Raw genomic sequence first — 57,671 nt, 5'->3', positions numbered from 1 at the left:
TGTATGGCGTGCTAAACAAGCGCTCTGCTTACATCTTTTATCGTATTGAAAAATAAGGGCCCACGAGCCCATTGGGCAATCACGGGCAATGAACAGCTTTATGGCATTTGAACATTGTTCAATAGAAATGTTCTGTTCATTGGCACAGAAATCGCTTACACTACAACAGAATGCTCCCTTGGGAACGATTCAAAGGAGAGGACATTCTCCCGGTTGTGGCGCGCTGACCAGCGGAGTAAGGATGGCGTGAAAGTCCTGTAACGGGAACTGTCGGGCGACAAAAAGAAGCGGAGGAAACAGCACATGTTAGTAAAAGGGTTACCCAGTTCACGCGGGACGAGCACCAAATGGTACGCTCTTCTCGCACTTCTGTTTTCTGGTGTCTTGATCGCGGGCTGTCCCCCAGATCCCGATCCAGATCCCGATCCGGATCCCGATCCGATTCCTGTTCTGCCGGTGTCGACCTCGCCCGGATTGAATGTGGAAATCACCAAGATCGTGATCCCCGAAGACCTTCGGCCTCTGGTCTCTTTTACCATCACGGACGATGCGGGCGAGTTGATTCCCCTGCGGGAACTGACCGACGCGCGCTTCGCATTGGCCTACCTTGATCCGGAACCGGGCGAAGGCGGTGTAGCTGGCTACATCAGCTACACCACCCGCACCCGCGTGTCGTCGACAGGAGAAGAGGTTCTTCAGTACACCACAGATAGCGCACGCCTCGCGGGTGTGACGCAGATCGTGGACGGTACGCTGACCTACAAATTCGAGACGGCGCTACCTGAGGATTACCTGACCACCGCTTCTCATCAAGTGGCCGGCCAGTTCCGCCGCCTGTTCCCCATCGACGAGGTGACCTATCCCGCGAATGCCGTTCTGGCCTTTCGCCCCGATGGTGGCACCGAAGTCGCCACGCGCGAGCTCGTCACGACGGAATCCTGCAATCAGTGCCATACCCGCCTTTCGGCCCACGGCACGCGCCGCGAAGTCCAGTATTGCATCATGTGTCACAGCACCGGTTCGCTGGATGACGAAGGTGTGTCAATTGACTTCGCCGACATGGTTCACAAGATCCACCGTGGCTCGGACCTTCCCAGTGTTCAGGCGGGTGAGCCTTACATCGTGCAAGGTACAGACTTCTCGCACGTCACGTTTCCGCAGCCGGTCCAGAATTGCGCCGTCTGCCACGAAAACGCGCCCCAGGGCGAAGTCCATATGAACAACCCCACGATTGAGGGTTGCGCCTCCTGCCACGACCGCACCTGGTTCGGCGATCCCCTCGGCACGCCCGAAGGCTTCACCAACCACATCGCCGGGCAGCAGGTGGACAACAGCCTCTGCGCCCTGTGCCACACGCCCACGGCCCCCGGACCCGCGCCCATCATGGAAGCGCACCGTCTGGCGACCGACAGCCCCCTCGCGCCGGGACTTGCGTTCACGGTTAACGAGACCACGACCGCCGAGACCGAGACCGGCGTAGCCGTGACCATCAACTTCACCGCCGCCAACGGCGCCGGCGAACCCTACACCGACCTGACGGCGATTCGTACGGTCGCGGCCACGCTGGCCTACCCCGTCAGTGATTACCAGACCTCGGTGCGCGAGACCATCACCGCCGCCAATGCCGTCTCGAATGGCGACGGCACCTTCAACTATACCTTTGTACGGGAAGTGCCCCTGGCCTCCACCGACACCTTCGCGGTGGCCATGGACGGTCGGCTTGATTTCGACAACAACGGAACCACGGTCACGCAGGGTACTTCGAGCAACGGTCGCATGATCTTCACGACGGACGGCAGCGAACCTGTCGAACGCCGGCAGATCGTGGACAATGAAAAGTGTAACGTGTGCCACAGCGACCTGCGTCTGCATGGCAGTCTGCGCGTGGGTGTGGAATACTGCGTGATGTGCCACAATCCCAACGGTACGGACATCAGCCGCCGTCCCGCGGAAATGCTTCCGCCTGAAACCATCAATTTCAAGGATATGGTCCACCAGATTCACCGTGGCGCCGATCTTGAAACGGACTACACGGTGTTTGGCTTCGGCAGCACACCCTTCGACTTTACCCACATCGGGTTCCCCGGCGACCTGCGCAATTGCGAGATCTGCCACGTCGAAGGTTCTTATGAACTGCCCCTGGCCGAAGAGGCCCTGCCCACGGTCATCAGCGATGGCGAGGGTGTGGTTTCCGAGAAGTTGCCGGAGCGTGCGGCCTGTACGTCCTGCCATGACAGCCTGATTACCGAAGTGCACGCCATCCTGGCGACGGAGCCGAATACCCGCGTGGAATCCTGCTCCACCTGCCACGACAGCAGCGCGGAATTCGCGGTAATCGACGTCCACAATATGGGGCCGTGACCGTCAGGCCGCCCGAAGGGCAGCCCAACGGAATGACCCGAAAGTTGACATGAGACAGCACCGGCGGGGAAGGTTGTACCCAACCTTCCCCGCCGGTTGAACAAGTAAGCATCAGTACGGAGCGGAGAATAACATGGCCAAAGCGGAAAAAGGTTGGATCGGGGCGCTGACCCACTTGATCTGGCGCAACTGGATCACCCTCTTCGGCAGCAGCCTTACCACGGTCAGTGGCGCGGCCATTGTCGGCTTCCTGATCATGGGGCTCGTGGGCGTGCCCCTTTCGCCGTATATCGGCATTCTGTCCTATATGATCCTGCCGGGGGTATTTGTCTGCGGCCTTCTGCTGATCCCCCTTGGCGGGTGGGTGGACCGGCGCCGCCGCAGGAGAATGGATTCTTCCGAACCGGCCCACATCGATCTTGATTTTAACAGCCCGCGCATTCGCAAGCTTTTTGCCATCGTGGTGGTGCTCACGCTGGCCAACTTCGGCATTATTTCGGCCGTGAGCTATGAGGGCATGGTGTACATGGAGTCGGTGGAATTCTGCGGCCTGGCCTGTCACAGCGTCATGTCCCCCGAATTCACGGCGCACCAGAATTCGCCCCACGCGAACGTGAAGTGCGTGGACTGTCACATCGGCCCGGGACTGCCTTCGCTTGTGCACGCGAAGGTGAACGGTCTGAATCAGGTTTACGGTGTTCTCACGGGCACCTATGACCGGCCAATTCCCACGCCGGTGCACAATCTGTCCGACGCGGAGCTTACCTGCGGCGAATGCCACAACCCTGAAGAGGACCTGGGCGACGTCCTCCGGGTCACCACCGACTACACCGCGGACGACGCGAATACGCCCCTCAGTTCCGTGCTGATGATGCACATCGGCGGGCGCGGTTCCCAGCAGAAGGGGATCCATAGCTGGCATCTGAGCCCCGGCCGGGAGGTTTCTTATTATGCTTCCGACGACAAGCGCGAGACTATCCCGTATGTAAAGGTGGCGGAGGAGGACGGCACGGTGACGGAGTATTTCGCCGATGCCGAGTTTGACCCCGCGACCGTCGACCCCAGGAAAATGCGCGAAATGGACTGTACCGACTGCCACAACCGCGCCACCCATCAGTTTGAGATGCCGGGTCCCGCGCTGAACGCGGCCATGAAGGCGGGCCGTATCGACGTTGCGCTGCCCGGCATCAAGACGGCCGGCATGGCGGCGCTGGAAGGCGCGGCGACGGCGGAAGACGGTGTCGCATTTATCGCCGGCAACGTGAAGGAATTCTATGGGGCGAACCACACGGACGCCGTGGCGGACAAGGGAGCGCAGATCGACGCGGCCATCGCCGAAATCCAGGCTATTTACACCCGGAACATTTACCCCCAGATGGGTATCACCTGGGGCACCTATCCCGATCAAAAAGGGCATACCCAGTTCAACGGCTGCTTCCGCTGCCATGACGACGGCCACGCAAGCAAAGATGGCGGGCGCATGATCACGCAGGACTGCACAATCTGCCACAATGTGCTGTCCTGGCAGGAAGAGAATCCAGAGATTCTGGGGACCCTCGGAATTCAGTAGGAGAGAGCAAGCCCCGGTGCCCGGCCTGGGAGGCGGGCGCCGGGGTCTCCGCGTGACCACATGAATGCGCTCCCCGGGGCGCGGCGAAAGGGAATACGATGAAGCACCTCAGCAATTTCGGTCTGGCCGGGCTCCTCCTCGCCTTCGGCGGATGTGTCACCCCCGAAGTCCGCTATGAGACGATCCACGATGCGGCCAGCGAGGGCAAACCCCACGACATCGCGGCGCTGCTGGATGAAGGCGTCTCCGTCAATCAGCGGGGCGACCACGGCATGACGCCGCTCCACTCCGCCGCGGCCTGGGGCAGCGCCGATATCATGGAATATCTCCTGAGTCGGGGCGCCGATATCAACGCCGTCAACGACTGGGGACTCACGCCCCTCCATATTGCCGCCGCGCGCTGCCACGAGCAGGATGTGGCCTTTCTGCTGGCCCACGGCGCAAGCGTCAATGCCATCACGCAGGCCGGCTGGACGCCGCTCCACTATGCGGCCGCCCGGGGTGACGCGGAGGAGGTCGCCCAGCTTATCGACGCGGGCGGCGACCTGAATGCCGTCAACCACACCGGCGACACCGCGCTCCACCGCGCGGCCCGCAACGCCAGCGACGCGGTTGTCCGCGTGCTCATGGAGCGCGGCGCCGACAAGACCATCAAGAACAAGAACGGCGAGACTGCGGCCGATGCCGCCCGGCACGAAGGGCACGAGAACATCGCGGTGCTGCTGGAGCAATAGGGGGGAATCCGCGCGAGGCGGATCCGCCGTCCGCCCCGAATGTGTGGTGGAGGGCGGCTGGGCCGCGTGCGACGCGATGGGCGAGATTCAAAACGTAAGCGCAGGCTACTGAAGTTCACGATGGGCGTGGCGGTTCTTCCCGATTGATAGGAGTGCCTTGCTGGCCCTTCGCATGGAACGGCCCTGTCGCCAAGGCGCGTACATTGCCCCAGCGTGTTTGGAAGGGACTGACCGTGTTACCGGGGTGAGGCGGGGACGGCACGGCTATACGACGCGGCATCTCGTCAACGGGGCAAGGAACATCGTGCATTGCGCGTTGTGAGATTTTCTGGACGAGTTCCGTGAACGCTTCGGTGTTGGTTTTCGGCGGGCCGGGTATGGGCACGCCCATATCTTTGTGCGGGGCACACCGGCGCGCCAGGTCTGATCGCTCCCCTTATCATATGAAAAATCCCCCGCGCTGGTTTCAGCCGGGGGATTGGACGTCGTCTGGTTTTCGGGTTGTGTTGTTTAGATGAGGCCCTGTTCGCTGAGGCCGGTTTCTATGCGCTTCTTCTCGGCGTTGTCGAGCTCGCGCTGCGGGGGGCGAACGAAGCCGGCGTCGAGGGTGCGGAACTTCATGATGTGCTTGAGGCCGGCGAGTCCGCCGCCATAGGTGAAGAGGCGGCAGGCCTTTTCGAGTTTGAGCTGGGATTGCCAGGCTTTCTTGAGGTTGCCCTTCTTGATCTGATTGTAGATGTCTACGTAGATGTCGATATAGGCGTTTGAGGAGCCGGAGACGACGGCTTTGCATCCGGCAAGGATCGCCTGAAAGCCGTGTTCGTCCGCGCCGTTAATGATGGCGAAGTCTTTGGGGCATTCGTTGAAGAGGCGGGTCAGGAAGGTCATGCTTCCGGAGCTGTCCTTGATGCCGACGATGTTTTCGCGGGAGGAGGCGAGCGTCTTGATGAGGTCGGCGGAGAGCTCGTTCTTGGCGCAACTGGGGATGTTGTACAGGAGAACGGGGAACCCGGGCACGGCGTCGGCAACGGTCTCGTAGAAAGCTTGCAGTGCGCGGGCGTCGTACCCGTAGAATCCGGGGGCGACGACGGCTGCCGCTGCGGCACCCGCTTTTTGTGCGTGGCGGGTGAGTTCGACCGTGGTCGCGGTGTCGAAAGCGCCGGTGTGGGCGATGACGCGGCATTTCTTTGTGACGGCCCCCACGACTTCTTCGAGGATGGTTTTTCGTTCCTCGGTGGAGCAGAGGAGCCCTTCACCGGTGGTTCCACAGGGGAAGAGACCGCCTGCGCCCTTTTTTTCCAGATGGGCCGCCAGCGGGGCGACCTTGTCGAAATCGACGAATTCGCCGCCCGTGGTAAACGGGGTCACCATGGCGGAGATAATACCTTCGACCTTGAACTTCATTCCCAAGTCCTTTCCTCGTAATTCGATAGCTCAAACTGACGTGCGGGTCCGCGTGTTTCGGCGCAGCCCCTGTCTCTCATCCTGGCGACCATGATACACCATTTTTTCAGGGATTTCGAGCTTATCTCGAATAGGAATCAATATTCGGGGGATCCGCACTTTCCGTGGCGCGGAGATTCTCCTGTGTTCAGGGGTGGTCGCCCGCCTTTCTGGCGCGTTCGGCGGCTTTGCTTCGTTCCCAGGCTTCCATGGCTTCTTCCGGAGTCTGAGCTTTCTCCGCGCCGAAGACGTGGTCATGGCGTCGGATCATCTTTTCGTGGGCGCTTCGGAGCATCTCCTCATAGGTAAAGAGGCCTTCGGCCTCCGCCGCCGCCACGCTGGCGAGGAGGGTAAAGAGGGCATCACCGCACTCTTCGGCCATGTGGTGGTGGTCGTCGCCATCGAGAGCCTCGACATATTCGGCACTTTCTTCGACGTGGAACTCGGCGAAAGAACGGGCCGTCTGCTGCTGGTCCCAGGGGCATCCTTCGGGCGTTCTGAGGTAGCGGGCGAGGTCCATAAGTGCCTGGTGCCAGTCACGTTCGTGGCTTGGAGGCAGGGGCAGGTGGGGGAGATTTTCCATGCTGTGGGGTTCCTGGCCTGATTTGTGGTTATCCGGGGCTTGGTGTGGCTCAAGTTCCTGGCGCGGTTGCCGAAGAAAATAGCAGGTAAGACAACCGGACAAGGAGGTCCAGACTATGACACTTCAATGCTGTGTTTGCAAAAAGGTCAAGGAAGACGAGACCTGGAAACTTGAAGATCGAATTCATCGGACGGATGTGAGCCACACGTACTGCCCGGTTTGCCTGAAGGCTTCCGTGGCGGCGATGGCGATCGAGCGGCAGCGCGCGGATCTTGTGCAACCCGTGGGGGCCTAGGCGCTTCTCACACTCGATACACTGCTTCAGCCCAGAAAGAGCTCCAGATTGACGGGGGGCTTCGGGGGTTTGAAAACAGGATAGAGATCGACAAGCACCTCGACGTCAATGGCCGCATAGAGCAGTTGGTCTTCGGCGAGGGGGCGGAGGGTCCAGTCGGAAGTCTGGTTGGACTTGTCCAGATAGATACCGAGTTCACGTTCACACACATCGCCGAGCTTATGGCTGAGCCCGGGCGATTTTTTGTGTTTGCTCCGGGAGTGGTGCAGCGTGTCGAATACGTTGTGAATGCGGATACCGTGCTTTCCGAGCATCTGCTCTTCGAAGAAGGCATTGTGGATGACCTTTTCGACATTGTCGTCTTCCATGAGGGCCTTAAGGGGCGACAAGTCTTTCATCGCGAGGGCATCAATGATCCACGACTGATTGGCGATGCCCAACTGGACGGTGCAGAGGACGCGGGGCTCGTCGAGGGTCGTTTCCACGTCGAGCGCGACCATGGCCTCGCCGCGGAGTGAATCGCAGACGCGCGCCATCTCGGCGGGGTCGTCCACCCAGGCGATGGGGAATCGGGGCCGATAGGTGCCGGCGCGCCGGGCCATGATGGCGAGGGCGTTGTCCTCGGATTTGATGGCGAGCGCGCCGATCTGGTCGGTGTCGCAGCGCTCCAGGAGCTCGGTGAAATAGGCCAGCCCGGCTTCTTCTCCCGCGCCGCCGCCGGAGAACTGAGCCCAATGCCGGCTGGCGATCAGCAGGTGGCCTCCGGGGCGCACATGGGCGAAGGCCTGGGCGATGGCCGCCTTTCGGGCATCGTCGGTCTTCAGGCGCGTCATCAGATAGACCATCATCACCAGGTCGAATTTGTCCGTTGGAGTCTGGCTGAATCCAAAGGGCACATGGGGGTCATAGCCCCGCACATCGAACTTTCGCCGCTGGAGCCAGGCCACATCGATTCCACGTCCGCAGCCGAAGACCAGGATTTCGTGTTTTGGGTTGATGAGCTGGGCTTCCACCATGCGCTGGATAGCGGGGGCGGCTTCGGTGCGGGCCCGGACCGGGCGTTGTATAGAGGGTTCTGTGGAGAATTCGTGCATGGCGGACGGGCGTCAACTCGGTATGGATAGGTCGCAATAGTTCTTCGGTGGGGCGCGCGAAAGCGTCCCGGAGACAGTATACGCACCGCCGCCGCCCCCTTCAATTTCACTGGGGTATCAGCCGAGGAGGAACCACGCCGCGGCGGCCCCGGCCAGCAGTCCCAGTATACCGAGGCCCACCCACAGCACGGATGATTTCCGCGCGCGCCCGGCCCGCTCCAGGGCCTCCTTCATTTCTGAGGCGGACTGGAAGCGATCCTCCGGTTTCTCGGCCAGGCCCCGCATCACCACCCGGTCCAGGGAACGGGGCACCTCCGGGTGCACACGCGAGGGGGGCAGGGCATCGGTCAGCGGCACTTCACCGCAGAGCATCTGGTAAAGAATCGCGCTCACAGCGTAGAGGTCGGTCCGGGTGTCGACGGCGCCGGCATTTTCGCGTTGCTCCGGCGCCTGGTAGTAGTCCAGTTCGAAGTGGGTCTGCTCCACGGGCAGACCGGAGCTGCTGTGGGTGGTGGAGAGGCCGAAGTTGAGCAAGGCGATTCGCCCGGTTGCGCGGACCATCACATTGATGGGGGTGAGGTGGCGGTGGGTACCGTGTTCGTGGGCATAGGCCAGGGTGTCGAGTACCTGGGCAATCAGGCCGAGCGCCTTGTCCACGGGAAGCCGACCGCCCTTCTTCTTCAAGAGCTGGGCCAGCGAGATGCCGTCCACGAACTCCATTGTGAAAAAAGAAAGACCGCCCGGCTCCGTGAGACCGAAGTCGTAAACGCGTACGATGTGCTCGTGGGAGAGGCCCTGCAGGGTCTTGATTTCGGCGATAAAGCGTCTGGAGGCCTCCTCGCTGTCGATCAGCGCCGGATGCATCAATTTCAGGGCCTTCTTGTCCTTCAGGCGCAGATCATCCACGAGATAGACCGTGCCCACGCGCCCGGAGCCCAGGCAACGCCGGATCTCGAAGCGTTCATTGATGACATAGCCCTCCGGCAGCTTCTTTCCGTCGCCTTCGCGGGCAATTTTCATTTCGCGGGGCGCGCGCGCGTTTGCGCGGGATTCGGCGTCGAAAATGGTTTCGGGCTCCGCGTCGGAGCGCGTCAGCAGGAATGCCTGATCCGTCGGATGGGGTACGGGGGCCGAATCCAGCAGGGAAAAGGCTCGGGTGGGCGCATTTTCCCAGTCATCCGTGTCATTCTCCACGGGATCGGGGATCTCCGTGGGGAGATTGCCGGTGAACACGTCGTCAAAGGCATCTTCGCGCACACCGCGCGCTTCGGTCTCCGATCCGTCCTGTTCTTCTGGCTTCATATGAATATTTCCACCCCTCTTGATGTAAGTAGACCCATGAGCCGCGCGGACAGCGCCGCGCGGAACTGTGCAAGCGTAACGATACAGGGCGCGTAACTCCACCGTCGCCGGAGGAGGAAATCCACACCGCAGCAAGAGTAGCATAACAGGACGAAGGGAATCAGGGGGCTGAATGGGGAAATCCGGCGAAACCTTGCAATGGCTCCCCGTACTTCCTGTACTCTTCTCCGCTCAAGGTCTCACGGGAGATAGGAAATAATGGAACAGAATCGCTTTGAAGCCATCCTCATGATCGGAATTCGCATAATCGAACGGGCCGTGGTGCTTTCACTGCTCGGGATGATGCTCATCACGATTGTCATATCCACCGTCGAGCTGGGCATTATCATGTATGAGCAGATTGTTGCCCCGCCATTCTTGTTTCTGGATATCGACAATCTCCTGGAGATTTTCGGCTTCTTCCTCATGGTGCTCATCGGCCTGGAGCTCTTCGAAACCATCCGCATCTATCTCGAAGAGAACACCGTGCACGTCGAAGTCGTCATGCTTGTGGCTATCGTCGCCGTATCGCGCAAGATCATCATCATCGACTACAAAGAGGTTGAGCCCATGATGAACTTCAGCATAGCGACGCTTGTGATAGCGCTCTGCGCCGGGTATTACCTGATTAAGAAAATGATGCAGGAAACGCGCAAGCCCGACACCGCAAAGTCGATCGGGGACGACAAGCCCACGGTGCTCTGAGCTGCAAAAGCGGGGAAGGGGCTGATGCAAGAATCTTTCGCATGGGTGATGGGGTATTCGTGTCCGTTTGGCGCAACCCCGAGGGATTGTTGACCACGGAAAAGCACGGAGTGTCACGGAAATGGGCATGTGCGAGGCGTAATAGTAGATCATCCGTTTTGAGTGTGCATTCGTTCAATCACGTGGGTTTCTCGAGGCGAGATTCGTCCAATTACCGCAGGCACAGGCAATCTTCCGGCAATTGTTCTCGAAGGCGGATCGAATCACTCTTCCGGCCCGAAGGGCCAGCGCAGCTTTCAGTTCGCCGCGGCGAACAACGCCGAGGAAAAGGAAAGCTCCCCATCTTTTTGCCCTTTCAGGGTGCGAACGAGAGAGTCGCCGCCATCCCCTCAAATCCAGTCCGTAGCCCACGACATCACGACTGCGAACCCATTGTAGGCACCGTGGATGACCACTGCCGTGAGGATGTAGGGATAGGCGTCCAGCACCTGGGGGCGCTGGAATTCGATGCCGGCTTCTGATCGTGCGGGGGCTGTGGCCTTGCTCCACATGCGCATCAGGCCCAAGCCCGCTATCGTGCTGGTGCCGGTGTGGAGCGCGGTGCAGACGGTCCAGCGCCAGAGGCGAAAGCTCTCGGTGCCCTCGGGATTGTAGACGTGGATGTAGAGGAGATTTTCCACCACGGCAAAGAGTAGCCCGGCGGACGCGGCGGCGATGACCGTTTGCATTCCGTTGCGAAAGAGCCAGGGGCGATTTTCCAGGATGAGGAGGGCCGCGCCGATCTTCATCATCTCCTCAATGGCTGGTCCGATGACGATGAGATAGATCAGGCCGCCGGCCATGCCGTCGGTCATCGTGGTGGCCAGCGTGGCGAGAATGGCGAAGGGGCCGCCGCAAACGGCCAGGGCCAGGAGCGTGGCCCAGCTTTTCCAAGCGGGCGTCCGGGCGAGCTGTTCTTCATACCACGCCGAATAGGTGAAGGCCTCGGGCGGGAGCATCGCGCCACCGGCGCGCAGCGTGGGCTCGTCCCACACGGTGTGGAGCGCGCGCTCCTCATTGCGCGTTACGGCGGGTGCGACGTGAAAGCCGGGTTCCTGGTAGACGGAGTCCTTCGATTGCTGGAAGGCGTCCCCGTAGAAGGGCTCATTCCGTATGGAGTGGGGGTCTTTCTTAGTCAATGTAGCAGGCCGTGCCGTAGACCAGCACTTCAGCCATGGGCGCCTGTTTCTTCCCTTGCATCGCGCCAATGTTGGACGTTTCCAGGCGGATGTTGAACACGGCCGAAGCTCCGCGGGACGCGGCATGCTCCAGCACGCGCAGGGTGGCTTCGCGTCGCGCCCTGTCCATGAGGGTCTCCAGCGATTTGAGTTCGCCGCCAAAGAAAGAGCGGAGACCGGCCAGGAAGTTCTTGAAGTAATCCGAGCCGATGACCGCTTCGCCCATCAGCATCTCGGCGCGGCGATAGCCGAGTTCGCGGGGGATAAATTTCGTGTTGGTGACGATGAGGTGGGCGACGCGGGCCTCTCGCTCATCGAGATTGCGCAGGTGCCTCCGTTCGACGTGGCGGCCATTAAAGAATCCAATTGCGAGGAGCGTGATGGGGATGCCAAAAGCGATAGCTGTTCCTATGAGATCTTCCATGGTGCAGCTTCCTATTGGATCGGCTGGACGATGACGGCGGTGCCGTAGGCGTAGAGTTCGGCGGCGCCCTGGGTGATGGAGCTGGTGCTGAAGCGCACGTTGAGCACGCAATTCGCCCCAAGCTCGTTGGCCTGGGCGATCATGCGGCTCATGGCTTCCCGTCGCGATTCAGTGAGCAGTTCGGTGTAGCCTTTGAGTTCGCCGCCCACGAGGTTTTTGAGGCCCGCCATGATGTCTTTACCCGCGTGCTTCGCTCGGATGGTGTTGCCCTGCACAAGGCCGAGTACGCGGACGACGTTGTATCCGGGTATGGTTTCCGTGTTTACAATCAGCATGGTATCTCCCTCCAGTAGAATAAGTTGCTGTGGCCCGTGTCCGAAAAGGCTAGCGCATTGCGGGGGAAAATGCAACGGGAAACTTAGGGGGAGAGCCGGGGACTAAAGGGACAACAGGGACTGGTCAGAAGGTATGGCGCCGCCCCCCGCTACGTGTGTTATCGTATCGCTGCCCGAATTGCCGAGCCATCTACATGATTATATCAACCCGAAAGGCCTACCCCATGGAACGACGCGAATTTCTCGCCGGAGCCGCCCTTACCGGCGCGGCCTTAACCACCCTGGGCGCAACCGCCGAGGAGAAGCCCGTGGAACGGGAATACTACGAACACCGCACCTACCAATTGCTGCCGGGGGATCGCAACGGGGCCATCCATGCTTTCCTGGAGAACGCCGCCATCCCCGCGTGGAACCGCGCCGGGATCGGCCCCGTGGGTGTGTTCACCGGGGTCTACGGCGGCGAATGGACCCACCTCGAAGTCCTGCTGACCCATGCTTCCCTCGCGTCGTATGCGGCGGCCCGCGCCACCCTCGCCGCCGATGAGGAGTTTCAAAAGGCGGGCGGCGAGTTCCTTGATACGCCACCGAATAGTCCGAATTTCGTGCGGTATGAAACCAGCCTCATGCTGGCTTTCAGCGGCATGCCGAAGCTGGCGGTACCGGAGAAGAAGGATCGCATTTTCGAACTCCGAACCTACGAGAGCCACAGCGAGAAGTTTGCGAAGAAGAAGATCGAAATGTTCAACGAAGGCGGCGAGATTGCGATCTTCCTGGAGACGGGGCTGACGCCCGTGTTCTTTGGAGAGACCATTGCCGGGGCGCGCATGCCGAACCTGACCTACATGGTCGTCTTCGACGACATGCCCGACCACGACGCAAGCTGGGCCAAGTTTGTCGCGAGCGATAAATGGAAGGCCCTCAGCGGCGATCCGCAGTACAAGGACACCGTCTCGAACATCCACAACCGGATATTGAAGCCGACGGCGTACTCGCAGATCTGAACCGCAATAAAGGATAGTGGTGCGAGACTACTGAGTACCGCTATTAGCCGCAACCCATCGTTTTACCACGAAGAGCGCGAAGATCACGAAGAAAAAACAGGAGAGGAATCGATACACGCCTTTCGTCTTCCTGCAATCCAGATAAGACCGGATTGGACTCCCATCCCATTTATCTTTGCGCCTTCGCGCCTTTGCGTGCAATAAACCTGGTAAGCAATTCGCGGAATGGCATTAATCGTCGAGATCTGCGACAATAGAGGTGTGCCGCGCACTCAACCTGAGGGGAGACTGGATTGAGGGTTGGGTGGTGCGCTTGACCCACGGGGAGGTTCGAGGCTTGATTGCACTCATCAGGAGACAGGATGTGCGGGGGAATCGCGCCTTCCTTTCATTGCGGGGCGCAATCGGTCCAGCGTGGAAAGTACTAATCCTTTTCTTCTCCATTTCGGCGGAGTCTTACGCCGCCCCCATCTATCCCGTGCAGCAATACACCGCCGAGTCAGGGTTGGCGGGTGCGGTGGTGCGCAGCATTGAGCGTACGCCGGACGGCGCGCTCTGGTTTGGCTGCTGGGGCCGGGGCGTATCGCGCTATGACGGGCTTTCCTGGAAGAGCTTTGGCCGGGAATCGGGGCTGCCGTCGCTGGATGTCCGGGTGCTACGGGCGGATTCGGCGGGCCGGATGTGGGTCGGTATGGTGGAGGGGATTGCGGTGTACTCTGGTGAGGGGTGGAAGGTGATGTCCACGGGACTACCCGAGCTGGAGACGCCGTCGGTATTCTCGATTTTGAGTCTGCCGGATGGTCGCCTCTGGTTCGGGCTCACAAAAGGGCGCGTGATCGAATTCGCACCGGAGCCCGGCGGCAGTGGGGAAGGGGTTCCACGGGGCCGCTGGTCCCTCGTGCTGGACCGTGCGACTTCCGGAACGGACCAGGCGATTGTGGGGTTGCTGCGCCTGGCGGATGGGCGCATTTTTGCGGGGAGCGCGGGGCGGGGGATTCTCCGCTGGGACGGCGCGCGCTGGACGCAGCAGGCGGGCGATGAGACGGTGGAAGCACCGGAGGTGCTGCTGGAGACACCGGGACTCACGCTCTATGCGGGCAGCAGGAGCGGTTTGTGGCGCATGGCCCCCGGCGAGGCGACATGGCGCAAGATTTCGAACGAATTCGCCCGGGCGCTGGCCGCGTATCCGGATGAACGGGTGGCCATCGCCTGGGAGTACCGTGCGGAGTTCCTCGACGGAGACGAGACCTATCCCATCCCCATATTACGGGATGGGCCGACGGTGCCGTTGCAGACCCTGCGCCGCTTCCCGGAAACGGGCGAGTTGTGGGTTGGCAGCAAACTGGGGGTGTTTCGCATCGGCGAGCAGGGGTGGACGGTTTTTCCCCATGCCTCCGACGGCCGGTTTTCCTCAATTTATGCCGACGAGTCGACAGACGCGATCACCGTTAGCGCGCCGGGCCAGGTCATGCAGTTTACGGTGGACGGCTGGCACGCGATAGGTCAGGTGGAACCGGGCGAATACGTTTCCATGGAAAAGGGGAACGACGGCACGGTGTGGCTGTTGAAGGAGGGGCTGGCGCTGCAATGGGATATAAAGCGAAGGGAGGAACGGCGACGAATTGCCCTGCCGCCTGCGGTGGACAGCCTGCTTGAAGCCCGCGCCGGTCGGATCTTTGCGTGGAATCTCGATCAGATCTACGAGTACATCGGCGGAGAATGGCGCCTCGCGGCGGCCAGTCCCCAGTCCGATGTTGAGGAGGTCAATACCGTCATCGAAACCAGCTCCGGGCATCTACTGGTTTCAACGCTGACCGTCCTGACCGAGTGGGCGCTGGAGGACGGTGGCGGCATGCGACTTCTTCACCGTATTCAGTCGGGGAAGAACTTTCGGGGTATTGTGGAAGAAGGGGAAGGTGGTTTCCTGGTGGGGTCGAACGAGGAAGGCGTTTTTTTCTATCGCGACGGTAATCTGAGCCTGCGGGCGCCCTTCGAGAAGAATCCGAGCGCCCGTGTTTCGTGCCTCTTTCGCAGCCGGAGCGGGCGGTTGTGGACGGGGGCGCTTGACCTGGGCGTGGCGTGCTACTCGGAAGGGCGTTGGCGCTGGTACGGCGATACGCCGGGATTCCTTCGCGGGGGTGTATCGGCGATTGTAGAGGATCCCCAAGGCAACCTCTGGGTGGAGATAGCCGGCGGCGGTGTCCTCCGCTATGTGGCGTCGTCGGAGCCGCCCGAGACCCGGATTCGGCTGAGTCCGGGGAGAATCGCCCCGGGGGAGCTTCGCGTTTTCCAATTCGATGCGGTGGATCCGTGGGAATTGACGCCACGGGAGGAGCTTGTGTACTCGTGGCGCATTACCGAAACGGGCGGGGCGACTGCGGTCTGGACGCCCTTTTCCAAGGAGCGAAGCACAATCTCCCCCCACCTGGGCGCGGGGGACTACGTGTTTGAGGTACGTGCGGCGGATACCGATTTCAATGTAGATCCGACGCCCGCCCGCGCGCAATTTACCGTTATGCCCCCGCTGTGGGCGACGCGGAGTTTCCTGCTCCCCATGGGGCTTTTCGCCGGGCTCAGCCTGGGGACGTTGCTTCTACTTATCCGAAACTATGCGGTACTCCGGGTGTCGGAGCGGCGGTTGCGCGACGCGAAGGAGCAGGCCGAGGCGGCGAACCGCGCCAAGAGTCAATTTCTCGCCCATGTTTCGCACGAGATTCGCACCCCCATGAACGCCATCCTCGGCCACGTGCAGGTCATGCAGAATTCGTCCGCCCGCTCGCCGGAAGATGCGGTGAACCTCGAAATTATTGCGCGAAGCGGCGACCACCTCCTGGACCTCATCAACAATGTCCTCGAAATGGCGCGGATCGAGTCGGGCAGGATTTCCGTCACGGTGTCCACTTTCAATTTTCGGGAGATGCTCGAACGTCTAATGCGTATGCTCGCCGTGCAAGTGGACGAAGAGCGGGTGCGAATGACGTGGGAAGTGGATCCGGCGGTGCCGGAATATATAGTCGCGGATCAGGCAAAACTCCGCCAGGTTCTTATCAATGCCGTGGGCAACGCCATCAAGTTCACCGAAGCCGGAAGCATCACATTGACGAGTGGGGTGGAGCCGGCTGATCGCGAACCCGGCGCCATGGGCCTGTGCATTGCGTTGGAGGACACGGGCCCCGGTATCGAGTCGCGGGAACTGGAACGGGTTTTTGAGCCCTTCGAGCAGGCCTCGGCCGGGAGCCGCGTCGGGGGCGCGGGCCTTGGTCTGCCCATCAGCAAGCGGCAGATCGAGGCGCTTGGCGGAAGTATCTCCATCGAATCCACACCCGGCGTGGGGACGCGGGTTTACATGCGGTTGCCCGTGACAACTGGTGCGCAACAGGATGTGGTGGACGCCCGGAGCGCGGCGCGGGTTCAGAGCACGCCCAGTGCGGACATCCCGGCGCGTGTTCTTGTCGTGGACGACATCGACACGAATCGGAGCGTTCTTGACAAACTCCTGACCGGTTCCGGCTTTGAGGTTAAGGGGGCGCCCGGCGGCGCCGAAGCGCTGGAGATATTCGAACACTGGCGACCCGATATCGTACTCATGGATCGCGCCATGCCCGGAATGGACGGTATCGAAACGATGCGCCGGATACGAGGGATGGAAGGCGGTGGGACAATTCCAATAATTTTCGTCACCGGCGGCGTATTGGACGAAGAGACCCGGGAAATCATGGCTGGCGGCGCGACCGACATCATCGGAAAACCGTTCCGTCACGCGGAGTTACTCGGAAAAATCGAGAAACACCTCCGCCAGGGGCGTGGGGACGCATGAATTTTTTCTGAAGATTCGTTGTGGGATAGACGGGCGGGACGATGGGGCCGCGGCCTCAAAATTCGGGACATTCCCGCATTTTCTCGGCATTTGATCAGTATTTGCACCAACAATAGCAGTGTATAGTACTTTTGTCGCTATTCAATGATTGCGACACTGGGGTATATTTCGAGGCGCACACCCGCTGCCGGGGACGGGGTCCAGCTCCCTTTGTTGTAACGTCGCGCGATGCGGGCGTTAGTGTCTTACGTGGCAGGTAGTGAACAACCAACCTGGGGCAACAGGAGTTCAAGCACCATGGAACATGAAGTCACGCCTCGAAGCATGAAGTACGCCGCGGCAACCATGGCGGCCAGCCTCGCAACCTTTGCGGCCACCCAACTCTCCGGTTGCGTGGGATTTCTTCCCCCGCCCATTCCCGTGACCCTCGAATTGCGACAGGGCGTGGAGATCTCCGCGCTCGCCGCCGCCTCGGGCCAGGCCGATGTCGCGCTCGGCGAGGTCTGCGGACTGTTCAATGAGGAAGAGCTCGACGCGCTGGTTCGCGCGGCCGCCGGCGATCTCATCGCCGATATGGCGGTCATCACCCGTGTTGATTTGAAGTCCACCGACATCACCGCCACTGCGGGTAATTTCGATCCATTTGAAACCGCCGTGCTGGATATCGATGTGGATGGATCCGACGATCCGCTTATTCTCGGCACCGCGGCCGATAACGACGGGCTCGGTGCGGAATTCGCCCTGACGCTTGAGAACCCCGTGGACCTGCTCAATGATTTGAATGAGGATCAGTGCGCCACGCCGGTGCTCCACCTGGACGGCGCGGGCTTCCTGGAAGCGGAGGCCATCACCTTCGACGTCACGGTCACCGTGATGGTGTACACGGAGTTCCGTCCCCTGTAAGGCGAAAAGCGCAGCGCTATTGGCGCAACCAATTCATCGATGCCCGCGAGAGCAGCTTGCGGGCATCGTCGTGTCGCGCGGTTGCCAGGGAAAGCGCCTCCTCTGATAACGATACGCCAGGTTTGTGTGGAGGGCTCCGATACCCCCAATTCGCCCGAATTACTCCCCCTGTGCTATACTTCGCGCGGCTTATCCAGTTATCGGCGTGCGAGCCGGTGCCCCCTTCCACACAGGTTTTTCCCACCATGCAGCGAGATTACGACGTTATTGTGATTGGCGCGGGCCATGCCGGCATCGAGGCGGCTCTCGGTTGCGCGCGCCTGGGCCACAGCACCTTGATGGCCACGATGAAGCTGGACGATATCGGCAAGATGCCCTGCAATCCGGCCATCGGCGGCATTGCCAAGGGGCAGCTTGTCCGCGAGATCGACGCACTGGGCGGGGAAATGGGACGCTGCATCGACCGGACCGGCATTCAGTTCAAGATGCTGAATCGTTCCAAGGGGCCGGCGGTACACTCGCCCCGCGCGCAGGCGGATCGGCACATGTATCAGTTCGACATGAAGTACGTGTGCGAGAGCCAGGACAATCTTTGCCTGAAGCAGGTCGAGGTGGACGACATTCTCGTGCAGGATGGCGCGGCCTGTGGCATTCGCACGGGCGTGGGGGAAGAAATCACGGCCCGCGCGGTCATCGTGTGCACGGGTACCTTCCTCGGGGGGCGGCTCCACTTCGGTATGACCACCATCGAGGGCGGGCGCGGCGGCGACAAGCCCGCGAACAATCTGTCGCTTACCTACGCGAAGATGGGCATCGAAACCGGACGCATGAAGACGGGAACGGTGCCACGCATCCACAAACGGAGTATCGATACGAGTCGTATGGAGGAGCAGAAGGGCGACACGGAGCCCCGGCCCTTTTCCTATTCGACGCCGATCGAAGGCTTCAGCCCGAACAGGATTTCATGCTGGCTCTGCTATACCGGCGAAGCGACGCACGAGGTCATCCGACGCAACCTGGACAAATCGCCCCTGTACTCCGGCAAGATCGAGGGCATCGGGCCACGCTATTGTCCGAGTATCGAAGACAAAGTGATGCGCTTTCCCGAGAAGACGGAGCACCGTATCTTCCTGGAGCCCGAGGGTCTCATGACCAACGAGGTCTATGTGAATGGTCTGAGCACCAGCCTGCCCGAAGAGGTGCAGCGTGAATTCCTCCACAGCGTGCCCGGACTTGAGGAGGCCGAGATCATTCGACCCGGCTATGCGGTGGAGTATGATTTTGTGCCACCGACCCAACTTAAACCGACGCTTGAGACCAAAAAAATCCGTGGACTGTTCCACGCGGGGCAAATCAACGGAACTTCGGGCTACGAAGAGGCGGCCGCGCAGGGGCTCTATGCGGCAATGAATGTTTCGCGCTTTTTGCGCAACGAAGCGCCGCTATTTATTGGTCGAGATGAGGGTTATATCGGCGTGCTTGTGGATGATATCGTCACCCGGGGGCTTATCGAGCCTTACCGGTTGTTTACTTCCCGTGCTGAGTATCGACTCCACCTGCGGCAGGATAATGCGGATGTGCGCCTGGCCCACTACGGCTTTGGCAACGACGAAGTGCTGAACCAGATGCGCGCACGGGAGGGAAGGGTTGCGGAGGAGATGCAGCGGCTGGAGAAGTCCCAGGTCGACCCCTCTGTCGAGACGAATCAGATCCTGGTGGCGTGCGGGGGGGCTCCTATCGAGCGGTCCATTCCCGCCGTTCAATTGTTGCGGCGGCCCGACATGACGCTCGAGGCACTGTACAAAGTTTGTCCGCCGCCCGTTCCCCTCGACTTTGAGGCTCGGGAGCAGGTGGAGATTCGAGCGAAGTATCAGGGTTACATGGACCGACAGCAGCGGGATATTGACCGATTCAAGAAGGCCGAGCACTGCGTCATTCCCGAGACGCTTGACTACGAGGCGATTCCGGGCATCCCGAGGGAGTGCAAGGATCGGCTGAAGGCGATTCGTCCGGTAAATTTCGGGCAGGCGAGCCGGATTTCGGGCGTTCGCGCGGCGGACATTGCGGTGCTCCACATCTATGTGGAGAAACACAAGAGAATTAAGAATTAAGAATTTTGAATTACGAGTTTGGGATGGGGTCGAGCTGTTGGTGTTTTGGGCTTGAAAAGAGTGGTTATTGGTCTGCTGATAAAAGATGCTATGTTATTTGTACTTGCATTATTGATTTGCTGATAAATAATGCATGGGTAGGTTTTGTTGGATGTTGCTCCATGAAGTTGCGCAATTGTCATAACCCGGTATAATTCAAGGGTAGGACAAATCCGGGAGGGATAGCGTCATGTCATTGATTGATACCAAAGATTTTATAAAGGCCGGGCAGAAGAAGACCCATTCGTTCTGGGAGATGTTCTGGCTGACCCGTTTCAAGGGTTACCATGTAGCCAATACGTTGCATGTGCCCCATCGAAACATGTTTGGTCGGCTGGGAACGAGCAAAGTCTGGATCGTTGATCGGACCAACGCAAAGCAATAGTTCCGAAGGTAATCCGATATAAATCAACAAAAGCCCTTGCGCTGCCTGTGGGTTGCGCAAGGGCTTGTCTTTAGTGGCGGGCCATTTCAGGGCGTCAAGAGGGGCATGAGGCGGGCGATTTCGCGGCGCGTCTCCTGAATGGCCTGGAAGCGTTCATCCGCAAGTTTGCGCGCACCCGCCGCACCACCTTTGCCGGGCTCCGTGCCGTGTTCATCGAGTCCGCAGAACTGGGCGATGGCCGTAGCGCCGCCATCCAGCAGGGCCTCGGCCTCCTTGACCGCCTCCAGGGCGCCACCACGGGCTTTGGCCGCCTCGGTCGCTTCCCGGAGGGCATGGAGCATGGCGTAGTCCTCCACGCCATCGCGGACGGCCTCCCAGCGCTTGCTGGAGACGGGTCCGTCGCCCTGATAAGTCATGAGGTAGTCCAGGGTGTCCACGGGGCGGTACCAGGGGTCGGCGCTGGAGGTGCAGTAGGACCAGAAACCGATGCCGGTGAGGTTGTGGTGCCAGGCGAGCCAGGCCTGGGCGCGGTAGTAGCCCAGAGGGGACTGATGCTTGGCGTTGCCCAGACACTCGTAGTTCCAGAGAATCGCGCCGGGGTCCTCCTGCATGATCTTCAGCTTCTCTGCGCCGACGTTGAGCAGGAATCCCACGCGGTTGGGGCACCAGATATCGACCCAGGGCAGCATCTCCCGCAGTTCTTCTTCCGTGATGCGCGCGACGGGGTCGGTGTACATGAGGATTTTCGGGTCGGCTTCACGGGTGAGTTTGGCATTGTGAAGGTACATCTGCACCAGGCCATCCGTCAGGCCCGGCTCGTCGATGGGGTACATGGCGAAGCCGTCGTAGCCCACGCCGAGGGTTGCGAGGTGCTTGACCCATTCACGGACATAGTGGATGTAGGCTTTTTTGTAGGCTTCGCTGTCCAGCGGCGCGGTGGTGGTGATGGGGTTGTAGTTCTGGAAGAGGATGAGGCCGTGGGGCGCGTACTTGCCCATGAAGGTGTCGTGGGCCGTGTAATCAATTTCACCCGTGAGTTTGCCCTCTGCGTCATAGGTTGCCCTGGGGAGGAAGGTGCTCACGAATACGTTGTTTCCATGGGCCACGCGGTCGGCGATGGCCTGGGGTTCGTGGTGCTTCAGGCGAGAACTGGCCACGTAGCCCCAGTTGCAGTGCCTGAGCACGTTCGTATCGGCCAGCTTCACCGCCGATACCTCGATTGTCAACGGCAAATCGAAGGACTGGGTTTCCACTTCGAGCGTGCGGAGGTGCACCACGCTCTTCCAGGTGCCCGGCTCCAGCTTGCTGGTGTTCACCGTCAGCCACACCTGGCGGGCATCCCAGCCGGGCAGGGTCAGCACCTGGCCCTGGTTCATCACCGGCAGGGCGTCGGCCGACTTGTCCAGCGTCTGGGCGGGCACGGCCACCACCTCATGAAGCGTGACCACCTCATGCCACGGGAGCCCCGAGGCGGCGTCCGCGCCTTCGCGCACGATGTCGTCCAATTCCACCCGCACCGTCTGGGCATCGGCGGACCAGTTGAAGGCGTTCAGCGCGGCATTCTCTGTTTCGCCCTGGAAGGCTTCGATGGTCACCTGTCGACCCGCCGTGCGGGACTCCAGCACTTCGTCGGTGCCGCCGAAGGGCGCCCAGGGGTTGGCTGCGGCAAGCTGAATGGGCCACGCACCCTGGGCCCTGCTCGCGAGGGCGTTGTCGGTGAGGGTTTTCAATTGCGCGAAGCGGTTCAGGTCCCCGCGCAGGCTGTCGCGCAGTTCGCGCTGTCCCACTTCGGTCAAGGTGCCCGCCACGGCGGCCCGTGCGCTGTAGTCCGCGAGGCGTCCCTGGGCGGCGGCAGCCTCTCCGAGCAGCGCGAAGGCTTTCGGAAGCTGGCCGGCATTGGTCTGTACGGTCTGTATGAGGCGGGTCAGGTCATCCACTTCTTTGCGGAAGGGCACGACCCAGGCCGAGAGGGAACGGTGCGCTACCGTGACCTCGCCCTGCACCACCGAAGCGCGAATGGTGACTTCGGCGGGGGCGCCTGCGCCCAGGAGGTAGTCGGCCTGCACCGAAACCACGGCGTCGCGCGAAACGACGTCCGTGTGTTTTGTCTTTTCGCCAGTGCGGTCCACCTGAACGATGACATGCAGCTCCGCCTGCTCCGGGTTTTCCACCCGCAGGGAAACGGCATTGGCGCCGGCATAGAGATCGCCAAAATCGATGTGGGCAATCTTCACGGGCGAGTGGGCACGGGGCGGAAGATATTCGCCGCCGCGCTGGCTGCTGAAACGGTACTCCGGCCACTGCACCTTGGCGTCGGGCTTGGCCTCGGGCCAGCCGTAGGCGATGACCGAGCCCGTCGCGGTGATGTACACCACCGAGGGCGTGCCGTCGCCCTTCAGATCAGCGATGGTGGGGGAGGCGTTCGTGCTCTGGGGCATGGGGTGGGACTCTTTCAAGTCGCCGTCGCCGGTGTAGAGGAAGAGTTCGCCGCTGTAACCCGCGACCACCACCTCCAGCTTGCCGTCGCCGTCCACATCGCCCACCGTGGGCGAGCGGCGTGAACGCTCGCGGATGTCCGCCTTCCAGAGCTGCTTACCGTCCGGGCTTGCGCAGACGACCTGGCCGCCGAGGTCCACGGCATAGATTTCGTTGACGCCGTCTTCATCCGCATCGGCCACGGCAATGGAGCTGTCTATCGTGCGCGGCGTCGCCAGCTTCCAAAGGACCTTGCCCTTTGCGTCGACCGCCATCAGGGCATTGTCCATCGCGCCCACGATCTCGTTTTTACCGTCGCCGTCGAGATCGGCGATGACGGGACTCGCCCCGTTAACGCCTTCGACCTTCCAGAGCAGCTTGCCCTTCGCGTCCAGGCACAGCATGGCCGTCTTGGGTCCCGCCATCATGATGACCGGATTCTTGCCGTCTCCGATGAGACCCACCGCCGGGCACATGCCGTGGCCATGGTCGCCGTCGTATTGCCAGATTTTTTCTCCTTCGCGCGACAGGCAGACGACATGCCCCGCGTCGTCCGCCGCGATGATCTCCAGCGCCCCGTCGCCATCCAGATCATGGACTGACAGGGCCGTCATGCCCCAGGCGATCTTGCCCGGCAGGCTGTAGTCCCAGATGGGGTCGCCGTTGCGCCCCGCCATGCAGAAAAGCTGGCCCGACTGATTCACAACCAGCACTTCCGGGGTCTCGTCCTCCAGCAGGTTTACCGCTGTCGGCGCGATGCTGATGGGGATCTGGACGCCCCGCATCCAGATCTGGCGGCCCTGATGGTCAATCGCTATGATGCTGCCGGCCGACGTGGTGACGACGACGTCGTTCACACCATCGCCATTTAGATCGGCAATGGCGGGCGAAGCGTCCGCCTGGCCCAGGGGCGGTTTGAACTCCCATTGGGTATCCAGCGCGAGAACGGGGATGGCGAGAAAAAGGGACAGGGCATAGCGGGGGATTCGGTACAGCGAAGACATGGCACGGGTTCCCAGGTAGGTGCTCTCTCAGTCAGGGCGGGCACAAGGGGGAGAGGCCCGCCGCAGGGACATGATAAGACGCGCGGGAGTGGAATTCAACGAGCGCGGAAAGTCTAATCGGCGAAGTCGGAACGCCACAGGTGCTCCGCACGCACGGCCATTTGGCGCTGTCGTTCATTCAGCAATTCTGGTGTCCACTCCTCGGGCGCAATCGAGGCGACCAACCTGGTCGAGTCGTAATGGCTGCTTGCATAGGCCTGAAGTTTCACGTCGTAGCCGCTATTACCGACATTGCGATTTGCAGCCGCCTGGAGTAAGGCAAGGTTGCCAAGTCGATACACATACTTCTCCTGCCGGTCTTGCGAAAATATAGCCTCCCACTCCGCGCCCGGATTCTCGGGTAGAATGTGCTCGATAGAGCCGGGGTCCGTTTGATAGTCGCAGGGCCGTCCTGAAGCATCCCGTTCCAAGGCGCAGAGAATGTACTTTGCCAGTTTCTTCTTTTGTCCTCGCGTTGAAACCTCGAGCTCGGCAAAGGCTTGGACGAATCGATCTTTTTCTACATAAATGGGCCGCAAGCGGTCGAAAAGCTGGGCGGGCGATTTGACCTCCCCGTTGAGCAGCGCCTTCGCCCCTGCGTGGCTTACGGGCTCCAATTCGTTGGTGTTGAGTCCGGTCACTACCGTATGCCGGAAGGTCAGGCGCGCAAGCATCTTCAAGACCCGTGCGAAGTCGTCGCGAGAAAGGGTTTCCCAAGCTGCGAAAAGCACCGGAGTCAACTGACGCACCCGAAAAAGTTGCATTTCCTGAATATGGGGACGGCAATTGGGGAAGTCGATCCAGTATTCATGCCCCGGATCACTGAGCGCCGCGAAGAGCTCCGCCCGTTGTTCCAGGCCGTCCATCAGGGCGAAGACCTCCTCTGGACGGGTCACCCGATCACGCACGATTTTGAAGAGCCGCTGCGTTCGAATTTTGGGCTGCTCGCACAGCAAGTGATAGCGCAGAAATTCCGGGAATCTCTCCTGACGAACGGTGCCTACGAGTGCCTTCCACCGCCGTTGGAGCGCAACTAAGTCATTGCTCGCCTTCACCCGCGAGAAAAGATAATTCTTCAGCAGATCGGTTGCCGACAGCTCCAGGCCTCGCGCGTTCAACGTTTCGAAGACGGTATAGGCATTCAGTTCGTCGTCCACGGTGATCAGGATGAAAAGCAACTGGCGCGCGATGGTTTCGCTCAGCAAGTGCGCCAGTTCCTGACCTGATTCCGCGAGGCCGGGCTCTTTGTTTATCGCGTCGACATAGAACCGGAAACACTTCCAGAGCTGGCTGTTCGAACGCGACAAGCCCCGCGGGTTGTTTGGTGTGCGGAGTTGCACCAGATAGTCCTGGTAGAATCCATCATCGTTTTCATTCAGGAACAGCTTGCTGCTCTCGATAAGTGAGGCCGGATCTTTGTCCCCAATGAAACGTTTCCGAAGTTCCACCGCTCTTTCCCGATTCTTCTCCGGCTCCTTACCCGCTCGAACGAGATCGTTCAGATGAGCGAGTACGGCCAGCGCGATGATGCTCAACGTCGCCAGGCGCTGCTGCCCGTCTATGATGCCGAACTCCCGGTCGCTCGTTCCTTCGACCACCAGGGCCCCCATATAGTGGCGTTCCCCAGCGTCGGCCTTCATGTCCAGCACGTCATTCCAGAGATCTTCCCATTGATCGATTTCCCAGGAGTAGTCGCGCTGGTAGGGTGGTACTCGATAGATGCGTCCGTTCCCAATCAGATCCAAATAGTTTTTGGTCTGAGTGTTTAGAAGGATGCTTCTGGACATGGTCTACTCCTCGGCTATGAGTCTGTGCGGGTAGAGCGTAGCACTTTTCAGGCTTCGGGAGCACGATAAAGACTCCGACTCACCCCCGCAGCGCGTCCAGCATCCTCTTCCGGCTGATGGGCTTGATGTTGCGCACAATGGCCTCGCGCATGGCTTGGCCCTGTGGGGTCTGCTGGGGATAGGAGAGGAAGTCGAGTTCGAGGTTGAGGCGCTGGGCGAGGCGGAGGGCGAGGACGGGCCAGAGGAGGCCGATGTCGCCGGTGATGGGGATGCTGCCTTCGTGGCGGGCGAAGCCGGACATTTCCATGCGGAAGGGGACTTTGAAGGTTTTGGTTTTGGGCAGGCCGTCGGCGATGGCCTGCTGGACGGCGCTGTTGCCCTGCTCGGCCTGGTAGACGGTTTCGAGGGCGGGGTCGAGGTCCATGCGGACGAGGGTTTTGCCTTCGAGGGAGTAGTGGTAGCGGCCTTCCCATGCGGACCAGAGGCCGTGGCCGGTGTAGCACTCGAAGGGGCCGTCGTGAATCTCCTGGGTGAGGGCGACGGCGGATTCGATGATGACGTCGGCGCTGGAGAGCATGTGGGCTAGGCGCGAGGCGCGCTCCGTGATGCTGATGCTGTCGCCGATGGAGAGGCCGGTCGCGCCGCCGCCGATGAGCTGGGGGATGGTGACGAGGACGGGGAGACCCAGACGCGCGCCCGCGCCGATCATGGTACGTTCGTCGGCGCCGAGTCCGGCGACTTCTTCGAAAGTCTTTCCGTGGATACGGGCGAGGGTGCCGATCTCTTCGGAGAGCCGCTCGATCCAGAGGCCCATGGGGTAGCCGAGGTTGCCCGCGGCCTTGATGATGGTCTTGCCTTCGGCCTTCTCCAGGCGCGCCATGAGATCGCGGTCGAGGCGCAGGTGGGCTTCCAGCTCCGCGTCCGTCTCGGGGCTCATGAGGGTGAGCTCGAAGTCGCCGCCACGGGGGAGTGTGTCGGGGTCTAAACCGAGCGCCGCGCCGTTGCAGCGCTTCACCTTGTCAAGCGTGCCGCCCATTTCGTGAGAGACCACGGCGGAGCTTGTGGATACGCCATCGACGATGCCCCGGTGCATGAGTTCGGCGATGAGCGTGGTGACGCCCTCGTGGATGTTCGGGCCACTACCGGTGACGATTACGATCTTGCCGCCGCGTTCTTTCGCGGCAACCATGCGATCCACAGCGCGATCAACGCGCTCGGAGGCGAGGGGGGAGAGCTGCTGGCTGAGTTCTTCGAGGGTGTTGGGCGCTATGGGCATGGGAGGCTTATCCGTTCTGAAGGTGTTCGCGGAGCATGGCTTCGGCGCGGGCGAGATCTTCGGGGGTGTCCACGCTGAAGCCGCTGAAGGCCTGATCGGCGCACTGGGACTCGACGACGCGGATGCGAACGCCGTGTTCCAGCCAGCGCAATTGCTCCAGCGATTCAACCGCCTCCAGGGTGGTCACGGGCAGTTTGGCGAGGCGCAGGAGCGAAGTTCTTCGATAGGCGTAGAGCCCGACATGCTCAAAGACCTTGTGGGCAACGTGTTGGCGAGGAAAGGGGATGAGAGAGCGGGAGAAGTAGAGGGCGTCGCCGAGCAGGTTGGTGACTACTTTGACCACGCCGGTGTCGTGGAGATCGTCCTCGCGCTCGATGGGGTACATGAGCGTGGCAACCTCCAGGGCGGGATCGGCAACGAGCGGCGTAACGACTTCATCGATCATATCGGGATTGAAGAAGGGCTGGTCGCCTTGAATATTGACGACGATATCCGTTTCGAGGGACTCCGCCACTTCCGCCAGCCGATCCGTGCCGCTGGGATGATCGGGCCGCGTCATCACCGCCTTGCCACCAAAGGCGAGGACGGCATCGCGGATGCGCTCGTCGTCCGTGGCCACCACAAGATCGTCGATGCTGTCGGCCATTGCGCAGCGCTCGTAGACGTGCTGGATCATGGATTTGTCCAGAATGGCCCGCAGGGGCTTGCCGGGCAATCGGGTGGAGCCGTAGCGGGCGGGAATGATACCGGTGATTCGGGTCTTTGCCATGGCTGCTCTCCTGCGGGCTGAACTGCTTGCCGGGAATAAGTATGACTTAATTGGACGTATCGGCAGTTTATAACGACTTGCTTGCAATATCAAGAGAATATTGCTAACTTTTTCTCATGGAACGACCCGCAACACAAGGCGACAGCCTCGCCAATCGTCTGGCCCTCAAGATTCATGAGGACATCGTGGCCTCCGATCTCAGCGAGGGCGAGTTCTTCATGACGGGCGATCAGGTGGAGGCGCACTATGACGTCTCGCGGAGCATTGCGCGGGAGGCCTTGAGCCAGCTTCGCTCCCTGGGTATCCTGGAAAGTCGTCAGAAGAAAGGTTTGCTGGTCAGTCGGCCCGACCCTGTTCAACTGATGTCGCGCTGGGTGCCGCTCTATGGCCGCGGCGGCAAAGAGGGGGAGTTCATTCGCCTGGCGCAGTTGCGCTATGTGCTGGAGGTGGGCGCGGTGGATCTGGCGGTGGGCCATGCGACGGAGGCGCAACTGGCACGACTCGGGGAACTGGCGGATACCTTTGAATCCATCGCGGCGGAGGCTGGCCACACGCCCGAAGCAGACGAAATCGATCTTGCATTTCATCGCCTGATCCTGGAGATGACGGGGAATCCCCTTATCGCGGGTATGCATCAGGTGCTGTCCGGCTATTTTGCGGCATCGACCGAAGTCGCACCGAATCCAAAAGAGAACGCGGCCATGTCTATCCGTGAGCATCACCTTATTGCGGAGGCCCTTCGACGCCGCGATGGTGCGCTCGCGTTGTCATTGTTGCGCGCGCACTTGGAACGAACCCTGGCGGAATAGGGCCCTGGCCCGTAATAAGGGAACCTGAACATGAAGGAATTGCCCTGGGTCGATGTGGTTGTTCTGGTGCTTTATGTAGGCACTGTTTCCGCCGTGGGCTCCTATTTCGTCCGCAACAGCAAGACCGTGGCCCAGTTCACTGCGGGCGGCGGTCGCATTCCCGGCTGGGCGGTGGCGTTCTCACTCTTTGGCACGTACCTTTCCAGCATGACCTTTCTCGGTGTGCCGGGCAAGGCCTACGGCGGAAACTGGAATCCATTCGTCTTCAGCCTGACCCTGCCGGTGGCGGCCTTTTTCGCTTCACGCTATTTCATTCCCTTTTATCGCGATACCGGCGAGATATCGGCCTACACCCATCTGGAGGCCCGATTCGGCCCCTGGGCGCGGACTTACACGATGTTGTGTTATGTCCTCAATCAGGTGGCGCGCATCGGCGCGATCCTGCTGGGGGTTGCATTGGTGCTGAAATCCCTGCTGGGCTGGGACATGTCCACGACCATCATTGTGACTGGCGCTATCGTGACCTTCTACACGTTGCTGGGTGGGATCGAAGCGGTGGTGTGGACCGATGTGGTGCAGAGCGCGGTGTTGCTTATCGGTGCGGCGACCGCGCTGTTTCTCCTGGTCACCGGAATGCCCGAGGGGCCCGGCCAGATTCTTGCGATAGCCCGGGAACACGGCAAGCTCAGTCTGGGAAGCTGGGGCCCTTCCATCAGCGACTCCACGGTCTGGGTCGTGTTTGCCTATGGCGTGGCGATCAATCTGAACAATTTCGGTATCGATCAGGACCAGGTCCAGCGTTATCATGTGGCGCGCTCGCATCGGTCCGCCGCGCGGGCCGTTTGGGCCATGGCATTGCTCTATGTACCCGCATCCTTCATGTTCTTCGCGATCGGCACCTCGCTCTTCGCATACTACGAGGTTCACCCCGAGATGCTGGAGCAGGTGCGCAGTCAGGTGGCCGCGACGCGGCTGGACATCGAGCTGCGAACGGCCGACGCCACGCAACAGGCGGCTATCGCGCAGGCGGCGGCCGCGCTGACCCCCGCGGACATCGGAGACAAAGTCTTCCCGCACTTTATCATTAACGGACTTCCCGTGGGGCTTGTGGGTTTGCTCGTGGCGGCTTTGCTTGCCGCCGCCATGAGCAGCATTGACACGAGCCTGAACTGCTCGGCGACGGTCATTTTGAAGGACATCTACGCGCGCTTCATCAATCCCCAGGCTACCGAGAAGCAATCCATGCGCGTGCTCCATGGCGCGACGCTACTCTGGGGGGCGATGGGGACGACGGTGGCCCTGCTGCTGATTCGGGTGAACAGCATGCTCGATGCGTGGTGGCTTATTTCGGGGATATTCGCGGGCGGCATGCTCGGGCTCTTCCTGCTGGGCTTTGCCTCGCGACGGTCCAACAACGCCGGGGCCGTGATCGGGGTGATCGTGGGCCTGCTCGTCATCGTGTGGATGACGCTCCCTTCGGTGGATCAGTGGCCCGAGAGTCTGGCCGTGCTGCGCAGTCCCTTCCACGCGAACCTGGCCACCGTGATCGGTACATTGACCATTTTTCTCGTGGGTGCTTTCGCAAGCCGGTTTTTCCCCCAGCGCAGCGAGTAGTCCGACCGCAGTATTGCGTGAAAATCCGAGGACTCAGCTTTTCCGGACGAATTCCGATTTCAGGCTCATGGCGCCGAAGCCGTCGATCTTGCAGTCGATGTCGTGGTCGCCATCCACCAGGCGAATGTTTTTCACCTTGGTGCCGATCTTAATCGTCCCGCCCGAGCCCTTGAGCTTGAGATCCTTAATCACCGTCACCGTGTCGCCATCCTGCAGCACATTGCCCGCCGAATCCCGATAGATCTTTGCGCCGGGTTCAGCGGAATCATCCGCGGCCGCCAGGGGCCACTCATGGGCACACTCGGGGCAGATGTATAGACTGCCGTCTTCATAGGTGTATTCGGAAGCGCATTTCGGGCAGGGGGGCAGCATGGGCATGGGGTCCAGTCGGGTAAAGGGGTGGTTGATGGAAGGAGCGGTCAGTATAGCAAGGCGCCCGCGCGGGTTCCCACCCGGCGATTGCGGGGCGGCTTCGCTGCGGGACTATTAAGAAAACACGGGATGTCATAGGGACTGACGCACCCGCGAACATGATGAATATCTTCGTTATTCATGTTCCATCGATTTCCCCGAGTGCGAGCCCGCGATATCGACGGGTGTGGCTGTCCTGTCGCTCTCGGAGGGAGCCTCGGTCCCAATTGCCCCATCGACCAAACGCCATGTTGCCTGTCGGTTTGGCTGTGGTAACGTTGGGGCCACTCCCCGCACGACGGGACAGCCACACCCAGAAAAGTTACGACGCCTTGTTGCAGTGGGCCTTGGGTCGCAGGACAACGCAATTCGGTCGGGCCACGATGGGTGCGTCAGTCCCGACGCGCTCCAAAGTTTCTTCCTCCTCGAACCGCAGTAAAGGGTGACGGCCCGGAGGTTTTTCCGGGGGAGGCGAAGGTTTTCATCGTGTAATAGGGAAGAGGGACCACCAATCAGATGCTGAACATACATTTTCTTCATCGCTGCAGGTTCTTCTTGAATGCTGGCCGCCGACACCGCCGGAGTGCTCTTCACTATATTTTCGTTCTAAACAGCTCCTTACTTCAGCCGATTCAGCAGGTAGCCGTCGAAGCCGAAGTAGTAGCCTGTGCTTTCGGGCTTCTTGCCGCGGCTGACGAAGCTGAGGGTGTGGGGGCCTTTGCTGAGGGTTCCGGTGCGGAAGGCGAACTCTTTGGTGGTGACGTTGGACGTGTAGAGGTCCAGAGGGGCGCCGAGGGGCTTGCCATCGATCTGGACTTCGTAGTTGCCGTAGTCGAAGGAGCGGGTCATGAGGAGGAGGAGTTCGTGGTCGCCTTCTTCGGCGATTTCGATGGGTACGTTCAGGGTCTGGCCTTCTTTGGCGGGCTGCCAGAATACCTGTCCACCGCCGGTCCACTGGGCGCCTTCCTGGCGGGTGATGGGCCCTTCGGTGGCGGTGACGCGATCCAGGGCCTGATCCACTTCGACGAGTTTGGTCCAGTCGTGGTAGAGGCGGTCTTTGGCCGGGGGCAGGGCGGGGTAGGCCTTGTGGGGCTCGATCTGATACCAGAGGGCGACGGAGGAGAAATCGTCGGGCCGCTCCTCGAATCCGGACTTGATGCTTCCGTCTTCGTTGAAGGTGACGCCCTTGTGCTCGATCTCCATGCGGAGGGATTTCTCGAAGATGACGGGGTCGGTGATGTGCCAGCGGTAGGCGGTGGTGAGGGCGAAGGCGTCCATGCTGCTGTAGAGGGGCACGCCGTAGTAGGGATAGCTGAACTGGCGGAAGCCCCAGGCATCGCAGAAGTAGTCCTCGGTGCCGGTTCCGGTGAGGCGCGGGGTGGTTTCGCCGTCGATGTAGAAGAAGTCATCGCCCTCGCCAAACCAGCTCGGGGTCAACTGGCGCACGCTGAGGATGGTGCCGACGTAGTGGCCTCTACCTTCGATATCGGCGATGAGATAGTTCTGGCCCATGGTGGCGGGGAATTCCTGACGATACATGGCATGGAAATAAGCCGTGTCCGCAGGCAAGCTGGGCAGCTTGGTCCAGTCGACATAGTAGTAGAAGGCGTGAACCTTGCCCGCGCCCTCGTTGGTCACGGTGATCTTTGCGGACTTGCCGAAGGGCATGGGCCAATAACAATTGCGCGCCCGCCCTTCGGAGCTGACACTGATGGGGGTGGAGGTGAAGGGCTGGTCCACGCCATGGCCGATGCCGAAGAAATCGCCGATGGGGCACTCCACCGAGGCGTGCTCTTCGCCGTCCCAGTACATGCGCAGGACCAGCATGCGGGAATAGCCATGGTCCGAGGCGGCGATGGTATTCCAGAAGTGGGTGATGACACCGGGGCCGGTGAGATCGGCCAGGACGAGAGTCGCGCCGGGCTCGATGGGCCGCGCGTCGCCGTTGCCCGATTCGAGGTTGGGGTCGGTGGAGGAGGCGCGCATGCTCTGGCCGATCTTCAACTGGGCGAGACCCGCCAGTGGGTCGCCTGCGTTCCCGGCGGGACCGGCCAGGGCCGCCAGGGGCGGCAGCAGGAAAAGGGCGGCAAGGGTGAGAGTGAATAGTTGTATCATGGGGTAGATCCTTCCATGGCGCGGGCATTCCGCCGTGCGCCGTCGTGCGGTATACCTCGATGGCCGCCTGCCGTTCCCCCGGCCGACCGCAAGTCGAGTTTGCGGTAGTATAGATCACAGAGCCGGGTCGTGTGTCCAATCCCATGCGACCTGGTTGCATGGCGCGCCGTAATCTGAGATATTGAGTGCCTGTGAGCAGCCGAAAGGAATTCCCCGTGAGATTTTTTTTCACCACAATGCTGAGTTTGGGCGTTTTTTCCTTGTCCGCGGTGGCCGCACCGCTTCAGGACTGGCCCGAGTTCCGCGGTCCGACGGCCCAGGGTATCGCCGAGGGCGCCACGCCGCCGGTGGAATGGAGTGCGGAGAAGAATATCGCATGGAAGCGGGCGATTCCCGGTATTGGGTGGTCCTCGCCGGTCGTGTATCAGGGCGGGGTCTACCTCATGACGGCGCTGCTCGACGGGGAAGAAAAGCCCACCTCGCTCCGGGCCCTTCGGGTAGGTGGTGAAACGGGGGAGATTGTGTGGGATGTGGAAGTCTTCCCCTGGTCGGGCCCGGTGCAGAAACAGCCGAAGAATAGCTTTGCCAGTCCCACGCCTATCGTGGCGGAGGGCAAGGTCTACGTTCACTTCGGTCCCATGGGCACGGCCTGCCTCGATACGGAGGGCAAGGTGCTCTGGAAGCAGACGGAGCTGGCTTATGACACGCCCCACGGGAATGGCGGGTCTCCGGCGCTCTCCGGCGGCAAGCTGATCTACAGTTGCGACGATACCCAGAATCCTTTCGTGGTAGCGCTGGACCAGAATACGGGCAAGGTGCTTTGGAAGACCCAGCGCACGACGGACGCTTCGAAGAAATTCTCCTTCAGCACGCCGCTGGTGATTGACGAGGGCGGCCGGAAGCGCGCGGTCATGCCCGGCAGCGGCTTCGTTGGCGCCTACGACCTGGAAGATGGCGCGGAGGTCTGGCGGGTGAACTATGGTGAGGGCTTCTCTGTCGTGCCCCGCCCGGTGCTGTCCCACGGGCTGGTGTTTGTGGCCACGGGCTTCATCAACCCCTGCAGCGTGCTCGCGATCCGGGTGGGGGGCGAGGGCGACGTCACAGAATCGCATCTGGCGTGGCGTATGGACGAGGGCGCGCCCCACACGCCCTCCATGCTGCCCCTGGGCGACGAGCTGTACTTTGTGAGCGATCGGGGCGAAATGTCCTGTGTGGACGTGGCCACGGGTACGCTGCACTGGCGCGAGGATATCGGCGGACGCTACTCCGCCTCACTGGTGATGGGTGGGGGCCGCATTTATGTGACCAGCGAAGAGGGAACGACACATGTCGTTCAGGCGGGCAAGACCTTCCGGAAGATCGCGGAGAATGTGCTGCCCGAAAAAACCTACGCCTCTCTGGCGCTGAGCGGTCCGGCCATCTTTTTGCGCACGGAGGGCAATCTTTATCGCATTGAAGAACGCTGACAAAAGGCGCATTGCCGGGCCGTTTTCGCCCGGAGCAGGGTGGAGAACAGAACTCTCCTCTTGACGTTCAGCCAGCTAAGGTATATAAGTGTATACAGGCTATGTTTGATTGGTGTACGTCCGAAGTGCCCGCCGACCCCTGATGGGGCGCATGGCGGGGATGGCGTCGCGAGGCTTGTCCCGTGTCGCCCGTGCATTGCATGACCGGAAGAGAACTCCAGAGAGGACATCGCATGGCATTGCTGGCCGAGGCATCCGCGGAATCGGGAAACGAAGCATGGAACCAGATGGGGCGGTTGGCCGGCCCCGAAACCGTCAAGCACTGCAACGCCCCAAGCGTCTTATCATCGCAAGCGTTTAACAAGTATTTCGGGCCACTCGTCTTGACGATTCTTCTCCTCTTGGCGCAAGTGGCGGGCGCCAGCGAAGCGGATCTGAAAATGCCCGATCTGTCCAGCGTGACTTTCGTGGGGATCAGCGGCCATAGCCTCCTCCTCTTTGGCCTGCTCATCTGCATCGCGGGGGCTCTCTTCGGGCTGGCGCAGTCGGTTCGCATCCGGCGCCTCCCCGTCCACGGGTGCATGCTTGAAATATCCGAGTTGATCTACGAAACCTGCAAGACCTATCTCGTGACCCAGGGCAAGTTTCTGACGGTGCTTTGGGCATTCATCGCGGTCATTATTGTGGTGTACTTCGGCCTCCTGCTCCACTACGCGCCGACCAAAGTGATCGTGATAGTTTTCTTCAGTGTCATCGGCATTCTGGGCACCTATTGCGTGGCGTGGTTCGGCATTCGCATCAACACCTTTGCCAACTCGCGCACGGCCTTTGCGAGTTTGAAGGGAAAACCTTACCCGTGCATGGAGATTCCTTTGAGCGCGGGTATGAGCATCGGCATGCTCCTCATTTCCGTGGAGCTGGCGCTCATGCTGGTCATCCTGCTGTTTATTCCCAGCGACTGGGCGGGCCCCTGCTTCATCGGCTTTGCGATCGGCGAGTCGCTTGGTGCGGCGGCTTTGCGGATCGCGGGGGGCATCTTCACAAAGATCGCGGACATCGGCGCGGACCTGATGAAGATCGTGTTCAAGATTAAGGAAGACGATATCCGGAATCCGGGCGTGATCGCGGATTGCACCGGCGATAATGCAGGCGACTCGGTGGGGCCCACGGCGGACGGCTTCGAGACCTATGGTGTGACGGGGGTCGCGCTAATCACTTTTATTCTGCTGGCCGTTCCCGAGCCGGAAGTGCAGGTCCAGCTTCTCGTCTGGATTTTCGTCATGCGCATCGGCATGGTGGTGACCAGTGCGGCGTCTTACTGGTTGAACGGGTTGTGGTCCCGTGCGCGCTTCGGGCACGCCGACGCCTTCGATTTTGAACTGCCGCTGTCATCGCTGGTGTGGCTGACCTCCCTGGTTTCCGTGGCCATGACCTACGCGCTGTCGGTTGTGCTGATTGGCGACCTGGCCAATGGCACGCTATGGTGGAAACTTGCCACGATCATCACCTGCGGCACTGTGGCGGGTGCGGTCATCCCCGAATTGGTAAAAGTATTCACCTCCACCAATTCCCGGCATGTGCGCGAGATTCTCTCCGCATCGCGGGAGGGCGGTGCGAGCCTGAATATCATCAGCGGCTTTGTGTGCGGCAATTTCAGCGCCTATTGGATGGGAATGACCATCGTTCTCATCATGGCTATCGCATTCGGTGTAAGCGCGGGCGGTCTGGGCGCCATCATGTCGGCACCGGCGATTTTTGCTTTCGGCCTGGTGGCCTTTGGCTTTCTGGGCATGGGCCCGGTGACCATCGCAGTGGACTCCTATGGACCGGTGACAGACAACGCCCAGTCGGTCTATGAGCTTTCCGCGATCGAGGATGTGCCCGGTATAGACGCGGAGCTTCAGCGGGACTTTGGATTTGCACCTAATTTTGATGTGGCGAAGCAGTTTCTAGAGGAGAACGATGGCGCGGGGAATACCTTCAAAGCGACGGCAAAGCCCGTGCTCATCGGCACGGCCGTGGTGGGCGCCACGACGCTGATCTTCTCCATTATTCAGGTGCTGAACGGGCAATTCGGCGAAGCCAATGTAACCGTGGGGCTCTCGATTCTCAATCCAGTCTTCCTTCTTGGGCTGATCACCGGTGGCGCCAACATCTTTTGGTTTTCCGGGGCCACGACCCAGGCGGTGGCTACGGGGGCCTACCGGGCGGTGGAGTTCATCAAGCACCACATCAAGCTGGAGGAGGGCGGGGGACGGGCCTCCATGGAGGATTCGAAGCGGGTGGTGGCCATCTGCACGCACTACGCGCAGAAGGGCATGTTCAACATCTTCGTGGTGGTGTTCTTCTCCACGCTGGCCTTTGCCTGCCTGGATCCGTATTTCTTCATCGGCTACCTGATCTCCATCGCGGTTTTTGGCCTGTATCAAGCGATCTTCATGGCGAATGCCGGTGGCGCGTGGGACAATGCGAAGAAGCTGGTGGAGACGGAACTGAAGGCGAAAGGTACCGAGCTCCACGACGCGACGGTGGTGGGGGATACGGTTGGCGATCCCTTCAAGGACACGGCCTCGGTGGCCATGAATCCCATGATCAAGTTCACCACGCTCTTCGGGTTGCTCGCGGTTGAACTGGCCATCGAACTGGATACGGCGGTGCGGTTGGGCGTGGCTGTCGTGTTCTTTCTTGTGGCGCTGGTGTTCGTTTACCGATCTTTTTACGCCATGCGGATTCCGCAACATGCGGAAGCGGGTGATTAGCCGGAGGGTGTCAGTCAGACATAGAGCTCGACCACAATGGCCCTGGAGGGGTCCTCCGGGTCGAGGGCAAGCTCCACCACGGTGCCTGGAATCAATTGGAGTGTGGTGGCGTTTTTCATGACGGGTGCGCCCCCTTCAACCACCTGTCCGTTGAGCACGTATCGGAAAGTGACCCGTCCGCGGTCCTTGATGAATCGGATGTCCGTTATTCCGCCCTCGACGCGCTCGCCGGTCTGGATGATTCGACGAATACGAGCGATGCGGCGGAAGAGCATGAAGAGCAGTATGACGGTCAGTACCAGCGATACGACCGCACCCACCACGGCGGTTTCCGGTGTCACGGGAATGCTTCCCGGCCGTTTTACTTCGGGCAGGAATCCAAAAACGCCGCCCGCGATGGACAGGATTAGGAAGATGGGGCCGGTGATTGCGAGGAGGAAGGCCGCGTAGTCGTTCAGAATGGTGCGCTTCACGGAAATGGATTGCATGGCGTTTTGCCTCTTGAAATATAACGGCTTGTGGGGGGAGACCGTCTCTCCCAAAGACTGGATAGACCATAGCGGAGGGTTTGGCGCCGACGCAAGCCGGCGGTCATCGGGGTGACGGAAAGGCTGGCGCTCATCTCGAAAGGAAGGAGGAGGATCGGTTACAGTGGGGCCATTGCGACCGCATCGGACGCAACGGAATTCTTCAGTAGAAGCGTCATGATTCTCCGCGTTACCGACAAACTTTCCAGACGAATTGGCTTGCGCCCCATGGAGTCCCTGCCCCTTTGCGCGAACCCGTTTACCGATTGGTCTTCTCACCTTTTCGAGGCGGGGCGGTCGACGTATATTCTCTCCATGAATACGGTTACTCTGTACTCGGTGGTATTTCCTGCACGGGGAATCAAAGGCGAACCCGCGTTTCGTTCGAATATGTTCGCCTATCTTCGCGCGGCGATGCTTGAAGACGGCTTCGAATTTCACTACAAGCGGCTGATCGATGTGGCGTCCGATGCGGTGAGCTATTCAAAGTCGTTCAACCGAGGCGTGACGGGCGCCATGAACGATCTGGCCGAGCTTGCGTCTTACAGTATGGAAGAGCAGGGGCGTTCCACGGAAGAAACCACGCGCGTGCTGAACGCGTCATCCTTTTCTGTCCTGGGCCAAGCATCGCCACGCCAGATCTTCCGGCGAACGGGCTTTCGGGACTGATCCGAGCCCTGGCGCGCGAATTGATCGAATTTCATTTGCAGCCAGGTGTTAGGGTTGTGTACGATGGCCTGTTGGGCCAAAGCGCTGAAATAGGCACGTGGTCGCGGTGTCCGAAGAAATCGTCCGTGGCGCGTGGTAGCGCTGAACTAGATTTTCCTCGCTCAAAGCGTCCCGAGGAGTTCCCCGCTGGTATGAAGATGATCAATCAATCAATCGAGAGAGAGCCCGATAGAAGTATTATGAAAGGTAGTAACCTGAGTATAGGTAAGCGAATTACGGGGGCGCTCGTACTTTTGTGGTTGGGTGGCGCCGCGCTGCTGGTTTTCCTGTCGTACCAGTATACCCGGGCGGAATTGATCGAGGGTATCAGGATTCGGGTTCGAGACTATGCCGCTTTGGGGGCGCTGAGCGTGCCCGCCGCGGATCATGCCCAATTGCGGAATCCGGAGGACGAGGGTACCGAGTCCTACGCTCGCGTGGTTGCTTCACTTCGCAAAATTCGCGACAACAGCACGGACATTCGCTTCGTTTATACGGCGCGGAAGGGCCCGGAAGGCCAGGTGGTCTTTGTCGGGGATGCGGAGGAGAATGAAGCGGATCGTTCCGCTCTCGGAGACGTGTACGACGACGCGACGCCCCTGCTTATGGAAGCAGTGGACGGTCTGTCTTCCCCGGTTCTGGAAGAGGACTTCTACGAGGACGAGTGGGGCACTTTCTTGAGCGCGTATGCGCCGGTGTATGGTGCGGACGGGACCTTCGATGGCGTGATCGGGGTTGATATATCCCTCGACAGTGTCCACGGGATATTAAACAGCCTCCTCGTGCGGTTGGCGTTTCTGCTCGGCTTGATTACCGTGTTGGTTATCCCGGTGGCATTTGTCGTACCCCGGGGCTTTGTAGTTCCCATTCGGGATTGTGTTGCGTTTACCCGCACACTTGCCCGAGGGGACTTTTCCGGCGAAGTGCCCCTGTCGTTCCGGCACCGGCGTGACGAGGTCGGAGAGCTTGCCGAGGCCCTTCAGACGATGACGGAGGACCTGCGCGGGCTGCTTCGGGACGTGGCGGGTGGTGTCAGGACCCTTGCCAACTCCTCCGCGGAGCTATCTGAGATTTCCGGAAAAACGACGCGTGGGGCGAAAGTACTCTCCGAGAAGGCCACGGGGGTTGCGGCGGCGGCGCAGCAGTCCAGCGCGAATGCGGCGAGCCTGGTGGTAACCATGGAACAGGCATCAAGCAATCTTTTGTCCGTGGCGGGCGCGACGGAAGAGATGAGCGCGACGATCGGGGAGATTGCCTCGAATTCCGACAAAGCGCGATTAATCAGTTCTAAGGCCGGGGTCCAGGCGGCCGATATATCCTCGCTTATGGAACAACTGGGCGCGGCGGCGGGGGAAATCGGAAAAGTGACGGAGACGATCACGGAAATTTCTTCCCAGACGAATCTGCTGGCGCTCAACGCCACGATCGAAGCGGCCCGAGCGGGGGCGGCGGGTAAGGGATTCGGGGTGGTTGCCAATGAGATTAAAGCGCTTGCCCGCGAGACGGCCCTGGCCACGGAAGACATCCGTGAAAAGATTGACGGCGTACAGCGCAGTGTCGGCAGGGCAATCGCGGACAACGCGTCAATCGCGGGCGTCGTACAGGAGGTGGGGCGCCTGGTGACGGCGATTGCCGCGGCCATCGAGGAGCAGGCCACGGTGACCCGTGGGGTCGCCTCCAATATCGCGCAGGCCTCGGGCGGCGTGGAAGACGCCAACGAGCGCGTGGCACAGACGGCGATGGCTTCCATGACGATTGCGCGGGACATCTCGTCCGTGGATGTGGCGGCCGGTGAGATCCGGGGGGGCGGCGAACAGGTTCAGGCCAGCGCTGCGGAACTGTCCGGGCTGGCAGAGCGTCTCATGGGTCTGGTGGGCCATTTCAAGGTGTGAGGGCCGCGCCGCCGCGTCCGTCCGGCGTTGTCCGGGTTGTGGCTCGCGCCGTTTTGTGTTACACGCGGTGCACGTTGGTCGCCAGATCGCTGTGCACGCGGTTGAAAAGATCGTGGGACGAGCTTTCTTCAATCTTCGCGCGAATCTGTTTCAGCTTAGAACGGGGCACCAGGGCGATGTGAAATGCGGCGTCGCCGGGCTTCACCACGGGCATGGTAGTCATGCCCAAAATGATGCCGTCGCCCGGCGAGACGAGCTGGCGTCGTTCGTCGCCGAAGATATTATAGTTGGTGGCGAGGATCTCGCCCTTCTGCACGAGGTCGCCGGGATTCACATTGAAGCTGAGGGTGCCGCCCTGTTCCGCGCGCACCCAGGTGGTGCGGTGGCTTTCGACCTGATAGCGGGCGGTTTCGAGAGGACCATCGACCATCTTCATGCTCTTGAGAATATTCATCACGCCGCGTACGCCGACCTCCACCACACTCGGCTCGATCTTCCAGACCTCGCCGGCTTCCAGAATAATGCAGGGGACGCCGGCCGAGGTTGCCGCGCGCCGCAGCGAGCCGATGGGCCCTTTGCCGTCCACGATCAACTCGCAGCCGAAGGTCTGGGCCAGATGCTGGCAGGCGGGATTGGAGAGGTCCGCGCGAATATTGGGATAGTTGGTGCGCCGCACGGCCGCGCTGTGAAAGTCGATGAGGATATCGCACTGGCGCACGACTTTGTCGAAGATGACATGGGCCAGGCGGCTGGAGAGGGTGCCCTTCTCGGAGCCGGGGAAATCGCGATTCAGATCACGGCGGTCGGGCAGGTATCGCGTGTGATGCTCCAGGCCGTAGACATTAACAACGGGCACGCAGACGAGGGAGCCGCGCGTGAGCACGGGGGGGTGGCCATAGAGCACTTCGCGGATGATGCCCATGCCGTTGAGCTCGTCGCCATGGACGCAGCCGGTAAGCAGCACGGTGGGGCCCGGCTTCTCCGCGCGGATCACGTGGATCGGCACGGTCACGGGCGAACCGAGATACGACTCGCTGAATTGCAGGGACAGGCTTCTGGACTCGCCTCGGGGAACGCGTTGTCCAGCGAAGGTGATGGATTTATGTCTGGCCATCGATCAACTCCATGTCGTCGATCCGCGGCGCGCTCTGCGGAATGGGTCGAATTCTGGGTTTTCGGATCGCGCGCGCGGCGTATCCGTGTGCGGGGATAATGGCGCGCATCTCCCTCAGCTCCCCGAAGCAGAGGAGGGTGTCGCCCGTTTGAATGGACTCATCGCCGCGCGGATTGGGCACGATGTGCTTCGCGCGGCGGATGCTGATAACGCGGATGTTTTTCTCGGCCAGGTCGGTGTCCCGGAGCATTCGCCCTTCGAGATGGGGCATGTCGTGCACGGTGAATTCGGCCACGCCATAGCCCGCGGCCAGGCGGAGCCGCTGCTTAAGGTCCACCTGGGGAAAGAGGACGTGATTCTCCACGTCGGCGATGATCGCGCCGGCAATGTCGACGCCGGTGGCGGTCTCGATGCCGCGCAGGCCGGGGGAGGAATTGACCTCCATGACCTGGGGGCCTTCGGAAGATTCCAGCATGTCTACACCGGCTATGCGCAGTCCCAGGATCTGGGCGGCGCGAATGGCGGTCTCTTCATAGACCGGGTCGAGCTTGATGCTCTGGGTGGTGCCGCCGCGGTGCACGTTACTGCGGTATTCACCCGCCTGGGCCTGGCGGCGCATGGCCGCGACGACGTGGTCGCCGATGACGATGGCGCGTATATCCGCCCCTTTGCTCTCCTTCACGAATTTCTGGATGAGCACGTTCTGCTGGGCGCTGTGGAGGGTCTGGATGATGGCCTCGGCCACTTTGGACGTCTCGGCCAGGATCACGCCGACGCCCTGGGTGCCTTCGAGGAGCTTGATGATTACCGGCACACCACCGACCCGTGCGATGGCGGGGAGCACGTCGTACTCGTCGCGCACAAACGCGGTGGGGGGCATGCCGATATCGTGGCGGCTCAGAATCTGCATGGCCCGGAGCTTGTCGCGCGAGGCGGCGATAGCGAGAGAGTCGTTGGCCGCGTAGATGCCGCACTGCTCGAACTGGCGCACGACGGCGAGGCCGTAGTGGGTGATGGACTGGCCGATGCGGGGGATGACCGCGTCATAATGGGAGAGGGGCGCGCCTCGAAAATACAGCTCGGGCGTGTTGCGCTCCAGGGTCATGGAAAAACGGAGGGTATCGAGGCGCTTTACTTCATGGCCCCTTGCGAGGGCGGCCTCTTTCAGCCGGCGCACGCTGTACCCGCGCTCACTGCGGCTCAATATGGCAATTTTCAAAAATCAATCCTTTTCTGGCCTTTATCCGGCTTGCCGAGGAGACTTCGCTTGCTTACATCCACCACGAAGTCCTTCTCCAGCGCCTTGCGGCCCAGCAACATGCGGAACAACATTTTCTCGCGCGAGACGAGAGAGATTTCAATTTCCTTAACAATAGGCCCCATCTTGATGGTGGTCCTGACGAAGCAACGGCGCTTGTAGTCCCCCGTGCTGGAGCGGACTTTGGCCCATTTCACCACCTCGGCATGGATCCGGTGACGAATGCGCGGGCCCTTGGTCGTCAAGACGACATCAAACTCGACCCATCCGGGCTTCGTTTCCCTCAGGCTTTCCACGTGGAGCGCGCTCGTCCGCGCGCCCGTGTCCACCTTGGCCTTCACCGCCTGGATCTCCCACTCGGGCAGCTCGATATACTCCGTCCAGCCAATAATGGTCTTTCTCGGGGTCCGTTTCTCCAAGATAATCAGCCTTTCGAGTGAAGTGTAGCGTCCAGGCGCGCGGGCCTCCCCGGCCGGCCTGCGAAAAAGCAGGCCCTGAATCACAAAGAGGCACGACGGCACGGGGCAGCGCCGAAGGCCTCTCTCTTGGCATCAGTTGTGGGCGGAAGTTTACACCACCGGGGCGTCATTTCCCAAGTTGCCCGCAGCGGTGCGGCTCTTTCGGGCGGACGTTCCCCTGAGGGTCCGGGAATGGGCGGATATCTTCGCGGTCATTCAGTGCTGCTCGTCCGCCGAGGGGCCGTAGAGCGCGGGGAGGGGGACGTCGCATAGGCGCAGGTACACCGTGAGTTGTCCCCGGTGATGGACGAGGTGGTTGAGGATCATGGCGCGCAGCACCTGAACGCGGGGCATGGAAATAAACACGGTTCCGTCTGGGCCGGCCATGGTCCAGTTCTTCATGAGTTCCTCGTTGCTCAACGGTTTCATGGCGTCGATGGCCGATTCGACCTGCTCGTCGAGGCGCGCAACGATTGCGGCGGCGCTGTCACCGAGCCAGGTGGGCCACTCGTCTTTGTTGAACACGAAGTGGTCCAGTGCGCAGGTGGGCCCGGTCCAGCCGAGGAGGCTGGTGATGTGGCTCGCAAGTTCGCCGAGGCTGAAGGACTTTTCGTGGGGCTTGAAGCCCAGCTTGTCGTCGGGCAACCGCTCCAGGAGGCGCCGGGTGTTTGCGGCCTCGTGCTTCAATTCTTCGATCATTCCGTCGATGATGTTCATGGCGAGTCTCCATTGATGGGGCTGGAACTTGCGGTTTCCGGGGCGGCCATTATTGCACCGGGGACTCTTGTGTTCAACGGTCCGTGGTGATGGGATTTTGCGTGTACACGCGAAGGGATGAGGGGTATAGTAACGGGGAACCGAGGGGATATTTGGCGTGAAACGATATAAATGGGACTTGATTGCGGCGGGCGTCGCCCTCTGCATCGTGGCGGGCTACTTTTTATACAGCGGGGAACTGGATTTCGGTCGCTCGCAGCCCAGCGCGCGGCCTGTTCACGCGCTTTATGTCTGGCAGCGACTCTGGACCGATGAGGTTCGGGAGAGTCTGGCGCGGGCCACAGAGAATGTGCGCCACCTCATGGTCCTCGTTCACGAGGATGGCATGCCCGCGATAGACGTGGACTACGCGGCGCTGGCTGGCACGCGATTGTCGGTGACGCTGGTTTACCGGTATCCCGCCAGTTTTGGCGCGGGGTTGGAAACCGACGTGACTCAGGCGGTGGCGCGGGTCGCCTCGGAGATTCGGAGGGGGTGCACCGCGGCACAGGCCACAGGGGTGCGCCTGCGGGGCGTTCAGTTGGACTACGACGCGCCGACGCGGTCCCTGCGGCACTATCGCGATTTTCTGCGGGACTTGAAGCCGGAATTGCCCGAGGGGTTGGACCTGTCCATCACGGTGCTGCCCACCTGGCTTGATGATGGGGCGTTTTCGGCCCTGGCGCGCGGACTGGACTACTATGTGCTTCAGGTGCATTCCTTTGAGCGGCCGGGCGACATCGACACGCCAATGGTATTGTGCGATACGACCCGAATCCCCGAGTATGTGGCCCGAGCGGAGGACCTGGGGACGCCCTACTTCATCGCGCTGCCCACCCATGGCTACGAGGTGGCTTTTGACGCAAAGGGGGACTTCGCAGGGCTCTCTGCCGAGGGACCCGACCCCGCCTGGCCCGCGGGGACGCAGCTTCGGGAAGTGCGCGCGGAGCCGGCAGCGCTCGCAGGGGTCGTAAATACCCTGGCGGAACACCTGCCCGATCACTTCCGGGGAGCGGTCTGGTTCCGCATGCCGGTGATCTCGGACACCCGCAACTGGACATGGCCCGTGCTCACGGCGGTGATGGAGGGCCGGGTGCCCAGTGTCCGGTTTTCGGTTGAGATTCGTTATCCCGATCCGGGTCTGGCGGAGATCTGGCTCGAGAGTGTGGGGGAAGATCGGCCAAACCGAGCCGTTGAAATTCGAGTCTCACTTGCAGAGGGTGATGTGCTGGCTTCCGACTGCGTAAACGGATTCGTCGCGACCAAGGGAGGCGACGCTGTCATCCTGCGGGGGGCCGCACCCGTTGACCAAGCGCCCATTCTGGTGGGTTGGTATCGGATGAAAGATGAACAGGCGGCATTGGGACTTAAGTTGCTTGGCACGGCCGGCATGGAAGGAACGACGGAATGGAACGGGGCAGGCTGAGCATGCGGCGACACGTTGTTGTAGTGGTTGTCTTGATGCTACAGGCCTCCTGCGTTCTTGCGTGCGGCCCTCACTTTCCCCGAGGCTATGTATGGGATGGATCGGGCGAGGCGATGCTGGATTGGCCGCGCACGAGCTTCCGAATGGAGTTGGGGCGCTATGTCGGATTGCCCATACCGGAAAGGGGTGTCTTATCGGCGCAGTGGGAAAAGGATACGCTCCCCAAAGATCTTCAAGAGCTGGAGACCGTATTATTTGAAGCGGGCGAGGACGTGGCAACGGTGCTGGAAGTCAGTGAGGGCTATGCACGGCTGCGACAGAATTTCTATCGGCGACCTGGTCCGCAGCACGAGACGCCCGCGACGCCCTATTCTACGCCGGAGCTGGACGCGTATCTACCCGCCGAGTTCGCGATATATGCCGAGGGCGCACGGCTCTTTCATGGCCGGGACTATGTTGGTGCCACGGAGGCGTGGGATGCTTTGCTCGCGTTGGCGCCGGAGGAGCGTTGCCACCGGAGTGTGTGGGCGGCGTACATGCTGGGGAAGATCTGGCTGAAGCGGGATGGGGAAATCGCGCCTCGCTACTTTGAGCAGGCCATCACACTGGCGGAAGAGGGCTACGAAGATTCGCTCGGGCTTGCGACGGCCAGCCGGCACGCGCTGGGTCGGATAGACGAGGTGAAAGGGGAGTACGCTTCCGCCATACATCGGTATCTCGAGTATATACAGCGGTGCGAGCCCGAAGAGCGTATAGGTGGGTGTAACGCCTTGGAGCGTATCACGTTTGAGATCTTTCGGAAAGATACGTTCGATTTCAATAAAATGAACGATTCGGAGAGCATGAATGTTCTGGCCCTGCGGGCGAATTCCGGGGATCCGTGGGAAAGTCGGCGCTGGCTGAAGGCGCTGAAGACGATGAAGCCGACACGGGAAATCCACGGCGCTGAACGAATCGCGTGTACGGCGTATTATGCCGGGGACATTCCGACAGCCGAGGCGTGGCTGGAGTTTGCGGACGCGAAGGAGCCTCATGGTCAGTGGCTTCGCGCAAAACTGCTGGCGCGGAAAGGCAAGATGCGCGAATCGGAGGCGATTCTGGCATCGCTGACGGAGGCGTTTCCTCCGGAGTACGTTTGGCCTAATTACGACTATTCTGGTGACCCGTTTGAGCCCCGCAGGCTTGTGCTGGGAGATTTGGGTACCTGCCGGTTAAATATCGGGGCTTATGCGGGGGCGCTGGAAGCTTATGTTCGCGGGGGATATCACGAAGATGCGGCCTATGTGGCGGATCGCGTTCTGACAGTAAATGAACTGACGAAATTTGTGAAGCGTGTTTCGGACGAGCCGTGGATGGAGGTGCGATCTGAGCGCAGGATCTGGCGGGATTACCTGTCGCAAGGGCAGACACTGGAACACTTGCTGGGAAGGCGGCTTGTACGACAAGGCAGTTTGAAGGAAGCCGAGAACTATCTCCCCGCGATTGTGCCCGGCAGGGAACGTTATGAGACCGACGATGGTTTGGAGAAGGGGGCGGGGCTGAGGTCCGTGGTCCATCGGTTGAACGAGTGCTTGCGGGAATCGAATGACCGTGATCTATCTTTAGAATCACGCGGTGAATCGCTGATGGAAGCGGCCGCGCTGACCCGCAAATGGGGCTTCGATCTTTACGCAACGGCGCACGCGCCGGACATGGCTGTGATGAATGGAAGTTTTGAGTTCTCGGTCGAGCCGCGCACGAAATCCGCCTGGGCCAGCGATGACGAACGTCGGCGGGTTGCGGCGAGCGCGCCGGTGCCGAATCGACGATTTCATTATCGATGGCGCGCCGCCGAGCTCCTGTGGAAGGCGGCGAAGTTCTTACCGGATAACGACGAGAGGACGGCACGGGCGCTCTGGGAAGGAGGAAGGCTCATCGCAAACCGTGATCCAGGGGGAGCGGACAAATTTTACAAGGCGCTGGTGAACCGCTGCCGGAAATTGCCGATCGGGCAGGAGGCGGATCGGCTGCGCTGGTTTCCGCCGAGGCCTGAGGCGTGGCGCGATCCTAAGTGGGCGGGAAAACTGGCCTTTGAGTGATGCTTTTCGGGTTCATCCAGTACAGACGTGCGGGGTGGGCATTCAGATATTCAGGATCACTACGGAGGTGCCACGCGATTCGGCAACGCCGATTCGTGTGCGTTGAGTTCCGATACCTCAGGCTTTGGAGCGCTCCACGACCGTGCGGCTTGTTCGTCCGTCAAAATTCCTTGAGCCCGCTTCGACCATCAAGAAGGCGGTGTGGGGCACAAGGGCGGGTCGAATTATGGTCCAAATCTGAGGCACACTTCGCCACGGGCACACGAACCGCCGGAGGCGGATCGCGTGGCACACCTGCGGGGTCATCTGTGGAGGAAAGAACGTGTTGCGTATGCTCAATCCTGATGGATCATCTAAACTAAATGTTCGTAACCGCCATTTTACTTTGCTCTTCGGATGCGGAAGGTAGTGAAATCGGTGGCTGCGAATCGACGCGAATTTCGGTCTGTCCTGGGACGTTAAAAATTGTGCCTTCGCTCATTGGCGGCGTATCCGATTCAGGGGCTTGTCGTGTTAGTCTATGGTCCTGCGCGGTGATACGGTGCCGGCTTACTTCAAAGGACTTTCTATGCGCTACCTGTTGCTGATTTTGTGCTTCGTCGGGCTTCTTCCGGATGCAGGGGCTGATCCGCGCCCGAATTTCCTCATCGTTCTCGCCGATGATATGGGCTATTCCGATGCGGGGTGCTACGGGGGCGAGATAGAGACCCCGAATCTGGACTCGCTGGCGGAGGGGGGGCTTCGTTATGCCCAGTTCTATTCAACGGGACGCTGCTGGCCGTCGCGGGCGGCGTTGATGACAGGTTACTATGCCCAGCAGGTACGGCGGGATGCTTTTTCGGACGAGGACCTCGGGGGCAGACCTTCGTGGGCGCCATTGTTGTCCACCATAATGAAAGAGGCGGGATACCGTTGCTACCATACAGGAAAGTGGCACCTGGACGGGGAGCCGCTGGCGAATGGATTTGATCGCTCCTATTCTCTCCAGGATCAGGACCGGGTGTTCTCACCCAAAGTACATTTTCTGGACGGCGTGTCGTTGCCCCAGCCAGCGCCGGATAGTGGCTACTATGCTACCCGGGTCATCGCGGACTACGCGGTGGATTTTCTGAAGGAGCACGCGGCGAATCATTCGGACCAGCCTTTTCTTCATTACCTTGCTTTTACCGCGCCCCATTTTCCGCTTCACGCCCTGCCGGAAGATATAGAGCGCTATCGCGACCGCTTCCTTGCGGGGTGGGATGCGCTCCGAGAGGCGCGCTGGAAACGGCTGAGCGACCAGGGGCTTATTCATTGCCCCCTGTCCGACTTCGACCCTGCCATCATCCCTCCTTACAACGTGCCTGCCGAAGAACTTGCCGCGCGGATTGGCCCCGAGGAAGTGGCCCATGCCGTGCCCTGGGACAGCCTCACGGATGAGCAACGACGCTTTCAGGCGACAAAGATGGCTATCCATGCGGCCATGATTGATCGGATGGACCGGGAGCTGGGGCGGGTGTTGGCGCAACTGAAGGCGATGGGGGCTTATGACAACACCGTTGTTCTCTTCATGTCGGACAATGGCGCAAGTGCGGAGCAGCTAATTCGGGGCGAGGGGCACGACACGCACGCCGAAGCCGGTTCTGCAGACTCCTATCTCTGCCTGGGTCCGGGCTTTTCCAGTCTGGCCAACACGCCTTTTCGATTACACAAGATCTGGACCAACGAGGGCGGCATTTCTTCCCCGCTGATTATCCACTGGCCTGCGGGTATCGCGGCGCGTGGTGAAGTGCGGCAACAGGTCGGTCATTTTATCGATATCTTTCCGACGATCCTTGAAATTTCCGGCGTGGCGAGGCCGGTCTTTTCCGGGGCGCCCGAGGCACCGGGGCGGAGTCTGGTGTCGAGTTTTTCGCGGGACAACAGCGTGGAGCGCCCCTGGCTCTGGTGGCTGCATGAAGGGCGCGGGGCGCTTCGGGCGGGGGACTGGAAGGTGGTGAAGCGGGAGGACGAAACCGCGTGGGCGTTGTATGACCTTGCGGTCGACCGCAGTGAGATGAAGAATCTGGCGGAGGAGCAACCCGAAGTGGCTGCGCGGCTTGCGGGGATGTGGGCGGAGGCCGCGGAACAGTTTCGGGGAAATGGCCGGCAGTAGCGCGAGTGCAACGGAAATGAAAACCGCCCGCGAGCGTGCTCGCGGGCGGTTTTGATTGTGGGGTGGTGCTACTGCAACTTGGCCAGGAGGTCGCTGGCGCGTTTCTGCACGGATTCTGCCGGCACTTTGGCCTTCACGTTTTCAACGGCCTTGCGGGCGATTACTTTGGCTTCCGGGCTGTGTTTGCTCACGGCTTCGGAAACGGTGAGTATCGCGGCGGCGGCCTCTTTCTGAACTTCGGGGTCGTCCAGATGTTTCGCCAGGGCATCAAGGGAGGGACCGGAGTGGACCGTGCCCAGTGCGGACAGGACCACCCATTTTTCTTCCTTTGACCTCGTGAGGCTCATGGCCGTGTCGAGCATGGCGTTGTCCGCGGCGGCCCGAGCGAGGCGGGTATAGCCCCGCAGGCCCGCGTCATGCAACGCTGCGTCATCGGACTTAGCCAGTTCGAGCAACTGGCCGAGGGCATCGGCGGTGGGCCAGTCGGCGAGGACGCCGAGAGCGGTCTTTTGCATGGCGGGATCGGCGTCCTTAAGCAACGCGACGACAGGGGGGAGCGCGGCGGCGCCACCGACTTTGCCGAGGGCTTCCACGAGGGATTTCTTCACCGGCGGCTCGGCGGTGTCGAGATTCTTTAGAATCACCGGCAGGGCTTCGTCACCCGAACGGCCCGCAATGGCGTTGAAGGTGCGCGCGGCCAGGGATTGTTCGTCGGCAACTTTAGACGACTTCATGACGTCAAGCAGGGCGGGCATTTCGGCCACGGAACCCTGTTGCAGCAGCACTTCGAGGGCTGCCAGTCGAACTTCGCCCGCGGCGTCGCCGAGCAGTCCCGTGGCCTGGGGAACGGCTTCCGGCGCAATGCGGACCGAGAGGAGCTCCAGCAGTTTCGCACGCGTCGGGGCGTCGGAGGCCTGGAGGGTTTTCACGATGGTGGGGTTGATGGCATCACCCTGCAGGCGGATGAGGCTGTTGCGCGCGGCGGTGGCCAGAGCCTCGTCCGACGAAAGCATCAGTGGAGCGAGAAGGGGCACGTCGGCTTCGCTGCCGAGGGAACCCAGTGCCGTTGCCGCCGCGGCCTTTACGACGGGAGAGCTGCTGTCCAGCGCAGCCACGACGCCATCGCGCGCGGTGCAGTCGCCACGGCGTGCGAGGCCGTCCAGCAGATTGGCCTGGGCCTCTTCCGGAAGCGTGGGGAGTGCTGCGACATAACGGGCCGTCGCAGCGGCCCCTTCGGTCTCGGCGACCACTTCACGGGCCAGGTTGCGATAGAGCGGATCTTCGCCAACGATGTTCTTCAGCACCCGATCCGGGGCCTTCTCCGGCAGCGCGAGGGCGAGGCCCATGAAGGCGGCTTCGCGAACGAATTCCGGGTTGCCCTTCTTGCGCAGGGGGCGATAGATAGCGGCGGCTTCGGTGCCTTTGCCATCTTTCATGAATTGCTCCGCTGCGGCGAGGAGTCCTTCGGCCAGGCGGGCTTTCTGGGCCTCGTCGGTGGCGGCCGTGTAGGCGGTGGTCAGCACGGCGACGGCCTCCGCCGAAGCGATGCGACCCAGCGCGCTCGCGGCGGCGGCCGAAGTTTCGACGTGCCCATCGGCCAGCAGGGGCGTCAATGCGGAGACGGCCTCGGCGTCGCGGCGAACGCCGAGCGTGGCGATGATCCCCGGCAGTGTTTCCGGTGTTGCCCCTTCGAGGGCGGCGCGCAGGGCGGCTCCGGCTTCGGGATAGGGCATGTCTTCCAGCGCGTAGCGCGCGAGGTGAGACTTTTTCACGTCGTGCAGGTACTTGGCAATGGCCGGAATGGATTTCTCGGTGCCGTTCTGGCGCAGGGCGCGAAAGGCTTCGAGGTGGGTGATGTAGTCCGCTTCGGACTGAAGGGTGGCGATGCTCTGATCCTCGGCGGGGATGGGGATGACCTGGGCCCGCACGGTGACGGTCAGTAGGGAGGCCGTTACGAGGCCGGCGGCCCAGACGGCGGATCTATAGCGCAATGCAAAATGCATGATCATCATCTTTCTGCTGCCGCCCCGGACTATGCGGATGCGGCGCTGAATTCTAGAGGTACCAGGGCTCGCGATAGGCACGGGACACCAGACGGTTGGCTTCGGGATCGTCGATGATGGTTTCCGTAATGGGATCCCACTTCATGGGGCGACCGAGGCGCTTGACCATATTGGCCACGTGGCATGCGGAGATGGAACGGTGGGCCACTTCGGCGGTGGCGACACACTGCTGACGCGAAACGACGCTGTCCAGGAAGGCGCGCACGTGGTTTTCCGGCGGGTAGCCGCCTTCGAAGCCGCGGTTGCCCAGAAGCGACTTCGGATAGGCGTCGATTTCGCCCGAGTCACCGGTCTCCACCCAGCCTTCATCGCCTTCGAAGCGAACCGGGCAGGAGCCAAAGCGCAGGCCGTTGCGCAGAATCAGCTTGGTGCCGTTCTTGTACTTGCTTACCCAGCGATCGCCTTCCTGCCAGTATTCCACCGGGCCGGTATCGTCGGAATTGTTGGCCCACTGGCAGAGATCGACCGTGTGGCTGCCCCACTCGGTGATGGAGGCGCCGCTCCAGTCCACGTGATCGCTCCAGAATCCGCGCGTGGGGTATTCGTGGTTGTAGGGGCGCCACAGTGACGGTCCGAGCCACATATCCCAGTCGAAGACTTCCCGGGGCGGTTCGGGCTCTTCCGGTAGCACGGTGGTCTTGAGTATTTTCATGCCGGGGGCTTCTTCGGCGTGCAGCTCCGTCAGGTTGCCCAGTTTGCCGCTGCGGGCGAGATCGACCGCAAAGCGGAAGTTGCCGATGCTGCGGCGCTGCGTGCCGCACTGGAAAATGCGGCCCAGTCGGGGCATGGTGTCGGCGACGGCGCGGGATTCCGCGATGGTCACGCTGAGGGGTTTCTCGCAGTAGATGTCTTTGCCGGCGCGGGCGGCCATGAGGGAGATGCCGGAGTGCCAGTTGTCGCCGGTGGCGATGAGCACGGCGTCGATGTCGGGTCGGGCCAGAAGATCGCGAAAGTCGATGTATTCGGCGCAGTCTTGATTGCCGTAAAACGTATTAACCTGGGCCATACCCTGCTTGCGCTTTTCGGCGTAGCAGTCGCACACGGCCACAACCTGAGTGTCAGGCTGTTCGAGGAAGGCCTGCATGACGCGGAGTCCGCGGCCACCGAGGCCGATGACGCCGATACCGAGGCGGTTCGTGGCGGCGCCATGGGCATGGGGAGCCCGGAGCATGAGGTTGGGGAAGGCCGCCAGGCCGCCGAGAGTGGCGGCCGACGTTCGAAGGAATCCGCGCCGGGATGGGCGCAGGGGGGACGAGGGATGCTTCATTGGTCATCTCCATGCTTGGCATGTCCAATGGGCTCCGCATTGCGGGCATCCCCGGGGAAGGTGATGTCCGGGGCTCTCTCCGGCGATGCGGAACCCGAAACCATCAGCAGGTAGTCGGCCGAGTGAGACCGCTATCCGTTTGGGGCCATTCTAGCGCCTGTGCGCGGCGGAATCAATGGGAAAGGCAGAATGAATCGTATCGTTACAGGCGAGGTAAACCTATAAAGGCGATTTGATTTGAAGTACTTGGGTGGTCACGCCGAAGGCGGGGCCGTGGTACTATTTGGTACGTACCCGACCAGGACACAAAGGGAGCTTGTCTATGACCATATCGAAAAGGCGTTATGTGTTTTTGGTGGTGTCTTCCTTGACCCTCTGGATCTATATTTCCATGCAGGTGGTGCCCCGCATAGTTCCCTTCTTCTTCGCCAGCCTGGTAAACGACGACCAGTATTTTATGGCCGTGGCCGAAGGGCGAACGGATATAGTTGAACCGTTCTTGAAGGGCGGTGGTAATCCTGAAGTGGAAAAAGGTCCGGACGGAACGTTGCTGCAGTATGCCGTGTTTGGCGATTGGCTCTTCGGGCCGCCCGATGGGGATCAGTTCGATATGGTCGCTTTGCTCCTTGCCTACGGTGCGATTCCCAATCCGAGGGTCTATGACGGGTCGGAAGCACCACTGGTTCGGGCCGCAGAGTATTGCAGCTACGAGACCTTTGCGTTGTTGATTGCGGCGGGAGCGGACCCCGAGATCCAGTTAGAGTCCGGCGAAACAATCAAGTCGATCCTGGAACGGAGATTTGTGCCCGACCGGAAGAAGAAGCTATGGCTTTTGAATGCCGCGCTTGAGAAGCGACGACAGGCGAAAGAAAACCGCCCCGCCTCGGCGGGCCCGCCGGAGGGGGCGTCTGAACGCGCCTGACAATTCGGGAACGGTCAGCCGGTCGTCGGTCGAACGCGACCGGCGTCCGTCTGGGTGTCGGCGCGCGGCGACGGCGGAATCAATGGGCGGGAGAAGAAGGCTGTGTTGCCAGATTGGCGAGATTCTAAATTGCGGAAGAATGGCGTACAATAAAGGGGGCGTTGCCTTCTGCACGGAGGGACGCCCCCATCCAGCATGTATCGCAGCTTTTGCTTGGACTGCATATTTAATCGCCGGGGAACGCCCGCAGTATGACTATTCCCATCGAAGAACTTATCCAATGGCCTGAAGGAAAGACACTCGAATTCAAGCGCGAGCTGACTTCCAGCAAGAACATTCTCAAGACCTTGGTGGCATTCGCGAACTCGGCGGGCGGCATGCTCGTTGTGGGCGTGGATGACAAGTGCAGGACTGTTTACGGCGTATCCGAGCCATTGGATGAGGAAGAACGAATTTGCAGTTTGATCGCCGACGGAATTGAGCCACGCCTGGTTCCCAACGTTGAGCTAATTCCCATTGAAGGTCGAACCCTGCTTGCTATAGAAGTCTACCCCAGCGGCAGCCGCCCTCATCGCTTGAAAAGTGAAGGGGCCGAGGGCGTCTACGTTCGACTGGGTTCGACAAATCGAAGAGCCGACATTGCGTTGGTGGAAGAGTTAAGGCGTAGTGCCTCCGGCGCGGGTTTCGATGAATCGCCCATGGAGTCGTTGGACGCGGACGCGATCGATCTTGATGCGGCGAACAAGGCATTTAGCGGGCTTCGAAAACTGGACGAGCAGGCGTTGCTAACGCTTCGGCTCCTAGTTCGCTCGCAGGGGCGATTGGTTCCCACCACGGGGGGCGTATTGCTCTTCGGAAAAAACAGGGACGTGCAATTTCCCGATGCATGGATACAATGCGGGAGGTTTGAGGGAAAAACGAAGAATGTGATTCTGGATCATACGGAAATCCACGATCATCTTCCGAGTGCTATTGAGCACGCCATGGAATTCACGCGAAAGCATTCGTTGCGCGGGGCAGATCTTTCCGGGGTCCGCCGCAAGGACGTCTGGAGCATTCCGCAGGGAATTCTTCGGGAAGCGATCATCAATGCTGTCGTGCATGCAGACTACTCCCAGGCGGGCTCGCCCTTGCGGCTTGCCATTTACGATGATCGAATTGAGGTGGACAATCCCGGCATGCTGCTTCCCGGCCTCACCCTCGACGATGTCCGCCAAGGTGTTTCCAAGCTTCGCAACCGTGTTGTTGGTCGTGTGTTTCGCGAGTTGGGTCTCATTGAGCAATGGGGCAGCGGCGTCCGGCGCATGTTTGATGAGGCGGAGTCGCTTGGACTTGCCGCGCCGGAGATTATCGAGGGTGCAATGGGCATGCGTGTCATCGTTCATCTGGCAGAGCCCCTTCGGGTCGCGGTGCCCACCCCGCAAGTCACCCCGCAAGTTACCCCGCAAGTTACCCCGCAAGTTACCCCGCAAGTGGGGAAGCTAATTTCGCGGCATCGGGGGGAGCAATCGCGAAGCGAATTGATGCGTCTGGTTGGGCTCCGTGACCGGATGCATTTCAGCCGCGACTACTTGCAACCCGCCCTGAATGCGGGCTTGATTGAGATGACCATTCCGGAGAAACCAAACAGCCGCATGCAAAAGTACCGACTGACGGAGGTTGGCCGCGCTGTGGCATCCGGCGAGCCGCGACCGACTCGTTAATGGCACATTGCCCTATAAATCCTCACACGGATGGTGCGGGGACTTGCCGTCGACTTTGAGGTACATGGGGATGGGCGGAAGGAAGACGGTGCAGATCTTGCGGTGGAGCTCGCGGAATTCGGCGGCCTGGGTTTCGTTGAGGAGGGGGAGGATTTCTTTGCCCATTTCGTAGAAGAGTTCGTGGACTTTGACGGCGTTCTGGCCTTCGGCGGTGGCGATGTCGGTGTGGTATTTTCGGAAGATGCGTTCGAATTCGGGGAGCTGCTCCGGGGTCAGGGCGAGGTCTTCGGCCATTCGTGGAATGGCGTGATCCGGGAGTTCGTCCATGTGCTCGGCGTGGAAGCGCATTTCGCGGAAGGAGAAGTTGATGCCATAGAGGAATCCGGAGACGCCTCCCGCGGAAAAGATCAATACCAGGACCGCCAGTTTGAAGAGCAGTCGAAGGGCGGGGCGCGCGGGCCGGTTATTGCAGCAACCGAACATCAAAAGCTCCAGGGAGTGTTCATGTAGGCGGCCCAGGGATCGCGTAGTGCGCTGATAGCGGGCAGGGAGAGGGAGAACATCATGGCCATGATGGCCAGGGAGAGGCCGGCGAAGGCGAGGGTCGGCGTATCGAAGAGTGCGGCGGGTTCGGGGGCCATGCCGCGCAGGGTTGCGCGGACCCGGGCCTGAACGTCGACCTGGGGCACGGCGGCGCCTTGAGAGCGCCGGGCCAGTTCTTCAACGCGTTTAAGTGTTTCCATTTTTTTTTGCCTCTAATAGTTTCTTCAGCTTTTTGCGCGCGCGGAAGGCCTGAACCCGCACCATGCTGCCGCTCCATCCGGAGAGTTTGGCGGCTTCATCGGTGGTACAGTTCTCCCAGTAGAGCAAGGTTAACACCAATCGGTCTCGGGGCGGCAACTGGGCCAGGGCATCGTAGAGTTCGCGATGGGCGGCTTCCGGGCTGTCTTCCGGAAGCTCCTGATCGCTTTGCTGCCAGGGCTCCAGGGCTATCTGCTCGTTCAGGACCTCTTTGTCTTTGTCTTTCGCTTTCTCTCGCCAGTGGCGGTAACCCGTTCGCACCGCAATGGTGCGGATCCATCCGCCCAGCGGGCCTGTACCCCGGTACTTTGGGAGGCTCAGGTAGGTCTGGACGAAAGTGTCGTGGACCATTTCTTCCAACTTAAGCGGATCCCGGGTAAATCGCCACATGAGCTTTGCAACCATGGGCTGATGCTCTTCCACAATGGCCATGTAGGCACGCTCGTCGCCCGCCAGCGCGGCGGCGACCCGTGCCACTTCAGCGGCAAAGGGAGCATCGGTCATGGAATCAGTCAACAGCAGGGCACTTCATGGGTCCCCGGGGGCCCCGCACGTCGGGCAACATCCGGTAACCGTTGGTTTCGCTCAGGTTGTGGCTCGTGGAACGGAGAATGTTACATCCCGGCGGGCATGGTAAAGGGTTTGGAAAAACAATGCAAATACTGCGGAAGATGCGGTGTCGGGCTTGGGGAAACCGGGGAGAACGTGCTACCCTTCGGTATCGTCGTCGAATAGTACCTCGAACCCACTATCCCGTTTCATTGTTGCGTCGTTCTTCCCAGTCCCGGCCCGTTGGAGGCCCCATGGCTAAGGCCGCGGGCGTCCGAGCGATGGGCAATTCCGGAGTTCCCATGTTGTTTCGTTTCCTCACCCGCCGAGTGCCGGTTCTCTTGATCATGATGGCGTCTGTGGCTGCGTTTGCAGCGCCTGAAGCCGCGCCAAGGCCCTACAATCCCCCGATTGCTCCGGCTTCGGACGAAGGCGTGCGGGCGATGAAGAACTTTTCGGCCCCCGAGGGCTTTGTTTTTGAGTTGTTTGCCGCGGAGCCGCGCCTGGCCAATCCGGTGGCGTTCCATGTGGACCATCAGGGCAATTTCTACGTGGCGGAGACCTATCGGCACCACAAGGGCGTGGGCGACATGCGGGGGCATCGCGAATGGCTGGTGGACGACCTGGCGTCGAGGACGGTGGAAGACCGTCTGGTGGTGATGAAGAAGAATCTCGGGGCCGATTTTGCGAACTGGGTGGGCGAGCATGACCGTATCAAGATGATTCGGGACACGGACGGCGATGGCGAAGCGGATGTGGATACGGTATTTGCGGATGGATTCATGGATGCGCTCACGGGCATCGGTGCGGGGTTGCTGGCGGATCGGGGCTCGATCTACTACACATGCATTCCGGAGCTCTGGCGTCTGGTGGATGAAGATGGTGATGGGAAAGCGGACCAGCGGGAGGTGCTGAGTTCGGGTTATGGTGTCCACATCAATTTCCTGGGACACGATCTTCATGGGCTGCGCAAGGGGCCGGATGGTCGCCTCTATTTCACCATCGGCGATCGCGGTGTCAGTATCAAGAATCCCGATGGATCGCGACTGGAAGAGCCGGACACGGGGGCGGTGTTTCGTTGCAATATGGATGGCTCCGGGCTGGAGATCGTTCACCGCGGCCTGCGCAATCCG

At 60.8% G+C, this 57,671-nt stretch carries 45 protein-coding genes (1 of these 45 cut by a window edge); 22 read left to right on the top strand and 23 right to left on the bottom strand.

All coding sequences use genetic code 11. The annotated features are described in order from the left end of the window. Positions 1–303: 303 nt before the first annotated feature. The 3 genes from JNK74_03760 to JNK74_03750 all read left to right on the top strand — a co-directional run bounded on the left by JNK74_03760 (position 304) and on the right by JNK74_03750 (position 4,665). A complete protein-coding gene (locus JNK74_03760; protein MBL7645289.1) occupies positions 304–2,361 on the top strand; it encodes an OmcA/MtrC family decaheme c-type cytochrome in 2,058 nt (685 codons plus the stop codon). Positions 2,362–2,494: 133 nt separating this feature from the next. After that, positions 2,495–3,931 carry a NapC/NirT family cytochrome c gene (locus tag JNK74_03755; protein ID MBL7645288.1) on the top strand — a complete coding sequence of 479 codons (1,437 nt, stop codon included), beginning with the start codon at positions 2,495–2,497 and terminating at the stop codon, positions 3,929–3,931. A 98-nt stretch (positions 3,932–4,029) separates the two neighbouring features. Then, complete coding sequence (locus tag JNK74_03750; GenBank protein ID MBL7645287.1) at positions 4,030–4,665, top strand: ankyrin repeat domain-containing protein; 636 nt, start codon at positions 4,030–4,032, stop codon at positions 4,663–4,665. A 510-nt stretch (positions 4,666–5,175) separates the two neighbouring features. Here JNK74_03750 and JNK74_03745 read toward each other — a convergent pair. Together JNK74_03745 and JNK74_03740 are read right to left on the bottom strand one after the other, a co-directional pair. Next, positions 5,176–6,069, bottom strand: a complete 894-nt coding sequence (locus JNK74_03745; protein ID MBL7645286.1) for a dihydrodipicolinate synthase family protein — start codon at positions 6,067–6,069, stop codon at positions 5,176–5,178. A 187-nt stretch (positions 6,070–6,256) separates the two neighbouring features. Further along, the gene (locus JNK74_03740; GenBank protein ID MBL7645285.1) at positions 6,257–6,691 is read right to left on the bottom strand and encodes a hypothetical protein; all 435 of its coding nucleotides are present in this window, start codon (positions 6,689–6,691) and stop codon (positions 6,257–6,259) included. A gap of 115 nt (positions 6,692–6,806) precedes the next feature. Here JNK74_03740 and JNK74_03735 point away from each other — a divergent pair, with 115 nt between their 5' ends. Then, positions 6,807–6,986, top strand: a complete 180-nt coding sequence (locus tag JNK74_03735; protein MBL7645284.1) for a hypothetical protein — start codon at positions 6,807–6,809, stop codon at positions 6,984–6,986. A 26-nt stretch (positions 6,987–7,012) separates the two neighbouring features. Here the strand turns inward: JNK74_03735 and JNK74_03730 are convergent, their stop codons facing one another. Further along, a complete protein-coding gene (locus tag JNK74_03730; protein ID MBL7645283.1) occupies positions 7,013–8,080 on the bottom strand; it encodes a methyltransferase domain-containing protein in 1,068 nt (355 codons plus the stop codon). 117 nt (positions 8,081–8,197) lie between these two features. Beyond that, entirely contained in the window at positions 8,198–9,382 is a 1,185-nt protein-coding gene (locus tag JNK74_03725) for a serine/threonine protein kinase (GenBank protein ID MBL7645282.1), read from the bottom strand. Between the two features lie 258 nt (positions 9,383–9,640). Between JNK74_03725 and JNK74_03720 the strand changes: the two genes are divergently transcribed. Further along, on the top strand, positions 9,641–10,126 hold the full coding sequence (locus JNK74_03720; GenBank protein MBL7645281.1) for a phosphate-starvation-inducible PsiE family protein: 486 nt from the start codon (positions 9,641–9,643) through the stop codon (positions 10,124–10,126). Between the two features lie 389 nt (positions 10,127–10,515). On the opposite strand, the gene JNK74_03715 is transcribed toward JNK74_03720, so the two are convergent. From JNK74_03715 to JNK74_03705, 3 genes are read right to left on the bottom strand one after another with little or no spacing between them, the layout of a single operon-like run. Then, positions 10,516–11,304: a PrsW family intramembrane metalloprotease gene (locus JNK74_03715; protein MBL7645280.1), complete on the bottom strand. Its 789-nt coding sequence runs from the start codon at positions 11,302–11,304 to the stop codon at positions 10,516–10,518. Continuing rightward, on the bottom strand, positions 11,297–11,767 hold the full coding sequence (locus JNK74_03710; GenBank protein MBL7645279.1) for a YbjQ family protein: 471 nt from the start codon (positions 11,765–11,767) through the stop codon (positions 11,297–11,299). The genes JNK74_03715 and JNK74_03710 overlap by 8 nt, the downstream gene beginning before the upstream one ends. Positions 11,768–11,778: 11 nt before the next feature. Beyond that, positions 11,779–12,102 (bottom strand): YbjQ family protein, encoded by a 324-nt coding sequence (locus JNK74_03705; protein ID MBL7645278.1) that lies wholly within the window; start codon positions 12,100–12,102, stop codon positions 11,779–11,781. A gap of 224 nt (positions 12,103–12,326) precedes the next feature. Between JNK74_03705 and JNK74_03700 the strand changes: the two genes are divergently transcribed. From JNK74_03700 to JNK74_03680, 5 genes are all read left to right on the top strand, one after another. Beyond that, positions 12,327–13,103 carry an NIPSNAP family protein gene (locus tag JNK74_03700; GenBank protein ID MBL7645277.1) on the top strand — a complete coding sequence of 259 codons (777 nt, stop codon included), beginning with the start codon at positions 12,327–12,329 and terminating at the stop codon, positions 13,101–13,103. Between the two features lie 337 nt (positions 13,104–13,440). Then, positions 13,441–16,920 (top strand): response regulator, encoded by a 3,480-nt coding sequence (locus JNK74_03695; GenBank protein ID MBL7645276.1) that lies wholly within the window; start codon positions 13,441–13,443, stop codon positions 16,918–16,920. A 297-nt stretch (positions 16,921–17,217) separates the two neighbouring features. Continuing rightward, positions 17,218–17,823, top strand: coding sequence for a hypothetical protein (locus JNK74_03690; GenBank protein MBL7645275.1), 606 nt, complete (start codon positions 17,218–17,220; stop codon positions 17,821–17,823). A 245-nt stretch (positions 17,824–18,068) separates the two neighbouring features. Continuing rightward, entirely contained in the window at positions 18,069–19,934 is a 1,866-nt protein-coding gene (gene mnmG / locus JNK74_03685) for a tRNA uridine-5-carboxymethylaminomethyl(34) synthesis enzyme MnmG (protein ID MBL7645274.1), read from the top strand. Positions 19,935–20,163: 229 nt separating this feature from the next. Then, entirely contained in the window at positions 20,164–20,358 is a 195-nt protein-coding gene (locus JNK74_03680) for a hypothetical protein (protein ID MBL7645273.1), read from the top strand. 86 nt (positions 20,359–20,444) lie between these two features. On the opposite strand, the gene JNK74_03675 is transcribed toward JNK74_03680, so the two are convergent. The 4 genes from JNK74_03675 to kdsB form a co-directional block, all read right to left on the bottom strand. After that, positions 20,445–23,837 carry a VCBS repeat-containing protein gene (locus tag JNK74_03675; protein ID MBL7645272.1) on the bottom strand — a complete coding sequence of 1,131 codons (3,393 nt, stop codon included), beginning with the start codon at positions 23,835–23,837 and terminating at the stop codon, positions 20,445–20,447. 113 nt (positions 23,838–23,950) lie between these two features. Beyond that, on the bottom strand, positions 23,951–25,663 hold the full coding sequence (locus JNK74_03670; protein MBL7645271.1) for a DUF262 domain-containing protein: 1,713 nt from the start codon (positions 25,661–25,663) through the stop codon (positions 23,951–23,953). A 79-nt stretch (positions 25,664–25,742) separates the two neighbouring features. Beyond that, the gene (locus JNK74_03665; GenBank protein MBL7645270.1) at positions 25,743–26,939 is read right to left on the bottom strand and encodes a hypothetical protein; all 1,197 of its coding nucleotides are present in this window, start codon (positions 26,937–26,939) and stop codon (positions 25,743–25,745) included. A 7-nt stretch (positions 26,940–26,946) separates the two neighbouring features. After that, positions 26,947–27,708: a 3-deoxy-manno-octulosonate cytidylyltransferase gene (gene kdsB / locus JNK74_03660; GenBank protein ID MBL7645269.1), complete on the bottom strand. Its 762-nt coding sequence runs from the start codon at positions 27,706–27,708 to the stop codon at positions 26,947–26,949. A 116-nt stretch (positions 27,709–27,824) separates the two neighbouring features. On the opposite strand from kdsB, the gene JNK74_03655 reads away from it, so the two are divergent. Continuing rightward, positions 27,825–28,517, top strand: coding sequence for a FadR family transcriptional regulator (locus JNK74_03655; protein MBL7645268.1), 693 nt, complete (start codon positions 27,825–27,827; stop codon positions 28,515–28,517). Positions 28,518–28,547: 30 nt separating this feature from the next. Beyond that, positions 28,548–30,131: a sodium:solute symporter gene (locus JNK74_03650; GenBank protein ID MBL7645267.1), complete on the top strand. Its 1,584-nt coding sequence runs from the start codon at positions 28,548–28,550 to the stop codon at positions 30,129–30,131. A 33-nt stretch (positions 30,132–30,164) separates the two neighbouring features. Here the strand turns inward: JNK74_03650 and JNK74_03645 are convergent, their stop codons facing one another. Then, positions 30,165–30,509, bottom strand: a complete 345-nt coding sequence (locus JNK74_03645) for an alkylphosphonate utilization protein (protein ID MBL7645266.1) — start codon at positions 30,507–30,509, stop codon at positions 30,165–30,167. 651 nt (positions 30,510–31,160) lie between these two features. Further along, positions 31,161–32,657 (bottom strand): DUF2961 domain-containing protein, encoded by a 1,497-nt coding sequence (locus JNK74_03640; GenBank protein ID MBL7645265.1) that lies wholly within the window; start codon positions 32,655–32,657, stop codon positions 31,161–31,163. A 215-nt stretch (positions 32,658–32,872) separates the two neighbouring features. On the opposite strand from JNK74_03640, the gene JNK74_03635 reads away from it, so the two are divergent. Both JNK74_03635 and JNK74_03630 read left to right on the top strand, forming a co-directional pair. After that, positions 32,873–34,123 (top strand): PQQ-binding-like beta-propeller repeat protein, encoded by a 1,251-nt coding sequence (locus tag JNK74_03635; protein MBL7645264.1) that lies wholly within the window; start codon positions 32,873–32,875, stop codon positions 34,121–34,123. A gap of 287 nt (positions 34,124–34,410) precedes the next feature. After that, positions 34,411–36,882 carry a sodium-translocating pyrophosphatase gene (locus JNK74_03630; GenBank protein MBL7645263.1) on the top strand — a complete coding sequence of 824 codons (2,472 nt, stop codon included), beginning with the start codon at positions 34,411–34,413 and terminating at the stop codon, positions 36,880–36,882. 14 nt (positions 36,883–36,896) lie between these two features. Here JNK74_03630 and JNK74_03625 read toward each other — a convergent pair whose 3' ends face one another. Beyond that, positions 36,897–37,370, bottom strand: a complete 474-nt coding sequence (locus JNK74_03625) for a hypothetical protein (protein ID MBL7645262.1) — start codon at positions 37,368–37,370, stop codon at positions 36,897–36,899. Positions 37,371–37,481: 111 nt separating this feature from the next. Here JNK74_03625 and JNK74_03620 point away from each other — a divergent pair, with 111 nt between their 5' ends. Next, a complete protein-coding gene (locus JNK74_03620; protein ID MBL7645261.1) occupies positions 37,482–38,078 on the top strand; it encodes a hypothetical protein in 597 nt (198 codons plus the stop codon). A gap of 239 nt (positions 38,079–38,317) precedes the next feature. Further along, complete coding sequence (locus JNK74_03615; GenBank protein MBL7645260.1) at positions 38,318–40,009, top strand: methyl-accepting chemotaxis protein; 1,692 nt, start codon at positions 38,318–38,320, stop codon at positions 40,007–40,009. Positions 40,010–40,067: 58 nt separating this feature from the next. On the opposite strand, the gene JNK74_03610 is transcribed toward JNK74_03615, so the two are convergent. From JNK74_03610 to JNK74_03595, 4 genes are all read right to left on the bottom strand, one after another. Next, positions 40,068–41,123 carry a succinylglutamate desuccinylase/aspartoacylase family protein gene (locus tag JNK74_03610; GenBank protein ID MBL7645259.1) on the bottom strand — a complete coding sequence of 352 codons (1,056 nt, stop codon included), beginning with the start codon at positions 41,121–41,123 and terminating at the stop codon, positions 40,068–40,070. Then, a complete protein-coding gene (rimK, locus tag JNK74_03605; GenBank protein ID MBL7645258.1) occupies positions 41,110–42,342 on the bottom strand; it encodes a 30S ribosomal protein S6--L-glutamate ligase in 1,233 nt (410 codons plus the stop codon). The genes JNK74_03610 and rimK overlap by 14 nt, the downstream gene beginning before the upstream one ends. Continuing rightward, the gene (locus JNK74_03600; GenBank protein ID MBL7645257.1) at positions 42,339–42,800 is read right to left on the bottom strand and encodes an ATP-dependent zinc protease; all 462 of its coding nucleotides are present in this window, start codon (positions 42,798–42,800) and stop codon (positions 42,339–42,341) included. Before JNK74_03600 ends, rimK begins: the two co-directional genes overlap by 4 nt. A 255-nt stretch (positions 42,801–43,055) precedes the next feature. Continuing rightward, positions 43,056–43,556: a DinB family protein gene (locus JNK74_03595; protein MBL7645256.1), complete on the bottom strand. Its 501-nt coding sequence runs from the start codon at positions 43,554–43,556 to the stop codon at positions 43,056–43,058. Positions 43,557–43,713: 157 nt separating this feature from the next. On the opposite strand from JNK74_03595, the gene JNK74_03590 reads away from it, so the two are divergent. The 3 genes from JNK74_03590 (at position 43,714) to JNK74_03580 (ending at position 49,233) form a co-directional block, all read left to right on the top strand. After that, entirely contained in the window at positions 43,714–45,021 is a 1,308-nt protein-coding gene (locus JNK74_03590) for a DUF3142 domain-containing protein (GenBank protein ID MBL7645255.1), read from the top strand. A 536-nt stretch (positions 45,022–45,557) separates the two neighbouring features. Continuing rightward, positions 45,558–47,099 (top strand): hypothetical protein, encoded by a 1,542-nt coding sequence (locus tag JNK74_03585; protein ID MBL7645254.1) that lies wholly within the window; start codon positions 45,558–45,560, stop codon positions 47,097–47,099. Positions 47,100–47,667: 568 nt separating this feature from the next. Continuing rightward, positions 47,668–49,233: an arylsulfatase gene (locus JNK74_03580; protein MBL7645253.1), complete on the top strand. Its 1,566-nt coding sequence runs from the start codon at positions 47,668–47,670 to the stop codon at positions 49,231–49,233. Between the two features lie 68 nt (positions 49,234–49,301). Here JNK74_03580 and JNK74_03575 read toward each other — a convergent pair whose 3' ends face one another. Further along, entirely contained in the window at positions 49,302–51,236 is a 1,935-nt protein-coding gene (locus tag JNK74_03575) for a HEAT repeat domain-containing protein (GenBank protein MBL7645252.1), read from the bottom strand. Positions 51,237–51,288: 52 nt separating this feature from the next. Further along, entirely contained in the window at positions 51,289–52,467 is a 1,179-nt protein-coding gene (locus JNK74_03570; protein ID MBL7645251.1) for a Gfo/Idh/MocA family oxidoreductase, read from the bottom strand. Positions 52,468–52,885: 418 nt separating this feature from the next. Between JNK74_03570 and JNK74_03565 the strand changes: the two genes are divergently transcribed. Both JNK74_03565 and JNK74_03560 read left to right on the top strand, forming a co-directional pair. Next, complete coding sequence (locus JNK74_03565; GenBank protein ID MBL7645250.1) at positions 52,886–53,485, top strand: ankyrin repeat domain-containing protein; 600 nt, start codon at positions 52,886–52,888, stop codon at positions 53,483–53,485. 251 nt (positions 53,486–53,736) lie between these two features. Then, complete coding sequence (locus JNK74_03560) at positions 53,737–55,188, top strand: putative DNA binding domain-containing protein (protein ID MBL7645249.1); 1,452 nt, start codon at positions 53,737–53,739, stop codon at positions 55,186–55,188. A gap of 12 nt (positions 55,189–55,200) precedes the next feature. On the opposite strand, the gene JNK74_03555 is transcribed toward JNK74_03560, so the two are convergent. Genes JNK74_03555 through JNK74_03545 form a run of 3 tightly spaced genes read right to left on the bottom strand, consistent with a single transcriptional unit; the run spans position 55,201 to position 56,505 of the window. Then, entirely contained in the window at positions 55,201–55,671 is a 471-nt protein-coding gene (locus JNK74_03555) for a hypothetical protein (protein MBL7645248.1), read from the bottom strand. After that, a complete protein-coding gene (locus JNK74_03550; protein ID MBL7645247.1) occupies positions 55,671–55,931 on the bottom strand; it encodes a hypothetical protein in 261 nt (86 codons plus the stop codon). Before JNK74_03550 ends, JNK74_03555 begins: the two co-directional genes overlap by 1 nt. Continuing rightward, positions 55,918–56,505, bottom strand: coding sequence for an RNA polymerase sigma factor (locus JNK74_03545; protein MBL7645246.1), 588 nt, complete (start codon positions 56,503–56,505; stop codon positions 55,918–55,920). Before JNK74_03545 ends, JNK74_03550 begins: the two co-directional genes overlap by 14 nt. 287 nt (positions 56,506–56,792) lie before the next feature. Between JNK74_03545 and JNK74_03540 the strand changes: the two genes are divergently transcribed. Then, on the top strand, positions 56,793–57,671 hold the start of the coding sequence (locus JNK74_03540; GenBank protein MBL7645245.1) for a HEAT repeat domain-containing protein. It continues 2,625 nt past the right edge of the window; 879 of the gene's 3,504 nt are visible here — the first part of the coding sequence; its start codon is at positions 56,793–56,795; its stop codon lies off the right edge, out of view.

The organism is Candidatus Hydrogenedentota bacterium, assembly GCA_016791475.1.
Classification (GTDB): Bacteria; Hydrogenedentota; Hydrogenedentia; order Hydrogenedentales; family JAEUWI01; genus JAEUWI01.
This window is presented reverse-complemented; position numbering and strand designations above follow the sequence as displayed.

Coding starts and splice junctions, on each gene's coding strand:
- JNK74_03655 (MBL7645268.1), top strand. CDS start 27,825: ATGGAACGACCCGCAACACAAGGCGACAGCCTCGCCAATCGTCTGGCC.
- JNK74_03650 (MBL7645267.1), top strand. CDS start 28,548: ATGAAGGAATTGCCCTGGGTCGATGTGGTTGTTCTGGTGCTTTATGTA.
- JNK74_03755 (MBL7645288.1), top strand. CDS start 2,495: ATGGCCAAAGCGGAAAAAGGTTGGATCGGGGCGCTGACCCACTTGATC.
- JNK74_03675 (MBL7645272.1), bottom strand. CDS start 23,837: ATGTCTTCGCTGTACCGAATCCCCCGCTATGCCCTGTCCCTTTTTCTC.
- JNK74_03760 (MBL7645289.1), top strand. CDS start 304: ATGTTAGTAAAAGGGTTACCCAGTTCACGCGGGACGAGCACCAAATGG.
- JNK74_03740 (MBL7645285.1), bottom strand. CDS start 6,691: ATGGAAAATCTCCCCCACCTGCCCCTGCCTCCAAGCCACGAACGTGAC.
- JNK74_03735 (MBL7645284.1), top strand. CDS start 6,807: ATGACACTTCAATGCTGTGTTTGCAAAAAGGTCAAGGAAGACGAGACC.
- JNK74_03610 (MBL7645259.1), bottom strand. CDS start 41,123: ATGGCCAGACATAAATCCATCACCTTCGCTGGACAACGCGTTCCCCGA.
- JNK74_03720 (MBL7645281.1), top strand. CDS start 9,641: ATGGAACAGAATCGCTTTGAAGCCATCCTCATGATCGGAATTCGCATA.
- JNK74_03595 (MBL7645256.1), bottom strand. CDS start 43,556: ATGAACATCATCGACGGAATGATCGAAGAATTGAAGCACGAGGCCGCA.
- JNK74_03570 (MBL7645251.1), bottom strand. CDS start 52,467: ATGCTCCGGGCTCCCCATGCCCATGGCGCCGCCACGAACCGCCTCGGT.
- JNK74_03730 (MBL7645283.1), bottom strand. CDS start 8,080: ATGCACGAATTCTCCACAGAACCCTCTATACAACGCCCGGTCCGGGCC.
- JNK74_03670 (MBL7645271.1), bottom strand. CDS start 25,663: ATGTCCAGAAGCATCCTTCTAAACACTCAGACCAAAAACTATTTGGAT.
- JNK74_03665 (MBL7645270.1), bottom strand. CDS start 26,939: ATGCCCATAGCGCCCAACACCCTCGAAGAACTCAGCCAGCAGCTCTCC.
- JNK74_03550 (MBL7645247.1), bottom strand. CDS start 55,931: ATGGAAACACTTAAACGCGTTGAAGAACTGGCCCGGCGCTCTCAAGGC.
- JNK74_03575 (MBL7645252.1), bottom strand. CDS start 51,236: ATGCATTTTGCATTGCGCTATAGATCCGCCGTCTGGGCCGCCGGCCTC.
- JNK74_03705 (MBL7645278.1), bottom strand. CDS start 12,102: ATGCTGATTGTAAACACGGAAACCATACCCGGATACAACGTCGTCCGC.
- JNK74_03680 (MBL7645273.1), top strand. CDS start 20,164: ATGTCATTGATTGATACCAAAGATTTTATAAAGGCCGGGCAGAAGAAG.
- JNK74_03630 (MBL7645263.1), top strand. CDS start 34,411: ATGGGGCGGTTGGCCGGCCCCGAAACCGTCAAGCACTGCAACGCCCCA.
- kdsB (MBL7645269.1), bottom strand. CDS start 27,708: ATGGCAAAGACCCGAATCACCGGTATCATTCCCGCCCGCTACGGCTCC.
- JNK74_03580 (MBL7645253.1), top strand. CDS start 47,668: ATGCGCTACCTGTTGCTGATTTTGTGCTTCGTCGGGCTTCTTCCGGAT.
- JNK74_03560 (MBL7645249.1), top strand. CDS start 53,737: ATGACTATTCCCATCGAAGAACTTATCCAATGGCCTGAAGGAAAGACA.
- JNK74_03585 (MBL7645254.1), top strand. CDS start 45,558: ATGCTGGGGAAGATCTGGCTGAAGCGGGATGGGGAAATCGCGCCTCGC.
- JNK74_03640 (MBL7645265.1), bottom strand. CDS start 32,657: ATGATACAACTATTCACTCTCACCCTTGCCGCCCTTTTCCTGCTGCCG.
- JNK74_03645 (MBL7645266.1), bottom strand. CDS start 30,509: ATGCCCATGCTGCCCCCCTGCCCGAAATGCGCTTCCGAATACACCTAT.
- JNK74_03615 (MBL7645260.1), top strand. CDS start 38,318: ATGAAAGGTAGTAACCTGAGTATAGGTAAGCGAATTACGGGGGCGCTC.
- JNK74_03710 (MBL7645279.1), bottom strand. CDS start 11,767: ATGGAAGATCTCATAGGAACAGCTATCGCTTTTGGCATCCCCATCACG.
- JNK74_03625 (MBL7645262.1), bottom strand. CDS start 37,370: ATGCAATCCATTTCCGTGAAGCGCACCATTCTGAACGACTACGCGGCC.
- JNK74_03700 (MBL7645277.1), top strand. CDS start 12,327: ATGGAACGACGCGAATTTCTCGCCGGAGCCGCCCTTACCGGCGCGGCC.
- JNK74_03555 (MBL7645248.1), bottom strand. CDS start 55,671: ATGTTCGGTTGCTGCAATAACCGGCCCGCGCGCCCCGCCCTTCGACTG.
- JNK74_03745 (MBL7645286.1), bottom strand. CDS start 6,069: ATGAAGTTCAAGGTCGAAGGTATTATCTCCGCCATGGTGACCCCGTTT.
- JNK74_03750 (MBL7645287.1), top strand. CDS start 4,030: ATGAAGCACCTCAGCAATTTCGGTCTGGCCGGGCTCCTCCTCGCCTTC.
- JNK74_03565 (MBL7645250.1), top strand. CDS start 52,886: ATGACCATATCGAAAAGGCGTTATGTGTTTTTGGTGGTGTCTTCCTTG.
- JNK74_03690 (MBL7645275.1), top strand. CDS start 17,218: ATGGAACATGAAGTCACGCCTCGAAGCATGAAGTACGCCGCGGCAACC.
- mnmG (MBL7645274.1), top strand. CDS start 18,069: ATGCAGCGAGATTACGACGTTATTGTGATTGGCGCGGGCCATGCCGGC.
- JNK74_03725 (MBL7645282.1), bottom strand. CDS start 9,382: ATGAAGCCAGAAGAACAGGACGGATCGGAGACCGAAGCGCGCGGTGTG.